The 55,572-nt window shown below is 72.2% G+C and carries 54 protein-coding genes, 1 tRNA gene, 1 pseudogene and 1 riboswitch (1 of these 57 only partly in view); of the genes and pseudogenes, 33 read left to right on the top strand and 23 right to left on the bottom strand.

Annotation, left to right across the window (positions count from 1 at the left end; translation table 11 throughout):
* The 10 genes from ABZO31_RS13075 to ABZO31_RS13030 form a co-directional block, all read left to right on the top strand.
* Positions 1–70 carry the 3' end of a nucleoside triphosphate pyrophosphohydrolase gene (locus ABZO31_RS13075; RefSeq protein WP_406861332.1) on the top strand. Its footprint begins 926 nt before the window's first position, so 70 of the gene's 996 nt are visible here — the last part of the coding sequence; the start codon falls outside the window, past its left edge; its stop codon occupies positions 68–70.
* Between the two features lie 9 nt (positions 71–79).
* On the top strand, positions 80–1,321 hold the full coding sequence (locus ABZO31_RS13070; RefSeq protein WP_406861330.1) for a cytochrome P450 family protein: 1,242 nt from the start codon (positions 80–82) through the stop codon (positions 1,319–1,321).
* Between the two features lie 179 nt (positions 1,322–1,500).
* Positions 1,501–2,433, top strand: a complete 933-nt coding sequence (locus tag ABZO31_RS13065; RefSeq protein WP_406861328.1) for a transglycosylase family protein — start codon at positions 1,501–1,503, stop codon at positions 2,431–2,433.
* Positions 2,434–2,705: 272 nt separating this feature from the next.
* A riboswitch (cyclic di-AMP (ydaO/yuaA leader) is annotated at positions 2,706–2,882 on the top strand.
* Positions 2,883–2,885: 3 nt separating this feature from the next.
* The gene (locus tag ABZO31_RS13060; protein ID WP_406861327.1) at positions 2,886–3,593 is read left to right on the top strand and encodes a transglycosylase family protein; all 708 of its coding nucleotides are present in this window, start codon (positions 2,886–2,888) and stop codon (positions 3,591–3,593) included.
* 287 nt (positions 3,594–3,880) lie between these two features.
* Complete coding sequence (gene eno / locus ABZO31_RS13055) at positions 3,881–5,161, top strand: phosphopyruvate hydratase (RefSeq protein ID WP_406861325.1); 1,281 nt, start codon at positions 3,881–3,883, stop codon at positions 5,159–5,161.
* Positions 5,162–5,259: 98 nt separating this feature from the next.
* Positions 5,260–5,733 carry an FtsB family cell division protein gene (locus tag ABZO31_RS13050; RefSeq protein ID WP_406865341.1) on the top strand — a complete coding sequence of 158 codons (474 nt, stop codon included), beginning with the start codon at positions 5,260–5,262 and terminating at the stop codon, positions 5,731–5,733.
* Positions 5,734–5,804: 71 nt separating this feature from the next.
* Complete coding sequence (locus ABZO31_RS13045) at positions 5,805–6,359, top strand: DUF501 domain-containing protein (protein ID WP_406861324.1); 555 nt, start codon at positions 5,805–5,807, stop codon at positions 6,357–6,359.
* On the top strand, positions 6,356–7,324 hold the full coding sequence (locus ABZO31_RS13040) for an exopolyphosphatase (protein WP_406861323.1): 969 nt from the start codon (positions 6,356–6,358) through the stop codon (positions 7,322–7,324). Before ABZO31_RS13045 ends, ABZO31_RS13040 begins: the two co-directional genes overlap by 4 nt.
* A 391-nt stretch (positions 7,325–7,715) precedes the next feature.
* On the top strand, positions 7,716–9,098 hold the full coding sequence (locus tag ABZO31_RS13035) for an NAD(P)/FAD-dependent oxidoreductase (RefSeq protein ID WP_406861322.1): 1,383 nt from the start codon (positions 7,716–7,718) through the stop codon (positions 9,096–9,098).
* Between the two features lie 193 nt (positions 9,099–9,291).
* Positions 9,292–10,614 carry a class I SAM-dependent methyltransferase gene (locus tag ABZO31_RS13030; protein WP_406861321.1) on the top strand — a complete coding sequence of 441 codons (1,323 nt, stop codon included), beginning with the start codon at positions 9,292–9,294 and terminating at the stop codon, positions 10,612–10,614.
* A gap of 75 nt (positions 10,615–10,689) precedes the next feature.
* Here ABZO31_RS13030 and ABZO31_RS13025 read toward each other — a convergent pair whose 3' ends face one another.
* Both ABZO31_RS13025 and ABZO31_RS13020 read right to left on the bottom strand, forming a co-directional pair.
* Positions 10,690–13,221, bottom strand: coding sequence for an ABC transporter permease (locus tag ABZO31_RS13025; RefSeq protein ID WP_406861320.1), 2,532 nt, complete (start codon positions 13,219–13,221; stop codon positions 10,690–10,692).
* Between the two features lie 74 nt (positions 13,222–13,295).
* On the bottom strand, positions 13,296–14,066 hold the full coding sequence (locus ABZO31_RS13020) for an ABC transporter ATP-binding protein (RefSeq protein WP_406861319.1): 771 nt from the start codon (positions 14,064–14,066) through the stop codon (positions 13,296–13,298).
* Positions 14,067–14,454: 388 nt separating this feature from the next.
* Between ABZO31_RS13020 and ABZO31_RS13015 the strand changes: the two genes are divergently transcribed.
* Positions 14,455–14,536: transfer RNA gene (locus ABZO31_RS13015), tRNA-Leu, on the top strand.
* Positions 14,537–14,688: 152 nt separating this feature from the next.
* Positions 14,689–15,585 (top strand): Bax inhibitor-1/YccA family membrane protein, encoded by an 897-nt coding sequence (locus tag ABZO31_RS13010; protein WP_406861318.1) that lies wholly within the window; start codon positions 14,689–14,691, stop codon positions 15,583–15,585.
* 63 nt (positions 15,586–15,648) lie between these two features.
* On the opposite strand, the gene ABZO31_RS13005 is transcribed toward ABZO31_RS13010, so the two are convergent.
* Positions 15,649–15,879, bottom strand: a complete 231-nt coding sequence (locus ABZO31_RS13005; RefSeq protein ID WP_318106436.1) for a DUF4287 domain-containing protein — start codon at positions 15,877–15,879, stop codon at positions 15,649–15,651.
* Positions 15,880–15,978: 99 nt separating this feature from the next.
* On the opposite strand from ABZO31_RS13005, the gene ABZO31_RS13000 reads away from it, so the two are divergent.
* A complete protein-coding gene (locus tag ABZO31_RS13000; RefSeq protein WP_406861317.1) occupies positions 15,979–16,308 on the top strand; it encodes a hypothetical protein in 330 nt (109 codons plus the stop codon).
* 21 nt (positions 16,309–16,329) lie between these two features.
* Here the strand turns inward: ABZO31_RS13000 and ABZO31_RS12995 are convergent, their stop codons facing one another.
* The 3 genes from ABZO31_RS12995 to ABZO31_RS12985 all read right to left on the bottom strand — a co-directional run bounded on the left by ABZO31_RS12995 (position 16,330) and on the right by ABZO31_RS12985 (position 19,851).
* Positions 16,330–17,238 carry a hypothetical protein gene (locus tag ABZO31_RS12995; protein WP_406861316.1) on the bottom strand — a complete coding sequence of 303 codons (909 nt, stop codon included), beginning with the start codon at positions 17,236–17,238 and terminating at the stop codon, positions 16,330–16,332.
* A gap of 243 nt (positions 17,239–17,481) precedes the next feature.
* Positions 17,482–18,702, bottom strand: a complete 1,221-nt coding sequence (locus tag ABZO31_RS12990) for an acetyl-CoA C-acetyltransferase (protein WP_406861315.1) — start codon at positions 18,700–18,702, stop codon at positions 17,482–17,484.
* A 135-nt stretch (positions 18,703–18,837) separates the two neighbouring features.
* Positions 18,838–19,851 carry an SGNH/GDSL hydrolase family protein gene (locus tag ABZO31_RS12985; protein ID WP_406861314.1) on the bottom strand — a complete coding sequence of 338 codons (1,014 nt, stop codon included), beginning with the start codon at positions 19,849–19,851 and terminating at the stop codon, positions 18,838–18,840.
* Between the two features lie 115 nt (positions 19,852–19,966).
* On the opposite strand from ABZO31_RS12985, the gene ABZO31_RS12980 reads away from it, so the two are divergent.
* Both ABZO31_RS12980 and ABZO31_RS12975 read left to right on the top strand, forming a co-directional pair.
* Positions 19,967–21,352 (top strand): cystathionine beta-synthase, encoded by a 1,386-nt coding sequence (locus ABZO31_RS12980; RefSeq protein WP_406861313.1) that lies wholly within the window; start codon positions 19,967–19,969, stop codon positions 21,350–21,352.
* Positions 21,353–21,728: 376 nt separating this feature from the next.
* Positions 21,729–22,574 carry a MurR/RpiR family transcriptional regulator gene (locus ABZO31_RS12975; RefSeq protein ID WP_406861312.1) on the top strand — a complete coding sequence of 282 codons (846 nt, stop codon included), beginning with the start codon at positions 21,729–21,731 and terminating at the stop codon, positions 22,572–22,574.
* 20 nt (positions 22,575–22,594) lie between these two features.
* On the opposite strand, the gene ABZO31_RS12970 is transcribed toward ABZO31_RS12975, so the two are convergent.
* From ABZO31_RS12970 to ABZO31_RS12945, 6 genes are all read right to left on the bottom strand, one after another.
* Positions 22,595–22,966 carry a hypothetical protein gene (locus ABZO31_RS12970; RefSeq protein WP_406861311.1) on the bottom strand — a complete coding sequence of 124 codons (372 nt, stop codon included), beginning with the start codon at positions 22,964–22,966 and terminating at the stop codon, positions 22,595–22,597.
* 79 nt (positions 22,967–23,045) lie between these two features.
* The gene (locus ABZO31_RS12965) at positions 23,046–23,438 is read right to left on the bottom strand and encodes a roadblock/LC7 domain-containing protein (RefSeq protein ID WP_406861310.1); all 393 of its coding nucleotides are present in this window, start codon (positions 23,436–23,438) and stop codon (positions 23,046–23,048) included.
* Positions 23,439–23,479: 41 nt separating this feature from the next.
* Entirely contained in the window at positions 23,480–24,238 is a 759-nt protein-coding gene (locus ABZO31_RS12960) for a transcriptional regulator (RefSeq protein WP_406861309.1), read from the bottom strand.
* Positions 24,235–24,651: a hypothetical protein gene (locus ABZO31_RS12955; RefSeq protein WP_406861308.1), complete on the bottom strand. Its 417-nt coding sequence runs from the start codon at positions 24,649–24,651 to the stop codon at positions 24,235–24,237. The genes ABZO31_RS12960 and ABZO31_RS12955 overlap by 4 nt, the downstream gene beginning before the upstream one ends.
* Before the next feature lie 159 nt (positions 24,652–24,810).
* Positions 24,811–25,284 carry an SRPBCC family protein gene (locus ABZO31_RS12950; protein ID WP_406861307.1) on the bottom strand — a complete coding sequence of 158 codons (474 nt, stop codon included), beginning with the start codon at positions 25,282–25,284 and terminating at the stop codon, positions 24,811–24,813.
* Between the two features lie 50 nt (positions 25,285–25,334).
* Positions 25,335–26,651 (bottom strand): diaminopimelate decarboxylase, encoded by a 1,317-nt coding sequence (locus ABZO31_RS12945; protein WP_406861306.1) that lies wholly within the window; start codon positions 26,649–26,651, stop codon positions 25,335–25,337.
* A 104-nt stretch (positions 26,652–26,755) separates the two neighbouring features.
* Between ABZO31_RS12945 and hutU the strand changes: the two genes are divergently transcribed.
* The 6 genes from hutU to ABZO31_RS12915 all read left to right on the top strand — a co-directional run bounded on the left by hutU (position 26,756) and on the right by ABZO31_RS12915 (position 33,291).
* Entirely contained in the window at positions 26,756–28,432 is a 1,677-nt protein-coding gene (gene hutU, locus ABZO31_RS12940) for a urocanate hydratase (protein WP_406861305.1), read from the top strand.
* 17 nt (positions 28,433–28,449) lie between these two features.
* Positions 28,450–29,652: an allantoate amidohydrolase gene (locus ABZO31_RS12935; RefSeq protein WP_406865340.1), complete on the top strand. Its 1,203-nt coding sequence runs from the start codon at positions 28,450–28,452 to the stop codon at positions 29,650–29,652.
* Between the two features lie 5 nt (positions 29,653–29,657).
* Positions 29,658–30,980: a formimidoylglutamate deiminase gene (locus ABZO31_RS12930; protein ID WP_406865339.1), complete on the top strand. Its 1,323-nt coding sequence runs from the start codon at positions 29,658–29,660 to the stop codon at positions 30,978–30,980.
* 64 nt (positions 30,981–31,044) lie between these two features.
* The gene (hutI, locus tag ABZO31_RS12925) at positions 31,045–32,214 is read left to right on the top strand and encodes an imidazolonepropionase (protein WP_406861304.1); all 1,170 of its coding nucleotides are present in this window, start codon (positions 31,045–31,047) and stop codon (positions 32,212–32,214) included.
* A 103-nt stretch (positions 32,215–32,317) separates the two neighbouring features.
* Positions 32,318–32,677, top strand: coding sequence for a hypothetical protein (locus ABZO31_RS12920; RefSeq protein WP_406861303.1), 360 nt, complete (start codon positions 32,318–32,320; stop codon positions 32,675–32,677).
* Positions 32,678–32,703: 26 nt separating this feature from the next.
* A complete protein-coding gene (locus tag ABZO31_RS12915; RefSeq protein ID WP_406861302.1) occupies positions 32,704–33,291 on the top strand; it encodes a maltokinase N-terminal cap-like domain-containing protein in 588 nt (195 codons plus the stop codon).
* 36 nt (positions 33,292–33,327) lie between these two features.
* On the opposite strand, the gene ABZO31_RS12910 is transcribed toward ABZO31_RS12915, so the two are convergent.
* The 7 genes from ABZO31_RS12910 to ABZO31_RS12880 form a co-directional block, all read right to left on the bottom strand.
* Positions 33,328–33,951, bottom strand: coding sequence for a histidine phosphatase family protein (locus tag ABZO31_RS12910; protein ID WP_406861301.1), 624 nt, complete (start codon positions 33,949–33,951; stop codon positions 33,328–33,330).
* 68 nt (positions 33,952–34,019) lie between these two features.
* Entirely contained in the window at positions 34,020–34,508 is a 489-nt protein-coding gene (locus ABZO31_RS12905; RefSeq protein WP_406861300.1) for a GNAT family N-acetyltransferase, read from the bottom strand.
* Entirely contained in the window at positions 34,509–35,159 is a 651-nt protein-coding gene (locus ABZO31_RS12900) for a phosphotransferase (RefSeq protein WP_406861299.1), read from the bottom strand.
* 60 nt (positions 35,160–35,219) lie between these two features.
* Positions 35,220–35,999, bottom strand: a complete 780-nt coding sequence (locus tag ABZO31_RS12895) for a helix-turn-helix domain-containing protein (protein WP_406861298.1) — start codon at positions 35,997–35,999, stop codon at positions 35,220–35,222.
* A gap of 264 nt (positions 36,000–36,263) precedes the next feature.
* Positions 36,264–37,115, bottom strand: a complete 852-nt coding sequence (locus tag ABZO31_RS12890) for a helix-turn-helix domain-containing protein (RefSeq protein ID WP_406861297.1) — start codon at positions 37,113–37,115, stop codon at positions 36,264–36,266.
* A gap of 22 nt (positions 37,116–37,137) precedes the next feature.
* Positions 37,138–37,671 (bottom strand): DUF6879 family protein, encoded by a 534-nt coding sequence (locus ABZO31_RS12885; protein ID WP_406861296.1) that lies wholly within the window; start codon positions 37,669–37,671, stop codon positions 37,138–37,140.
* The gene (locus ABZO31_RS12880) at positions 37,646–37,903 is read right to left on the bottom strand and encodes a hypothetical protein (RefSeq protein WP_406861295.1); all 258 of its coding nucleotides are present in this window, start codon (positions 37,901–37,903) and stop codon (positions 37,646–37,648) included. The genes ABZO31_RS12885 and ABZO31_RS12880 overlap by 26 nt, the downstream gene beginning before the upstream one ends.
* Positions 37,904–38,363: 460 nt before the next feature.
* Here ABZO31_RS12880 and ABZO31_RS12875 point away from each other — a divergent pair, with 460 nt between their 5' ends.
* Genes ABZO31_RS12875 through ABZO31_RS12850 form a run of 6 tightly spaced genes read left to right on the top strand, consistent with a single transcriptional unit; the run spans position 38,364 to position 44,916 of the window.
* Entirely contained in the window at positions 38,364–39,437 is a 1,074-nt protein-coding gene (locus tag ABZO31_RS12875; RefSeq protein ID WP_406861294.1) for a GNAT family N-acetyltransferase, read from the top strand.
* A 57-nt stretch (positions 39,438–39,494) separates the two neighbouring features.
* Positions 39,495–40,742 carry a glycosyltransferase gene (locus ABZO31_RS12870; RefSeq protein ID WP_406865338.1) on the top strand — a complete coding sequence of 416 codons (1,248 nt, stop codon included), beginning with the start codon at positions 39,495–39,497 and terminating at the stop codon, positions 40,740–40,742.
* Positions 40,739–41,545 carry a polysaccharide deacetylase family protein gene (locus tag ABZO31_RS12865; protein WP_406861293.1) on the top strand — a complete coding sequence of 269 codons (807 nt, stop codon included), beginning with the start codon at positions 40,739–40,741 and terminating at the stop codon, positions 41,543–41,545. Before ABZO31_RS12870 ends, ABZO31_RS12865 begins: the two co-directional genes overlap by 4 nt.
* Positions 41,546–41,559: 14 nt before the next feature.
* Positions 41,560–43,446, top strand: a complete 1,887-nt coding sequence (locus ABZO31_RS12860; RefSeq protein ID WP_406861292.1) for a hypothetical protein — start codon at positions 41,560–41,562, stop codon at positions 43,444–43,446.
* Positions 43,447–43,480: 34 nt separating this feature from the next.
* The gene (locus ABZO31_RS12855; protein ID WP_406861291.1) at positions 43,481–43,873 is read left to right on the top strand and encodes a hypothetical protein; all 393 of its coding nucleotides are present in this window, start codon (positions 43,481–43,483) and stop codon (positions 43,871–43,873) included.
* The gene (locus ABZO31_RS12850) at positions 43,873–44,916 is read left to right on the top strand and encodes a glycosyl hydrolase (RefSeq protein WP_406861290.1); all 1,044 of its coding nucleotides are present in this window, start codon (positions 43,873–43,875) and stop codon (positions 44,914–44,916) included. The genes ABZO31_RS12855 and ABZO31_RS12850 overlap by 1 nt, the downstream gene beginning before the upstream one ends.
* 121 nt (positions 44,917–45,037) lie before the next feature.
* Here ABZO31_RS12850 and ABZO31_RS12845 read toward each other — a convergent pair.
* The 3 genes and pseudogenes from ABZO31_RS12845 to ABZO31_RS12835 form a co-directional block, all read right to left on the bottom strand.
* A pseudogene (locus ABZO31_RS12845) lies at positions 45,038–46,381 on the bottom strand (lipopolysaccharide biosynthesis protein); the annotation flags it as partial.
* 10 nt (positions 46,382–46,391) lie between these two features.
* Positions 46,392–47,540, bottom strand: a complete 1,149-nt coding sequence (locus ABZO31_RS12840) for a DegT/DnrJ/EryC1/StrS family aminotransferase (RefSeq protein ID WP_406865337.1) — start codon at positions 47,538–47,540, stop codon at positions 46,392–46,394.
* 191 nt (positions 47,541–47,731) lie between these two features.
* The gene (locus tag ABZO31_RS12835) at positions 47,732–48,631 is read right to left on the bottom strand and encodes an RNA polymerase sigma factor SigF (RefSeq protein ID WP_406861289.1); all 900 of its coding nucleotides are present in this window, start codon (positions 48,629–48,631) and stop codon (positions 47,732–47,734) included.
* A gap of 212 nt (positions 48,632–48,843) precedes the next feature.
* Between ABZO31_RS12835 and ABZO31_RS12830 the strand changes: the two genes are divergently transcribed.
* The 6 genes from ABZO31_RS12830 to ABZO31_RS12805 all read left to right on the top strand — a co-directional run bounded on the left by ABZO31_RS12830 (position 48,844) and on the right by ABZO31_RS12805 (position 53,807).
* Positions 48,844–49,212 (top strand): STAS domain-containing protein, encoded by a 369-nt coding sequence (locus ABZO31_RS12830; RefSeq protein ID WP_406861288.1) that lies wholly within the window; start codon positions 48,844–48,846, stop codon positions 49,210–49,212.
* 107 nt (positions 49,213–49,319) lie between these two features.
* Positions 49,320–49,760, top strand: a complete 441-nt coding sequence (locus ABZO31_RS12825) for an ATP-binding protein (protein WP_406861287.1) — start codon at positions 49,320–49,322, stop codon at positions 49,758–49,760.
* 195 nt (positions 49,761–49,955) lie between these two features.
* Positions 49,956–50,630 (top strand): peptidase, encoded by a 675-nt coding sequence (locus tag ABZO31_RS12820; protein ID WP_406861286.1) that lies wholly within the window; start codon positions 49,956–49,958, stop codon positions 50,628–50,630.
* A gap of 14 nt (positions 50,631–50,644) precedes the next feature.
* Positions 50,645–51,499, top strand: coding sequence for a hypothetical protein (locus ABZO31_RS12815; RefSeq protein ID WP_406861284.1), 855 nt, complete (start codon positions 50,645–50,647; stop codon positions 51,497–51,499).
* Positions 51,496–52,497, top strand: a complete 1,002-nt coding sequence (locus ABZO31_RS12810) for a hypothetical protein (protein ID WP_406861283.1) — start codon at positions 51,496–51,498, stop codon at positions 52,495–52,497. Before ABZO31_RS12815 ends, ABZO31_RS12810 begins: the two co-directional genes overlap by 4 nt.
* A gap of 14 nt (positions 52,498–52,511) precedes the next feature.
* Positions 52,512–53,807, top strand: a complete 1,296-nt coding sequence (locus tag ABZO31_RS12805; RefSeq protein WP_406865336.1) for a hypothetical protein — start codon at positions 52,512–52,514, stop codon at positions 53,805–53,807.
* 72 nt (positions 53,808–53,879) lie between these two features.
* Here ABZO31_RS12805 and ABZO31_RS12800 read toward each other — a convergent pair whose 3' ends face one another.
* Complete coding sequence (locus tag ABZO31_RS12800) at positions 53,880–55,376, bottom strand: peptide MFS transporter (RefSeq protein WP_406861282.1); 1,497 nt, start codon at positions 55,374–55,376, stop codon at positions 53,880–53,882.
* Positions 55,377–55,572: the final 196 nt, after the last annotated feature.

Raw genomic sequence — 55,572 nt, 5'->3', positions numbered from 1 at the left:
CCCGGAGGCCGCCCTGCGCGCCGCCGGCCGGGCGTACCGCGACGCGATCCGGGCGGCGGAGCAGGGGTAACGTCGCAGGGTGAGTCAGAGCCCTGTCCCCGAACTCTTCAGCTGGGAGTTCGCCACCGATCCCTATCCCGCCTACGCCTGGCTGCGCGAGCACGCGCCGGTGCACCGGGCCACGCTGCCGAGCGGTGTGGAGGCGTGGCTGGTGACGCGGTACGGGGACGCGCGGCAGGCGCTCGCGGACCAGCGGCTGTCGAAGAACCCGGCGCATCACGACGAGCCCGCGCACGCCAAGGGCAAGACCGGCATTCCGGGCGAGCGCAAGGCCGAGCTGATGACGCATCTGCTCAACATCGACCCGCCGGACCACACCCGGCTGCGCCGGCTCGTCTCGAAGGCGTTCACACCGCGCCGTGTCGCCGAGTTCGCGCCCCGGGTGCAGGAGCTGACCGACCACCTCATCGACGGGTTCGCCTTGAAGGGCGAGGCGGACCTCATCCACGAGTTCGCCTTCCCGCTCCCCATCTACGCCATCTGCGACCTGCTCGGCGTGCCCCGCGAGGACCAGGACGACTTCCGGGACTGGGCCGGGATGATGATCCGGCACGGCGGCGGTCCGCGGGGCGGGGTGGCGCGGTCGGTGAAGAAGATGCGCGGGTACCTCGCGGAGCTGATCCACCGCAAGCGGCTCGATCCCGGCGACGACCTGATCTCCGGGCTCATCCGGGCCTCGGACCACGGTGAGCACCTCACCGAGAACGAGGCCGCGGCGATGGCCTTCATCCTGCTGTTCGCCGGATTCGAGACCACCGTGAACCTCATCGGCAACGGCGTGTACGCCCTGCTCCGCAACCCCGGGCAGCGCGAGCGCCTGCAGGCGTCGCTCACGGCCGGCGAGACGGAGCTGCTGGCCACCGGTGTCGAGGAGTTGCTGCGGTACGACGGGCCCGTGGAACTCGCCACCTGGCGGTTCGCGACCGAGCCGCTCACCCTCGGCGGGCAGGACATCCGGACCGGCGACCCGGTCCTGGTGGTGCTCGCGGCCGCCGACCGGGACCCGGATCGGTTCGCCGAGCCGGACGTTCTCGATCTGTCGAGGCGTGACAATCAGCATCTGGGGTACGGGCACGGGATTCACTACTGTCTGGGCGCCCCGTTGGCCCGTCTGGAGGGTCAGACCGCGCTCGCGACTCTGCTGACTCGCTTGCCGGACTTGCGACTTGGGGCCGATCCGGCCGAACTGAGGTGGCGCGGCGGGCTGATTATGCGTGGTCTACGCACGCTTCCCGTGGAGTTCACCGTCCCGCACAACTGACGATTCGTCAGGACTGTGATCTTTACGTGATCCCCCCTGCATCGACTTGTGACTCACGTTCGAATGCCGCTACTTTCACCGACACCTCAGCAGTCACGCGAAAGGCATTCCCCATGCGCTCCGGGAACGGACGACACCGCAGACCCCGTCAGGCCCCCGCCATCGTCGTCGCGGCAGGGGTGACCGGATCCGCCCTCGCCCTTCCGCTGCTCGCCGCGGGCTCGGCCTCCGCCGCCGACGAGGCGACCTGGGACCGGGTCGCCGAGTGCGAGTCCGGCGGACTGTGGAGCGCCGACTTCGGTAACGGGCTGTACGGCGGCCTGCAGTTCACGCAGGAGACCTGGGACACGTACGGCGGCACCGAGTACGCCGCCCGTCCGGACCTCGCCAGCCGCGGCCAGCAGATCGCGGTCGCCGAGAAGGCGCTGGCCGCGCAGGGCGCGAAGACCTGGGCCACCTGTGCCGCGATCGTCGGCCTGAACGACGACGGCACGCTGAAGAAGCCCGCGGACCCCTCCACCGGCGTGCTGCCCGGCACTCCGGCTGATCCGTCCGCGTCGCCCGATGCATCCGCGAATCAGGACGGGAACGGGAAGGGCTCCGAGGGCTCGCAGGACGACGAAACGTCTGGGAAGCCCGAGAAGTCCCTTCTGCCCGATGCGGCCGGTCAGCCGGGCGGGCAGTCGGACGAGGGCGCCACTCCGGCCACGCCGGTCACGCCGATCGAGGGCAGCGTCACTCCCGCCGCCCCCGGCACCGGCAAGCACCGCGGTGAGGCCGCGAGCGAGAACCCGAACGAACCGGGCGAGTCGCCCGAATCGGGACGTCATGCCGCGCCGGGTGACGATGCGACACGTGACGCCGGCCGCCTCGATCTCGGCGAAACCGCCGATACAGATGCGAACGCGACCAAGGGTGCCACGGGCGGCAATGCGGACACTTCGGGCGAGTACGTCGTCCAGCCCGGCGACAACCTCACGCAGATCGCGGCCGAGCACGAGCTCGACGGCGGCTGGCGTGCCCTCTACAAGGCCAACAAGGAGACCGTCGGGGGCGACCCGGACCTCATTCTCCCTGGCCAGAACCTGGAACTGACCGACCGACAGAAGTAGGAGTGGCGGGCAGTTCGACGCCTTATGTCCGGTTCTGCGTAAGTGAGACATGAGTCTCTTCGTCCCAACTGGCGTGTCCTGTCCGCAAACTTTGCTTCCGTCACCTCTCACCAGCGGAAACGGCCCCGGCAACTTGGCAAGTACGGGCGTTTTCTCCGGGATGTCGCTCTTTGAACTTCCGGTGGGTCTGTGTCTACGGTCAGGACCGCTCGCCACCGCGGGCCCCGCCGACCGGTACGCCGAATCCTGCCGCCGGCCGTCGGGAACAGTCGTCGCGTCAAGCGCCGAAGGCAGGAGCGGGGGACCCAGGTAAGCGCCGGTCCCGGCCGTCGAGACAGTGACGGCCGATCGACCGGCTTGGGGTGAAGCCGCGTGCTGGGACACGCGGCCGGGCAACTCTTCCGGCCCGAACCCGACAGCTCACCTCGCAGGCGTCGGTGAGGAGAACTTCCATGCTGTTTTCCGGCAAGGGCAAACACCGCCGTTCCTCCAAGGCCACCCGCGCCGTCGCGCTCGCCGGCATCGCCGGTGTCGCCGTCGCCGCGCCGCTGATGGCCGCGGGCAACGCCTCCGCCGCCACCGCCTCCGAGTGGGACCGCGTCGCCCAGTGCGAGTCCGGCGGCAACTGGTCCATCAACACCGGCAACGGCTACTACGGCGGCCTGCAGTTCTCGGCCTCCACCTGGGCCGCGTACGGCGGCACCGCCTACGCCCCGACCGCCAACCTGGCCTCCAAGGCCCAGCAGATCCAGATCGCCGAGAAGGTCCTGGCCGGCCAGGGCAAGGGCGCGTGGCCGAGCTGTGGCGTGGGCCTGTCCAACGCCGCGTACACCGGCGCCGCCGAGCAGGCGCAGCCCGAGCGCAAGGCCGAGCAGCCGACCACCCGCAGCGAGCAGCGCACCGCGCCGAAGCCCGTCGCGAAGAACGGCGACACCAAGAAGGCCGCCAAGAAGGCCGCCAAGAAGACCGTCACCACCCCGACCGGCAAGAAGGTCGCGAAGGGTGACGGCGAGTACAAGGTCGTCGCCGGCGACACCCTGAGCAAGATCGCCGCCGCGCACGACGTCAAGGGCGGCTGGGAGAAGCTCTTCCAGCTGAACAAGGACGTCGTCGAGGACGCCGACCTGATCTACCCGGGCCAGCAGCTCCACCTGAAGTGAGCCCGTCGGCCCGGGTGGGTCCGGCGGCCCACCCGTGCCGTGCGACCCTCCCGCGGTGACCACCCCGGCCCTGTGCGCAATTCCCCCCGTGCGCGCAGGGCCGGGGTTTCCGCATGGTTACCTGCGGGTAGTAGAGGATCTTTCGTCCGGGATGCCCGCGCTCGGGTCCTTTTTCGTCCCAGGGGGCGGGCACCGACTGGCCGGGCACCCCGAGCCGGTTAGGCTCTTGTCGCAAGGCCAAGAGACCTCGCACCTTCTCTCACGTCTCATCCCATAAGGAGATGCTCGTGCCGTCCATCGACGTCGTCGTAGCCCGGGAAATCCTGGACTCCCGAGGCAACCCCACGGTCGAGGTCGAGGTCGGCCTCGACGACGGCAGCACCGGCCGTGCTGCCGTTCCGTCCGGCGCCTCCACCGGTGCTTTCGAGGCCATCGAGTTGCGCGACGGTGACAAGAGCCGTTACGGCGGCAAGGGTGTCGAGAAGGCCGTCCTCGCCGTCATCGAGCAGATCGGCCCGGAGCTCGTCGGCTACGACGCCACCGAGCAGCGCCTGATCGACCAGGCGATGTTCGACCTGGACGCCACCGACAACAAGGGCTCCCTCGGCGCCAACGCCATCCTCGGCGTCTCCCTCGCCGTGGCGCACGCCGCCTCCGAGGCCTCGGACCTGCCGCTCTTCCGCTACCTCGGCGGCCCGAACGCGCACGTCCTGCCCGTCCCGATGATGAACATCCTCAACGGTGGCGCCCACGCGGACTCCAACGTCGACATCCAGGAGTTCATGATCGCCCCGATCGGCGCGGAGTCCTTCTCCGAGGCCCTGCGCTGGGGCGCGGAGACCTACCACGCGCTCAAGGGCGTGCTCAAGGAGCGCGGCCTGTCCACCGGTCTCGGCGACGAGGGCGGCTTCGCCCCGAACCTCGAGTCCAACCGCGCCGCCCTCGACCTCATCATCGAGGCCATCAAGAAGGCCGGCTACACCCCGGGCAAGGACATCGCGCTCGCGCTGGACGTCGCCGCCACCGAGTTCTACAAGGACGGCGCGTACGAGTTCGAGGGCAAGACCCGGACCGCCGAGGAGATGAGCGCGTACTACGCCGAGCTCGTCGACGCGTACCCGATGGTCTCCATCGAGGACCCGCTGAACGAGGAGGACTGGGACGGCTGGAAGACCCTCACCGACCTGCTCGGCGAGAAGGTCCAGCTGGTCGGCGACGACCTGTTCGTCACCAACCCCGAGCGCCTCGCCCGCGGCATCGACACCAACACCGCCAACGCGCTGCTGGTCAAGGTCAACCAGATCGGTTCGCTGACCGAGACCCTGGACGCCGTCGAGATGGCCCAGCGCAACGGCTACAAGTGCATGATGTCCCACCGCTCCGGCGAGACCGAGGACGTCACCATCGCCGACCTGGCCGTCGCCACCAACTGCGGCCAGATCAAGACCGGCGCCCCGGCCCGCTCGGACCGCGTCGCCAAGTACAACCAGCTGCTGCGCATCGAGGAGATCCTCGACGACGCCGCGGTCTACGCCGGCCGCAGCGCCTTCCCGCGCTTCAAGGGCTGACACTCGGCCGCAGGGCGGCTTCCCCGCGTCCCCGTACCCGGTCCCGTACCGTGTGCGGGGACGCGCGTGTGAGCAGGGGACCAGGGGAGGCGTACGACATGGCCGCGAAGGACCGGGACCGGTTCTCGACCGCGACCCGGCTGCGGCTGCTCGGCGAGCAGACCGCCGCCCGTGTCTACCGCTCCCAGACCCGCCGGCAGGCCCGCCGCTCCCGGCTCACCGGCCGGGCCGCCTTCCTCGCCCTGGTGGTCTGCTCGCTGGTGGTGGCCCTCGCCTATCCGATGCGGCAGTACGTCTCCCAGCAGACCGCCATCGCCGACCAGGAGCGGCAGGCCGCCGAGGCCGCCGAGCGGGTCGAGGAGCTGCGCGACGAGAAGGCCCGGCTGCAGGACCCCGCGTACGTCCGCCGGCTCGCCCGCGAGCACCTGCACTTCGTGATGCCCGGCGAGACCGGCTTCACCGTGAACGACCCTGGGGCCTCCGGCCGCCCGCGCTCCGACGCCGGCGGCGACGGCCGCGCCTGGTACTCCGACCTCTGGGAAGGCGTCGACCACGCCGACGCGCGCCGCTGAGGGATGATGGGGGCGACCCGGAACCGGCCTTGAACCGACCCCGAACCGACGACGAGAAGACTGACGCACGCATGGAAACGCCCCCTCCGCAGACCGCATCCACCGCGCCCACCGAGGCCGACGTCGCCGCGTTCGAGGCACAGCTCGGCCGCCCGCCGCGCGGCCTGCGGGCGATCGCGCACCGCTGCCCCTGCGGGCAGCCGGACGTCGTCGAGACCGCGCCCCGGCTTCCCGACGGCACCCCGTTCCCGACCACGTACTACCTGACGTGCCCCAAGGCCAACTCGGCGATCGGCACGCTCGAGGCCAACGGGGTCATGAAGGAGATGCAGGCCCGGCTCGGCACCGACCCGGAGCTGGCCGCCGCCTACCGCGCCGCGCACGAGGACTACATCGCCCGCCGCGACGCCATCGAGGTCCTGGAGGGCTTCCCGAGCGCCGGCGGCATGCCGGACCGGGTCAAGTGCCTGCACGTGCTCGTCGGCCACGCGCTGGTCGCCGGCCCCGGGGTGAACCCGCTGGGCGACGAGGCGCTGGCGATGCTGCCGGAGTGGTGGGCCAAGGGCCCCTGCGTCACGCCGTGCGTCGACAAGGACGACAAGGACGAGAAGGAGACGGTGGAATGACGCGTGTCGCGGGCATCGACTGCGGGACCAACTCCATCCGCCTGCTCGTCGCCGACGTCCATCCCGAGACCGGCGAGCTGATCGAGCTGGACCGGCGGATGACGATCGTCCGCCTCGGCCAGGGCGTGGACCGGACCGGACGGCTCGCCCCCGAGGCGCTGGAGCGCACCTTCGCGGCCTGCCGCGCGTACGCCGCCGTGATCGAGGAGCTGGGCGCCGAGCGGCTGCGCTTCGTCGCCACCTCCGCCTCCCGGGACGCGGAGAACCGGGACGAGTTCGTGCGCGGGGTCGTCGACATCCTGGGCGTGGAGCCCGAGGTGATCTCGGGTGACCAGGAGGCGGAGTTCTCGTTCACCGGCGCCACGGCGGAGCTCGAAAAGGAAGGGGCAGGCGCGGAGAGCCTTCCTCGGAAGGGTGGTGGCGGGCGACGGGCGGGCGAGAAGTACCTGGTCGTGGACATCGGCGGCGGCTCGACCGAGTTCGTCGTCGGCAACAAGCAGGTCGAGGCGGCCCGTTCGGTCGACATCGGCTGCGTCCGGCTCACCGAACGGCACGTCAGGCACGACCCGGTGAGCGCCGAGGAGGCCGCCGCGATCCGTACGGACATCCGCGCCGCGCTCGACCTGGCCGAGGAGACCGTCCCGCTGGAGTCCGCCGAGACGCTGGTGGGCCTGGCCGGTTCGGTCACCACCGTCGCCGCGATCGCGCTGGACCTGCCGGAGTACGACTCCACGAAGATCCACCGCGCGGTGATCCCGTACGAGCAGGTCGTCGCCGTCACCGAGCGGCTGCTCGCCTCCACCCACGACGAGCGCGCCGCGATCCCCGTGATGCACCCCGGCCGGGTGGACGTGATCGTGGCCGGCGCGCTGGTCCTGCGGGAGATCATGGAACGCACCGGAGCTCGTCAGGTCGTCGTCAGCGAGCACGACATCCTCGACGGAATCGCCCTGTCGGTGGCATAAGCGCCGGGCCGTACGCGGTCCGGCGACACCCCGTCGGGAAAACTTCGTGAAGTTCTTCACAAGAAAAAGGCCCTGATGGGGGCCCGAGAGGGTCTCAGGGCGGTCTCAGGACGCTCTTCTGAGCCTTCGAAGCCCCCGTCGGGGCTCTTTCTTAGGCGTGGAGCCGAGTTCGCTCGCTGTTTCCATCGCGTGAACCAATGCGGTCGTTCCGCGTTACGAACGGCTCTCCTGGCCAGTTCAGCGGGGGTGAACAACGTTCGCCCCTGCATCGGGGTTCCTTTGCGGCAACATGACCTGGGTCACGTGGGCCGCGGAGTGTAGCAGAGGTGGTCCACAAGCTTGTGAAGGGGCGCACGAGCGACCCCCTCCGGGCGGGTGGATACTCGATGGCATGAGCACCACGGAGCGTCCCAGGATCCTCGTAGTAGGCGGTGGGTACGTAGGCCTGTACGCAGCTCGGCGCATCCTCAAGAAGATGCGCTACGGAGAGGCGACCGTCACGGTCGTCGACCCCCGGTCGTACATGACCTACCAGCCCTTCCTCCCCGAAGCCGCCGCCGGCAGCATCTCGCCGCGCCACGTCGTCGTCCCGCTGCGACGCGTCGTGCGCGGAGCGGAGGTGCTCACCGGCCGGGTCACCACCATCGACCAGGACCGCAAGGTCGCCACGATCTCGCCCCTCGTGGGCGAGGCGTACGAGCTGCCGTTCGACTACCTGGTCATCGCGATGGGCGCGATCTCCCGTACCTTCCCGATCCCCGGCCTCGCCGAGCAGGGCATCGGCATGAAGGGCATCGAGGAGGCCATCGGCCTGCGCAACCACGTCCTCGAGCAGCTGGACAAGGCCGACTCGACGACCGACGAGGAGGTCCGCCGTAAGGCGCTGACCTTCGTCTTCGTGGGCGGCGGCTTCGCCGGCGCGGAGACCATCGGCGAGGTCGAGGACATGGCCCGCGACGCCGCGAAGTACTACCAGAACGTGACCCGCGAGGACATGCGGTTCATCCTGGTGGACGCGGCCGACAAGATCCTTCCCGAGGTCGGCCCCAAGCTCGGCCAGTACGGCAAGGAGCACCTGGAGAGCCGCGGGATCGAGATCTACCTCTCGACCTCCATGGACTCCTGCGTCGACGGCCACGTCGTGCTGAAGAACGGCCTCGAGGTCGACTCCAACACCATCGTGTGGACCGCCGGCGTCAAGCCGAACCCGGCCCTGGCCCGCTTCGGTCTGCCGCTCGGCCCCCGCGGCCACGTGGACACCTCGGAGAAGCTCCAGGTCCAGGGCACCGACTACATCTGGGCCGCGGGCGACAACGCCCAGGTCCCGGACGTCGCCGCCCGCAAGGCCGGCGTCGAGAACGCCTGGTGCCCGCCGAACGCCCAGCACGCCCTGCGCCAGGCCAAGGTCCTCGGTGACAACGTGGTGGCCGGCATGCGCGGCTTCCCGCAGAAGACCTACGAGCACGCCAACAAGGGCGCCGTCGCGGGTCTCGGTCTGCACAAGGGCGTCGCCATGATCGTCATGGGCAAGATGAAGATCAAGGTCAAGGGCCGCCTGGCCTGGTACATGCACCGTGGCTACCACGGCATGGCCATGCCGACCTGGAACCGCAAGATCCGCGTCTTCGCCGACTGGACCCTGGCGATGTTCCTCAAGCGCGAGGTCGTCTCGCTCGGCGCCATGGAGACGCCGCGCGAGGAGTTCTACGAGGCCGCCAAGCCGGCCCCGGCGCCCGCCAAGGCGGCTGCTCCGGAGAAGGCCAAGGCCTCCTGAGGCCCGGGGCTCCGGCCCCGACCGCACAACCGAACACCCCCGCAGGGGCCGTCCGCCATCCGTGGTGCGGACGGCCCCTCGGTGGGTTTTGGACGGTGTTGCGTGCACAAGGGGACTGAAATCCCTACCGACGGTGTTCCCATGGTGACGGGGGATGAACTGCTGGGGCACGACATCAACGGAGGTGTGCGCCATGGCCGACGCCGCACAGCGGCTGAATGCTCTCGCCGAGGACCTGCTGGGCAGTCCGCTCCCGGTCCGGCTGCGTGCCTGGGACGGCAGCGAGGCGGGGCCGCCCGGAGGGCCCGTCCTCGTCGTCCGGCACCGTCGGGCCCTGCGCCGGCTGCTGTGGAAACCGGGCGAACTGGGGCTCGTACGGGCCTGGGTGGCCGGTGAGATCGACGTCGAGGGCGACCTGTACGCCCTCCTGGACGGGCTCGCCGGACTGATCTGGGACCGCGGCGACGATGACGCGGAGCGCGCCGTGCACCCGCTCCTCGACCCGCGGCTGCGGGCCGCCGGCAAGGCCCTGCTGAAGCTCGCCGGACCCTTCCCGCCGCCCCCGCCGCCGGCCGAGGAGGTGCGCCGGCGCAGCGGCCGGCTGCACACCCGGGGCCGCGACAGACGGGCGATCAGCCACCACTACGACGTGGGCAACGACTTCTACGCCCTGGTCCTCGGGCCGTCCATGGTCTACTCGTGCGCCTACTGGACCGGCGGCGGGACGCTGGAGGACGCCCAGCGCGACAAGCTGGACCTGATCGCCCGCAAGCTGAACCTGAAGCCCGGCGACCGGCTGCTCGACGTGGGCTGCGGCTGGGGCTCCATGGCGATCCACGCGGCCCGCGAGTACGGCGCCGAGGTCGTCGGCGTCACCCTCTCCCGCGAGCAGGCCGCCTTCGCCCGCAAGCGGATCGCCGAGGAGGGTCTTGCGGACCGGATCGAGATCCGCGTCCAGGACTACCGGGACGTCAGGGACGGCCCGTACGACGCGATCTCGTCGATCGGCATGGCCGAGCACGTCGGCTCGGTGCAGTACCGGGAGTACGCGGACGACCTGTACGGCCTGCTCCGGCCCGGCGGGCGGCTGCTCAACCACCAGATCTCCCGGCGGCCGGAGCGCGACGAGGACGCGTACCACGTGGACGCGTTCATCGACGCGTACGTCTTCCCCGACGGCGAGCTCGCCCCGATGGGCCGCACCCTGAGCACCCTGGAGGAGGCGGGCTTCGAGGTCCGGGACGTGGAGGCCATCCGGGAGCACTACGCGCTGACGCTGCGGGAGTGGGTGGCGAACCTGGAGGAGCACTGGGCGCGGGCGGTCCGGCTCACCTCGCCGGCCCGGGCCCGGATCTGGCGGCTGTACATGGCCGCCTCGGCGGTCTCCTTCGAGCGCAACCGGATCGGCGTGAACCAGTTCCTGGCGGTGAGGACGCCGGAGTCGGGGGCGAGTGGGGTGCCGCTGCGGCCGCGGCGGTGGACGGAGCGGGAGGACGGGACGCCGCAGGAGCGCTGAGGGCGCGTACGCACGGCGAAGGGCCGGATTCCCCCGTGGGAACCCGGCCCTTCGCCGTACTGCGGGGCGCCGTCGCTACTCGGCCTTGATGGCGTTCAGCATGTTGAGCCGCGCCGCGCTGCGGGCCGGCCAGAGGGCGGCGAGCACGCCGACCAGTCCGGCCAGGACCAGGAAGATCCCGATCCGGTCCCACGGCAGGACCAGCTCGTAGCCGGGCACGCTGCTCTTGAAGGTCTCGCCGACGGCCCAGCCGAGGAACGAGCCGAGCCCGATGCCGACCACGGCGCCGAACACCGAGATGACCACGGCCTCCAGACGGACCATCCGCTTCACCCGGCGGCGGTCCAGACCGATCGCCCGCAGCATGCCGATCTCCTGCTGGCGCTCGAAGACCGACATCGCGAGGGTGTTCACGACACCGAGGACGGCGATGATCAGGGCCATCGCGAGCAGGCCGTACATGATGTTCAGCATTAGGTTGATCGGGCCGCCGAAGGCGTCACGGATGTCCTGCTTGTCCATGACGGTCATGGCCGGGTTGTCGCCCAGTGCGTCGACCAGCGCCTGCTCGTTGGCGGCCGACTCGCCGCCCTTCGTCTTGACGAAGACCTGCGGGATGTACGGCTTCTCCTCGTGGGCGTCGAGGATCCGGGAGTCCAGCAGGTACGGGGAGGTGAAGGCGCTCTCCTCGTAGACCGCGCCGACGGTCAGCGTGCCCTTCTTCTTGTCGCCGTAGACGACCGGCAGGCTGTCGCCGACCTTGTACCCCTGCTTCTTCGCGGTGGTGTCCGCGACCGCGACCTTGCCCTGGGCGAGCGAGCCCAGATCGCCGTCGACGGTCTTGAGGTTCAGGACCTGCTCGACGTCGCCGGGGGCGACGCCGGAGGCCGAGCGGAACTCGCCCTTGATCTCGAAGTAGCCGGCCTGCTGCGGGGAGGCCGCGGTGACGCCCGGCGCCTTCTTCAGCGCGGCCAGGGCCGAGCCGTCCAGGCCGGGGCCGGCGCCGTCGGCCATGGTGATCATGTAGTCGGCCTTGACCTGGTCCACGGTCGCCTTGTCCAGGGCGGTGCCGACCGTGGCGCCGAGCACCGACAGACCGGTGACGAGGGTGAGGCCGATGGCCAGCGCGGAGGCGGTGGCGCCGGTGCGGCGCGGGTTGCGCACCGCGTTCTGGCCGGCCAGCTTGCCGGCCACGCCGAAGCCCTTCAGGACCGGCTTCAGCAGCGCGATCACCGGGCGGGAGAGCAGCGGGATCAGGATGATCGCGCCGACCAGGGCGCAGAACGCTCCGCCGCCGACCAGCATCCGGCCGGTGTCGCCCGCCTCGGAGGCGCCGGCGACGATCAGCGCGGCGCCGATCGCGGTGATCAGCCCGCCGATCGTGTTCCGCAGCACCAGCGACTTGACGGTGGCGACCGCGTGGACGCTGCCCATCGCCGCCACCGGCGGGATCTTCGCGGCCCGGCGGCCGGGCAGGTAGGCGGCGACCATCGTGATGATCACGCCGACGGCGAGGGCCGCGACGATCGGCGTGATGCCGAGGATCAGCGGGCCGTCCGGCACCTTCATGCCGAAGGCGGACATGCCCGAGCGCAGCCCGGCGGCCAGGCCGATGCCGAGGGCGTAGCCGACGGCGGAGGCGATCAGGCCGACCAGGAACGCCTCGATCAGCACCGAGCGGGTGATCTGGCGGCGCGAGGCGCCGACGGCCCGCATCAGGGCGAGTTCCTTGGTGCGCTGGGCGACCAGCATGGAGAAGGTGTTGGAGATCAGGAAGACGCCGACGAACAGGGCGATGGCGGCGAAGCCGAGCAGCACCTGATTGAGCGCGCCGAGGCCGGCCTCGATGTCCTTCGCCTGCTGGTCGGCGAGGGCCTGACCGGTCTGGGCGGTGGCGGCGTCCGGCAGCAGCGGGACGATCTTGTCGACCAGCGCCGTGTCGTCGGCGCCCTTCGCGGCGGTCACGTTGGCGTCCGCGTACCAGCCGGGCTGCAGGTACAGCTTCTGCGCCACGGCGGTGTCGAACAGGATCAGGCTGCCGCCGGCGTTGACCGCGCCGTCCTCGGTGGTGAAGACGCCGGAGAGGGTGAACTCGCGGACCGGGCCGTTGGTGGCCACGCGGACGGTGTCGCCGACCTGGTAGCCGCCCTTGACGGCGGTCTCCTTGTCGAGGGCGACCTCGCTGTCCCGGCCGGGGCCGGCGCCGTCGGTGAAGTCGTACGCGGGGTCCTTGCCGTCCTTGCCGGGGGCGAAGTTGGTGCCCTTGTTGGACCAGCCGACGCCGATCAGCTTGCCGTCCTTGTCGGCGACGCCGGCGAAGCCGTCGACCCGGCCGGTGACGGACTCGACGCCTTCGAGCTCGCCGATCCTGTCGAGCACCTGCTGGGAGAGGCCGGGGGTCTTGCGGTCCTCGGGGGAGGGGTTCGAGCTGACGGCGACGGCGACGTCGTCGTAGCTCTTGGCGGACTGGCTGCGGAAGGCGTTGCCGAGGGTGTCGGTGAAGACCAGGGTGCCGGAGACGAAGGCCACGCCGAGCATCACGGCGAGCACGGTCATCAGCAGTCTGGCCTTGTGCGCGAGCACGTTGCGCAGGGCTGTACGGAACATGGTGGTGTGAAGTCCTGAGGAGAGGATCGGGATGCGGGCCGGGCGCGGGACGGGTCGCGCCCGCGGCGGGTCGGCTAGCTCGTACGGCCCTTGGCGTCGAAGGCCTTCATCCGGTCGAGGACGCCGTCCGCGGTGGGGCGCAGCATCTCGTCGACGATCCGGCCGTCCGCGAGGAAGATCACCCGGTCCGCGTAGGAGGCGGCGACGGGGTCGTGGGTGACCATGACGACGGTCTGGCCGAGCTCGCGCACCGAGTTGCGCAGGAAGCCCAGGACCTCGGCGCCGGAGCGGGAGTCGAGGTTTCCGGTGGGCTCGTCGCCGAAGATGATCTCGGGGCGGGAGGCCAGGGCGCGGGCCACGGCGACGCGCTGCTGCTGGCCGCCGGAGAGCTGGGCGGGGCGGTGGCTCAGCCGGCCGGAGAGGCCGATCATCTCGATGACCTGGTTCAGCCACTGCTGGTCGGGCTTGCGGCCGGCGATGTCCATCGGCAGCGTGATGTTCTCCAGGGCGCTCAGCGTCGGCAGCAGGTTGAACGCCTGGAAGATGAAGCCGATCTTGTCCCGGCGCAGCTGGGTCAGCTGCTTGTCCTTGAGGCTGCCCAGTTCGGTCTCGCCGATCCGGACCGAGCCGGAGCTGAAGGAGTCCAGGCCCGCGACGCAGTGCATCAGCGTCGACTTCCCGGAGCCCGAGGGGCCCATGATCGCGGTGAACTCGCCCTGCCGGAAGTCCACGGTGACCCGGTCGAGGGCGACCACCTGGGTCTCGCCCTGTCCGTACACCTTGGTCAGATCCATGGCGCGGGCGGCCGCCGCGGTGACGCGGGGCACGGTCGGGGTGGTGGTCACGGGGACTCCTGTCGGAACGAGCGCTTGCGGAACCGTTCCATCGTCTCGGCCGTCCGTCCGGCGGTCGTCCGTCCACGTGCCCGTTCCCGGGGCAGTCTCGAGTCGGACCGGCTCCCGGCCTCCTCATCCTGAGGTATGACGGTGACCCCGAGCCCGCCCGGGCGGGGGGTACCCCGAGGGGGAATGCGTCACCAGGCGGCGACTTTTCGTCATTCCCGCGTGTACATCTTTGCGCCTGCGAGCCCCGCGACTTCTCGCCAGAACGGCTCCGACCTGCACTGACGCACCCTCAGACGTCAATAAAATAAGACAACATCGGGTCAGTGTTCCGCTGAACGAGGGACGCGTCCCGATAGGCTCGTGTGCGCACGCGGACACCGCGCGTCACGCCCGGATGGTGGAATGCAGACACGGCGAGCTTAAACCTCGCTGGCCTTCGGGCCGTACCGGTTCGAGTCCGGTTCCGGGCACTTTCTCCCCATACGTCCCCGGAGGCACCCTGACAGGCCCCCGGACGGCCACCCCGAGGTCGGGAAATCTCCTCCCGGAGCACTAGGGAGATTCTTTTGCTTCCGCATTACTCTTGACGCAAGGCCGCGCAGTGCGGCCATGGAGGAGTGAGATGAGGAGCAGCAACCCGGTCTTCTCGCGACGGGGGTTCAGCCGCGACAACGGCTACGCGGGCTTCAACGCGCAGCAGCCGCAGGCCGGGGGCCCCGCCGTCGGGACGAACCCGTACGCGCAGGGCACGGCCGACCCGTACGCCCAGGGCGCCGGCAACCCGTACGCCACCAACCCGTACGCCCCCGCGGACACGCAGTACGGCGCGCCCGCGCCGGCCCGCACGGGCGCCATGACGATGGACGACGTCGTCACGCGTACGGCCATCACCCTCGGCACCGTCGTCATCGGTGCCGTCCTCGCCTGGACGCTGCTGCCGGTCTCCACGACCAGCTACGCGCTGGCCGTCGGCGCCGCCCTGGTGGCCTTCGTGCTGGCGATCGTCCAGTCGTTCAAGCGGACCCCGTCGCCCGCGCTGATCATCGGCTACGCCGCGTTCGAGGGCATCTTCCTCGGCGTGATCAGCGAGATGTTCAACGCCCGCTGGTCCGGCGCGCCCTTCCAGGCCGTGCTCGGCACCATGGCGGTCTCCGGCGCCACGCTGTTCATGTACAAGCAGCGCTGGATCCGGGTCACCGCCCGCTACGCGCGCATCGGCATGACGATCGCGATCGCGTTCGTCGTCGTCATGGCCGTCAACCTGCTGCTCAGCGTCTTCGGCGCGGTCGACGACGGTGGCCTGCGGAGCTTCGGCCCGCTCGGCGCGATCGTCGGCATCCTGGCGATCCTGATCGGCTGCTTCTTCCTCACCCTCGACTTCAAGCAGATCGAGGACGGCGTCGCCTACGGCGCTCCGCGCGAGGAGTCCTGGCTGGCCGCCTTCGGCCTGACCATGTCGCTGGTCTGGATCTACCTGGAGATGCTGCGCCTCGTCGCGATCTTCTCCGGCGACGATTAATCGCCACGGCTGTGTGCGAAGGGCCCGTCCGGCTTCCGCCGGGCGGGCCCTTCCGCTGTCCGCTCAGAGAAGCCGGCGGGCGGCTCGGCGAAGGTCGTACTCGTGGATGATCGCCTTCGCGTGTCCGTACGCGAGGTCGTGCTCCCCGCGGAGCCAGCTCACCTTCTCCTCGAAGCGGACGAGGGAGGGGCCTTCCTCCACGGTGCGCAGCCAGTCGGCCACTTCACGACCGGTGCAATGGGGGATGCGGGCGAGCAGATTGCGGTGGGTCTCTTCGGAGAAGACATGGGACATCGGCGCCTCCGGACGCGTGTTGCCGTTGCTCCTTCCCGTCACCGTGCCTGACCGTTCCGCCGTTGGCAACAGCCCCGGCGGGGCCACTAGGGTCTGGACATGGCTGAAATGGGAGAGCTGATCGCTGCGGTGGAACGCTTCGCCGACCGTCTGCGAGCCGCCCCGCAGAGCCGGCTGCAGCGCGGCGCGGCGGCCGAGGGGCTGGCCCTGGCCAGGGAGTTGTCCCGGCGCGCGCAGCGCCTGGAGGAGCCCGGCAGCGAGCCGCGGATCATGCCGGACGCGGGGGTGTTCACGGTCGCCGACCAACTGGTCGTCGCCGGGAACGATTTGGCGGAGATTCTGCGAACGGCCCCGTCAGGCGTCCCCGAGGGGGAGCTGGACGAGGCCGTACGGGAGGTGCGGGAGGCGCAGGGGCGGTCAGGGCTCTAGGGCCTTGTCCTGGCCCTGCGGCTACAGGGAGGCGATCACGCGGTCCGCGAGGATGTAGACGTTGTCGTCGTCCTCGGCGTCGCCGCAGGCGAACGTCAGCGCGTACGCGCCGGAGACGCCCGAGCCGCCGAGCAGGACCGGGGCCTTGCCCTGGCGCAGCGCGTCGGCGAGCCGCTCCGCGGTCTCGCGGTGGCCGGGGGTCATGCAGAGCGTGGTGCCGTCGGCGAACACGTACACGTCGAGGGTGCCGAGCGGTCCGGGGCGCACGTCGGTGAGCGCCGTGCGGTCGTCGGCGAGCTCCTCCAGGCGGGCCACGGTGCGCTCGTGGTCGGTGACCACGGGGGTGCGGACCGGGACGAAGTCGGGGTGCGAGGGGTGGCGGCGGCGGGCCGCGGCGAGCTCGGGGGAGTCCTCGGCGTACTCGGTGAGCTCCGGGATGTCGTCCAGGACGTCTTCCAGGGCGGCGGCCTCCAGGCTCGCGCCGTCCAGCGCCGGGCCGTCGAGGGCCGAGCCGTCCAGGGACGCGGCCTCCAGTGCGGCGGCCTCCAGCTCCATGGCCTCCAGGCCGAGCGCCTCAAGGCCCGCGAAGTCGGCCTGGCGGGGCACGTAGTACGGGCCGCCGTCCTCGCCGGGGCCGGCCAGGCCGCCGAGCACGGACGGGGCGTCCGCGGCGTCCCGGGCCTCCTGCGCGGCCCAGAAGGCCCGCGCCTCGGCGAGCTCGCGCTCGCGCTCCTCGGCCAGGGCCTCGGCGACGGCCTCCCGTATCTCGACGGCGGGGGACTGCCGGGCGTGCGGGACGGTGGGCCCCTGCGCGGCGGCGAGATCGCTGCGCAGGGCGGTGACCTGCTTACGGAGACCGTGGGCGGCGTGCAGGGCAGCGGCGCCCACCACCGTGGCGGCGGCCGTGGTCACCAGCAGGGCAAGAGACATGGCGCTCACTGACGTACTCCCAATCCGAGTCGATCCCCCGACTTCCTACATCAGCTTGTCCCGGGACGGGACCCCCTGTCAGTGCATTACGTCACGAAATGGACAGGTATTTGGGCCCGGTGTTTAGTCCCGAAACGGGTGTGACCTGGGAAAACGACTCTCCCCCGGGATGTATGTCACATCCTGGGGGAGATTCGGTCACGGCTTGGACGCGGGGTGGTTAGCCGGCGCGTCCGCGGACCACTAGCTCAGCCGCTCGATGACCATGGCCATGCCCTGGCCGCCGCCGACGCACATGGTCTCCAGGCCGAACTGCTTGTCGTGGAACTGGAGGCTGTTGATCAGCGTGCCGGTGATGCGGGCGCCGGTCATGCCGAAGGGGTGGCCGACGGCGATCGCGCCGCCGTTGACGTTCAGCTTGTCGAGCGGGATGCCCAGGTCCTGGTACGAGGGGATCACCTGCGCGGCGAAGGCCTCGTTGATCTCGAACAGGTCGATGTCGTCGACGGTCAGGCCGGCGCGGCCCAGGGCCTGCTTGGACGCCTCGACCGGGCCGAGACCCATGATCTCGGGGGAGAGGCCGGAGACGCCGGTGGAGACGATCCGGGCCAGCGGGGTCAGGCCGAGCTCGCGGGCCTTGGTGTCGGACATGATCACGAGCGCGGCGGCGCCGTCGTTGAGCGGGCAGCAGTTGGCGGCGGTGACCAGGCCGTCGGGGCGGAAGACCGGCTTCAGGCCCTCCACGCCCTCCAGGGTGACGCCGGCGCGCGGGCCGTCGTCCTTGGAGACGACGGTGCCGTCGGGCAGCGTCACCGGCGTGATGTCGCGCTCCCAGAAGCCGTTCTTGAGGGCTTCCTCGGCGAGGTTCTGGGACCGGACGCCGAACTCGTCCATCTCGCGGCGGCTGATGCCCTTCAGGCGGGCCAGGTTCTCCGCGGTCTGGCCCATCGTGATGTAGGCGTCCGGGACCAGGCCGTCCTCGCGCGGGTCGTGCCAGGACGAGCCCTCGGAGGCGGCGACCTCGGCGGTACGGGCCTCGGCGTCGGCGAACAGCGGGTTGTGCGTGTCCGGCAGGGAGTCGGAGTTGCCCTTCGCGAAGCGGGACACCGTCTCGACACCGGCGGAGATGAAGACGTCGCCCTCGCCGGCCTTGATGGCGTGCAGCGCCATGCGGGAGGTCTGCAGGGAGGACGAGCAGTAGCGGGTGATCGTGCAGCCGGGGAGGTGGTCCATCCCCATCTGGATGGCGACGACGCGGCCCAGGTTGTTGCCCTGCTCGCCGCCGGGCAGACCGCAGCCGAGCATCAGGTCGTCGATGTCGCGCGGGTCGAGCTCGGGGACCTTGGCGAGGGCGGCCTGGATGATCGTGGCGGTCAGGTCGTCCGGACGCAGGTCCTTCAGGGAGCCCTTGAAGGCCCGGCCGATCGGGGAACGGGCGGTCGAGACGATGACGGCTTCGGGCATCACGACTCCATGAGGGTGCGGCGACGGGAGACTGCTAGCGAAGCTACCTGTCCGTACGGCACGGGTCACCGCCCGGAAGGTGTGACACAAGCCTCTTTTCTAAGCGCTCGCTCAGGCGGTCTCCTTCCGTGTCCCCTACGGCGTGGGCGCGTCCGTCGGGGACGGGGCCTCCGTCGGGGTGGCGACGCGACGCCGACGGCGGTGTTTGAGCAGGGCCCATGGGGCGCGGGCGCCCGTGACCTCCGTGCCGGCCTCCGCGGCCGCCTCCGCCGCCGCCTTCGCGACCGGGAGCATGCCCTCGCGGCGGTCGACCTCCAGGCGCTCCTCCTCCGGCCAGACGCCCAGGGACGCGCAGACCGTCGGCAGGACGGCCATCGCGGCTGTCGCGTACCCCTCCGCCGAGGGGTGGAAATTGTCCACCCCGAACATCTCCCGCGGGTTCGCCGCGAACTCCGGGCCCAGCAGATCGCCCAGCGACACCGTGCGCCCGCCCTGCTCCACCACCACGATCGTCTGCGCCGCCGCCAGCTGCCGCGAGGCCCGCCGCGCCAGCCAGCGCAGCGGCTGGTACACCGGCTCGATCGTCCCCAGATCCGGGCACGTGCCGACCACCACCTCCGCACCCGCCGTCCGCAGCCGCCGCACCGCCCCCGCCAGGTGCCGCACCGACTCCGTCGCCGGCATCCGGTGCGTCACGTCGTTCGCGCCGATCATGATCACGCACACGTCCGGCGGCCCGCCCGCCCACGAGAGCAGCAGCGACACCTGCCGGTCCAGGTCGTCCGAGCGCGCCCCCGGCAGCGCCACGTTCCGCAGGTCCACCGGCCGCTCCGCGACCGCCGCCAGCCCCGAGGCCAGCAGCGCCCCCGGCGTCTGACCCGCCCGGCGCACCCCCTGCCCGGCTGCCGTCGAATCACCCAGAAGGGCCAGCCGCAGCGGCTCCTCCCCGCTCGCCGGCTGCTCGAACGACCGCCCGTAGCGGCCGTCCGCCGCCGGTGCCAGCGGTGCCACGCCGCCACCCACCGACCGCCTGGCCAGCTGCACCTCGGCCAGCAGGACGCCCACCGTCGCCACCCCGAGAAGCCCGATCCCGCCTCCGCCGTACGCCGCGCCCGCCGCGATCCGGCGCGCCACCCTCGCTCTGGACATCAGGGCAGCCACCTCCCTTGAAGCTGCTTCAAGCCGTTCAGGGAGTAACTGCCCCGTAACCTGCTCCGACTACGCATACGCTGGCTGTATCACTACGGAGACCCCGGAGATTCAGGTGCAATTCCACGACTCGATGATCAGCCTCGTCGGCAATACCCCGCTGGTGAAGCTCAACAGCGTCACAGAGGGTATTTCGGCGACCGTCCTGGCCAAGGTCGAGTACTTCAACCCCGGCGGCTCGGTCAAGGACCGCATCGCCCTGCGCATGATCGAGGCGGCCGAGGCGAGCGGTGAGCTCAAGCCCGGCGGCACGATCGTCGAGCCCACGTCGGGCAACACCGGCGTCGGCCTCGCCATCGTGGCCCAGCAGAAGGGCTACAAGTGCATCTTCGTCTGCCCGGACAAGGTGTCCACGGACAAGATCAACGTGCTGCGCGCGTACGGCGCCGAGGTCGTGGTCTGCCCGACCGCCGTCGACCCCGAGCACCCGGACTCCTACTACAACGTCTCGGACCGCCTCGTCCGTGAGACCGAGGGCGCCTGGAAGCCGGACCAGTACTCCAACCCGAACAACCCGCGCTCCCACTACGAGACCACCGGTCCCGAGCTCTGGGAGCAGACGGACGGGAAGATCACCCACTTCGTCGCGGGCGTCGGCACCGGCGGCACCATCTCCGGCACCGGCAACTACCTCAAGGACGTCTCCGACGGCAGGGTCAAGGTCATCGGCGCCGACCCCGAGGGCTCCGTCTACTCCGGCGGCTCCGGCCGCCCGTACCTGGTCGAGGGCGTCGGCGAGGACTTCTGGCCCACCGCCTACGACCGGAACGTCGCCGACGGCATCGTCCCGGTGTCCGACAAGGACTCCTTCCAGATGACCCGCCGCCTCGCCAAGGAGGAGGGCCTGCTGGTCGGCGGCTCCTGCGGCATGGCGGTCGTGGCCGCCCTCGAGGTCGCCAAGGACCTCGGCCCGGACGACGTCGTGGTCGTGCTGCTGCCGGACTCCGGCCGCGGCTACCTGTCGAAGATCTTCAACGACGAGTGGATGGCCGACTACGGCTTCCTGGAGGACACCACCTCCGCCACCGTCGCCGACGTGCTGCGCCACAAGTCGGGCGGCCTGCCGTCCCTCGTGCACATGCACCCGGACGAGACCGTCGGCCAGGCCATCGAGGTGCTGCGCGAGTACGGCGTCTCGCAGATGCCGATCGTGAAGCCGGGCGCCGGCCACCCCGACGTGATGGCCGCCGAGGTCGTCGGCTCGGTCGTGGAGCGCGAGCTGCTCGACCACCTCTTCACCAAGAAGGCGTCCCTGGAGGACGCCCTGGAGCAGCACATGAGCGCGCCGCTGCCGCAGGTCGGCTCCGGCGAGCCGGTCGCCGACCTGATGTCCGTGCTCGGCGAGGCGGACGCGGCGATCGTGCTGGTCGAGGGTAAGCCCACCGGCGTCGTCAGCCGCCAGGACCTGCTGGCCTTCCTCGCCAAGGACGGCGCGAAGTAACGCAGCGTCACGTGACGGGCGGGTTGCTGCGGTTCGCGCAAACGGTACGGGCCGGACACGTACCCGCAGCACCTGCTTAACACGCGTCCGGCAGAGTCTTACTCGTCGGCGTCACGGACCACCGGAGCGGCTCCCGGACCTCCCTGCACGCCGCGGACGCGGAGACCGGCCCTGACCCGGGCCCGTGTCCCCCGCGGGGACCGCCGTCGTCCCGCCCCCCAGTGATGGGGGTGCGGCGGTCCCCGCGCAATCGGCTCTCCTCCTCGGTCCCCGAGGCTTCGACCCCCCAGGCATCCGCCTTGCCCGGCTGCATATCCTCATGCAGAGTTCTGGGTGAGTGAATAGTCGACGTGGGGACGAAGGGGGACGGCGCGGTATGAGCGACAGCCCGGCCGGACGGCTGCAGGCGCTCTTCGAGGGGCACCGGCTCACGCCGACGCAGCGGCGGATCGCGCACTGCATGGTGCGCCGCGCCGCCGACGTGCCCTTCCTCTCCAGCGTCGAGCTGGCCGAGCTGGCCGGCGTCAGCCAGCCCTCGGTGACCCGCTTCGCCGTCGCCCTCGGTTTCGACGGCTACCCGGCGCTCCGCCGCCACCTGCGCGAGGTCGCCCCGCCCGAGCAGCCGCGGGCCGCGGACGGGGGCAGCGAGCACAACGAGTACCAGCAGGCCGTGCTCGCGGAGATCGAGAACCTGCGGCACCTCGCCGGACTGCTCGCCGACCCCGCCCCCGTGGAGCGGGCCGGCCGGCTGCTCGCCGCCTCCCGGCCGCTGCCCGTGCTCGGACTGCGCGCCGCCTCCTCGCAGGCCCGCGGCTTCGCGTACTTCGCCGGCAAGGTCCACCCCGACGTCCGGCTGCTCGACGAGGGCGGCTCGATGCTCACCGACCGCATCGACGCGGCCGTACGCGCCGGGGCCACCGCGCTGCTGTGCTTCGCGCTGCCCCGCCACCCCCGGGAGGTCGTCGAGGCCCTGGAGTACGCCCGGGGCGCCGGACTGACCGTGGTGACGGTCGCCGAGTCGGCGTTCGCCCCGGTCGCCGCGCACAGCGACCTGCTGATCCCGGCCGCCGTCGGTACCGGCCTCGCCTTCGACACGGCCTGTGCGCCGATGCTGCTCGGCCGGGTGCTCCTGGAGGCGATGGCCGACGAACTCCCGGACGCCCAGGCCCGCCTGGAGCAGTTCGACGCGAAGGCGGCCGCGCGGGGTCTGTTCGTCGACTAGATCTCCGGTGGTTCTCCGGATCAGACGTCGAGCTCGGCCTCGATCTTCTTCAGCTGGTGCCGGGCCATCGCCAGGTTGGCCCGGGTCTTGTCCAGCGCCAGGTAGAGGAACAGGCCGTTCGTGTTGCGGGACTTGAGCAGCCGGATCAGGTGGTACTGGCCGCCGAGGGTGATCAGGATGTCTTCGATCTCGTCCTTGAGGCCCAGCATCTCCATCGCCCGCACCTTCGCGCGGACGACGTCCGTGTTGCCGGCCGCGGCCACGTTCAGGTCGAGGTCCTTCCCGCCGCCGATGATGCCGAGGGCCATGCCGCTGGTGTAGTCGACGAGGGCCGCGCCGACGGCGCCCTCGATCGCGGCGGCTTCCTTGAGGGAGGTCTCGGTGTTCGCCATGGTTCTTCCTTCTGTCGGTTGAATCGGTGTGGGTTGAATCGGTGTCGATCGGCTTGGTGTCGATGGGCTCGGTGTCGGTTCAGGTCTGGTCTCTGCGTTCCAGGGCGCCGTCCACCAGTTCGCCTATCCGCGCGCTGGACCGGCGGGCCTCCAGATGGAGCCGGCCCACGTTGATCCGGGGTTCGGCGAACAGCGTCAGGACGGCGGAGCCGCCCGCCGCGTACGTCGCCACATAGCCGTGCTCGCCGCGCACAAGAAGTTCGCGGAAGCCGCCCTGGCCGGTGGCGTCGGCCAGCCGCTGGCCGACGCCGAGGGCGGCCGCGGTCAGCGCGGCCACGCTCTCCGCCTCGCCGTCGACCGCGTCGTGGGCGAGGACGAGGCCGTCCGCGCTGGCGGCGAGCGCGCCGGTGAGCTGGGGGAGCCGCGCCCGCAGGCGTCTCAGTTCGCCGAGTACCTCGGCCTCTGCGGTCATCAGCAGTCTCCTCTCGGCGCGCAGGCGCAGGGCACGCCTCATCACAGACTTGCCTCCAGGGCGTCACGGAGTCGGCGCAGCAGGGCGATGTCGGGGTCGTCGGCGACCTCGCCCACCCAGGAGGGCAGCGGGGGCGGCGCGACGGGTACGGGGTCGAGCGGCGTGTCGACGAGCCCGGCGGCGGCGAGCCGCCGGACGTCGAGCAGGGTGTGGAAGGCCGGCCGGCCGAGCAGCCGGGCCAGGTCCGCGGGGGTGCGCACGCCGTCGGCGGCGGCGAGCAGGGCGCGCCGGCGCGGTCCCACGGTCCGTACGGACGCCCCGGTGCGCGGCCGTACGGGGGCGGTGTCGACGGCCGGGTACGGCCAGACGTCGTCGAGCAGTTCGCGGCGGCGCTCGGTCTCGCGCTCCACGGCCGCGGCGGACACCGGCCGCACCTGGCCGAACCAGTGCGCCACCCCGTACCGGAAGCGGGTCGGCCCGCTCGCCGGGGCGAGGGCGAAGAACGCGGCGTCGAAGACCGCGCCGAGGTGACAGATCTCCAGCTCCCCGCCGCCGAGCCGGCCGCTGTCGACCAGGAACCGGCCGACCTCGTGGCGGGCCCCGGCCCGGTCCACGGCCTCGTCCCAGCCCTCCCGGGGCAGCCGGCCGCCGGCCGTGAGCAGCACGTCCAGACCGGGTGCGGCGGGGCTCTCGGCGTGCACGACACGGCCGTCGACGAGGTACAGCGTGCCGTGGTCGCGTAAGAGCGCGCCGGTGGCCTTCTCGGCGGCGAGCCGGACGAGCATCGGGGAGACGGTCATCCGAGGACCAGCCGTTCCGCGAGATCGCGCAGCCGGATCCTGGCCAGGGCGAGGTTGCCCTCGGTACGGTCCAGCCACAGATGCAGGAAGACGCTGCTGTCGAAGGCGGTCTCGACGAAGCGGAGTACGTGGTAGCCGGTGCGGGTGGTGACGATCAGGTCCTCGACGGGCGGGCCCTTGGCCGCGTCGCCCGCCTCGCCGGTGCCGGGGTCCCCCGGGCCGGCGCCCAGGGACTCGTACTCCGCGGCCGCGCGGGCGAGTTCGGCGGTCTCGGCCGCGGTCGTCTCGTGGTCGCCGACCGGCGACTCGCCGGCCGTGCCCAGCGCGAGCCCGCTGGTCCAGTCGACCAGGGAGGCCCCGCGCGCACCCGGCAAGGCCATGGCCTCGAGCAGGCACTCGTCGATTCCGGGCACGCTGGTTCCCCTCCCGACACGGCGTGCGAATGAACGGCAGTGACGGTGACGTTACTCAACGTGCCGTCCCGTGACGGGAGTTCTGGCATTTTCCATCGGAACATGCCATGGGGTGGTTGGATGGTGCCGGGAGATGTCCGTCCATGATCGGACGGTGTGTCAGCCGCGTTGTTCGACGGCCGCGGCCACCTCGTCCAGGTCCTTCGCGAGTGCCCGGCTCACCGCCTTCACGCCGAGCGCGCCGGTCGCCTTCGCCAGCAGGCCCATCAGCCCGCCGGCCGTGGGCGTGGCGGTGAACCGCATCACCACCGTGGTCCAGGTGGCCGCCGCGTCGCCCTTCAGCAGCTCGAACTCGGACTCGTAGTGCATGCCGTGCGAGTCGGCGACCGTCACGTACCGCTCCGGCGGCACGCACTCGGTCACCGTCATCACCTCGGTGGCCTCCTTGCCCAGCATCCGCCGGGTCTCCCGCCAGCGGGTGCCCACGTCGAAGCCGCCCTCGGTCAGCACCTCGACCCGCTCCACCCCGCTGAGCACCCGCGGCATCTCGGGGAGGTCGGTGATCGCCTCCCAGACCCGGCCCTGGGGTGCCTGGATGCGCCGCTCGACGACGACGGTTCTGCTCGCAGCCATGGCTCCATGGAAGCACCGGCCGCGCCGCGCGGCGCGTCGTCGGCGGCCGGTCAGCGCACGAGTGCGTCCGGATCCGCGCCGCCCGACTCGGCCACCAGCTCCGCCAGGGTCTGCGCGCGGCGGACCGGCGCGAACCGGATGCCCTCGGCCGTGCGGGTGAATCCGTGCACGGCCGGCCGGGGCAGGCTGTTGTAGCCGTAGTGGCTGGAGAAGCAGTACGCCCCGGTGTCCAGGACCGCCACCACGTCGCCCTGCGCGAGGCGCGGCAGCGGCCGGGCCGCGGCCAGCAGGTCGCCCGCGAAGCAGGCGGGCCCGGCCACGTCCTGGACGACGTCGGGCCCGGTGCGCGGCCGGCCCCCGGCGTCGTACGCGGCGAGCCGCAGCGGGTAGGTCTCGGGGGCGTACACCGTGCGGGTGGCCAGCTGGACGCCCGCGTGGGTGACGGCCACCGGGCGCCCGCCGGAGGTCTTGGCGTACTCGACGCGGGTCAGGACCGTGCCGTGCCGGGCGAGCAGCGAGCGGCCGTACTCGGTGACCAGGGCGTAGCGCCCGCCGAACAGCCCGGGGACGCGCTCGGCGAGCAGCCGGGCGTACTCCGTGTGGGTGGGGGTGTCCTCGTCGGAGGCGAAGTTCACCGGCAGGCCGCCGCCGATGTCGAGGGTGTCGACCTGGGTCCGGCCGGCCTTGGCGTTGATCTCCTCGGCGAGCACGTACAGCTCCGCGACGCCCTCGGCCATCAGGCCGAGCGGCACGCCCTGCGAACCGCTGTGGACGTGCAGCCGGGTCAGCCACGGCCGGTCGAGGAAGGCCCGGACGACCTCCTCGCGGGCTCCGGGGTCGCGCAGCGCGACGCCGAACTTCGAGGTCGGGACGGCGGTGGAGAGCGCGCCGATGGAGCCCGCGCCGAGCTGCGGGTTGACCCGCAGGCCGATGGGCGGGGCGGGGGCCACGCCGGTGACCAGGGCGTCGAGCCGGGTGAGCTCCTGCAGGTTGTCGGCGTTGAGGGCGATGCCCAGGTCCAGCGCCTCGCGCAGTTCGCCGGCGGTCTTGGCGGGGGAGTCGAGGACGGTACGGGAGGCGGGGATGCCGGCCGCGCGGGCCAGGGCCAGCTCGCCGGGGCTCGCGACCTCGGCGCCGAGTCCCGCGTCGTGCAGGAGGCGCAGCACGGGGACGAGCGGGCAGGCCTTGACGGCGAAGGCGTGCAGGAAGCGGACGTCCGGGGCGACGGCGGCGAAGGCGGCCCGCAGGGCGGCGGCGGAGGCCCGCACGCCGTCGGTGTCGAGCAGCGCGACGACGGGCTCGTCGGCGGTCAGCAGTCCCTGGTCGACGGCGGCGCGGACGGCCGGATCGAGGCGTGAGGAAGGCATGGGTCCAGTCCACCACCGGGCGGCTCGCCGCCGCAGGTGTTGACTACATTTATTCATCAGGTCAAGATGTGAATATCTGGTTCACATTCAAGGAGGCTCACGCCATGTCAGGACCCCGCCCCGTACGTGCCCCGCGCGGCAGCGAGCTCAGCGCCCTGGGATGGCAGCAGGAAGCCGCGCTGCGGATGCTGCAGAACAACCTCGACCCCGAGGTCGCCGAGCACCCCGACAAGCTCGTCGTCTACGGCGGCACCGGCAAGGCGGCCCGCGACTGGCGCTCCTTCGACGCCATGGTCCGCACCCTGAAGACCCTGAAGCAGGACGAGACGATGCTCGTCCAGTCCGGCCGCCCGGTCGGCGTCATGCAGACCCACGAGTGGGCCCCGCGCGTCCTCATCGCCAACTCCAACCTCGTCGGCGACTGGGCCAACTGGGAGGAGTTCCGCCGCCTGGAGCAGCTCGGCCTGACCATGTACGGCCAGATGACCGCCGGCTCCTGGATCTACATCGGCACCCAGGGCATCCTCCAGGGCACCTACGAGACCTTCGCCGCCGTCGCCGCGAAGAAGTTCGACGGCACCCTCGCCGGCACGATCACGCTCACCGCCGGGCTCGGCGGCATGGGCGGCGCCCAGCCGCTCGCCGTCACCATGAACGACGGCGTCGCCATCTGCATCGACTGCGACCCGCGCGCCATCGAGCGCCGCATCGAGCACCGCTACCTCGACGTCAGGGCCGACAGCCTCGACCACGCGCTGCAGCTCGCCACCGAGGCCCGCGACCAGCGCAAGCCGCTGTCCATCGGCGTCCTCGGCAACGCCGCCGAGCTCGTCCCGCAGCTCCTCGCCATGGGCGCGCCGATCGACATCGTCACGGACCAGACCTCCGCCCACGACCCGCTGTCCTACCTGCCGCTCGGCGTGGCCTTCGAGGACATGGCCGACGCCGCCGCCAAGGACCCGGCCGGCTTCACCACCCGCTCCCGCGAGGCGATGGCCAAGCACGTCGAGGCCATGGTCGGCTTCATGGACGCCGGCGCCGAGGTCTTCGACTACGGCAACTCCATCCGCGGCGAGGCCCAGCTGGCCGGCTACGACCGCGCGTTCGCCTTCCCCGGCTTCGTCCCGGCGTACATCCGCCCGCTGTTCTGCGAGGGCAAGGGCCCGTTCCGCTGGGCCGCGCTGTCCGGCGAGGCGTCCGACATCCACAAGACGGACAAGGCGATCCTCGACCTCTTCCCGGAGAACGAGTCCCTGCACCGCTGGATCAAGATGGCCGGCGAGCGCGTCCACTTCCAGGGCCTGCCGGCCCGCATCTGCTGGCTCGGCCAGGGCGAGCGCGACAAGGCGGGCGCCATGTTCAACGACATGGTCGCCGACGGCACCCTCGCCGCGCCGCTCGCCATCGGCCGCGACCACCTCGACTGCGGTTCGGTCGCCTCCCCGTACCGCGAGACCGAGGCCATGCTCGACGGCTCCGACGCGATCGCCGACTGGCCGCTGCTCAACGCCATGGTCAACGTCGCCTCCGGCGCGTCCTGGGTCTCCATCCACCACGGCGGCGGCGTCGGCATGGGCCGCTCCATCCACGCCGGCCAGGTCTCGGTCGCCGACGGCACCGAGCTCGCAGGCGAGAAAATCCGCCGCGTGCTCACCAACGACCCGGGCATGGGCGTCATCCGCCACGTCGACGCCGGCTACGACATCGCCGAGCGCGTGGCCGACGAGAAGGGCGTCCGCGTCCCGATGCGCGAGGGCTCTGACGACGAGGCCACCGCGTGAGCGACACCTTCCACGCCATGTGGCGGTCGCTGCGGCCCATCGGCCGCAGCGCCGCCTCGGGCGGCTACCGCCGCTACGCCTGGACCGAGGCCGACGCCGACTGCCGGCTCTGGTTCCGCATGCAGGCCGAGGCGCGCCGGCTGAACTACGAGGTCGACCGGAACGGCAACCAGTGGGCCTGGCTCGGCGATCCCGCCGCGGGCGACGCCGTCGTCACCGGCTCCCACCTGGACTCCGTACCGGACGGCGGCGCCTTCGACGGCCCGCTGGGCGTCGTGTCGTCCTTCGCCGCGCTCGACGAACTCCGCTCGCGGGGCGTCCAGTTCACCCGCCCGCTCGCCATCGTGAACTTCGGCGACGAGGAGGGCGCCCGCTTCGGCCTCGCCTGCGTCGGCTCCCGGCTCACGTCGGGCCAGCTGACGAAGGACGCGGCCTACGAGCTGCGCGACGCGGACGGGATCTCACTGCCGCAGGCCATGGAGGCCGCCGGCTACGACCCGGAGGCGATCGGTCCGGACCGCGAACGGCTCGACCGCATCGGCGCGTTCGTCGAGCTCCACGTCGAGCAGGGCCGGGCGCTCGACCTGTCCGGCGACGCCGTCGGCGTCGCCTCCGCGATCTGGCCGCACGGCCGCTGGCGCTACGACTTCCACGGCGAGGCCAACCACGCGGGCACCACCCGGCTCGTGGACCGGCGCGACCCCATGCTGTCGTACGCCGAGACGGTCCTCGCGGCCCGCCGCGAGGCGGAACTCGCGGGCGCCGTCGCGACGTTCGGCAAGATCTCCGTCGAGCCGAACGGCGTCAACGCGATCCCGTCCCTGATCCGCGGCTGGCTCGACGCCCGCGCGGCCGACCAAGGCGCCCTGGACACGGTGATCGCCGGGATCGAGAAGGCGGCGCGGGAGACGGCGGCGCGGCACGGCATCGACCTGAGCGTCGTCCGCGAGTCCTTCACCCCGGTGGTGGAGTTCGAGCACGCCCTGCGGGACGAGCTGGTCCGGCTGCTCGGCGAGAAGGCGGACCGCAAGCCCCCGGTGCTCGGCACGGGGGCGGGACACGACGCGGGCATCCTGTCGGCGTCGGTCCCGACCGCCATGCTGTTCGTACGCAACCCCACGGGCGTCTCGCACTCCCCGGCCGAGTTCTCGGCCGAGGACGACTGCGTGGCGGGGGTCGTCGCACTCGCCGACGTACTGGAGGGCCTGGCGTGCCGCTGACCACGATGTACTGGCTGGAGCACGCCTGGCTCGGCGACGTGGCCGAGCCGGGGGTGGTGCTGGAGGTCGGGGCGGACCGCATCACGGCGGTCCGCCGCTCCGAGACGCCCCCTCCCGGGGCCGTCGTCCTGCGCGGCTTCACGATCCCCGGCCTGGCGAACGCCCACTCGCACGCGTTCCACCGGGCGCTGCGCGGCACCGTGCAGGTCGGCAGCGGGACATTCTGGACGTGGCGCGAGGTCATGTACGGCGTCGCGTCCCGGCTGACGCCGGAGTCGTACCACGCGCTGGCGCGCGCCGTGTACGCCGAGATGGCGCTGGCGGGTGTCACGGCCGTGGGCGAGTTCCACTACGTGCACCACGCGCCGGACGGCCGGCCCTACGCCGACCCCAACGCGATGGGCGAGGCCCTGATCGCGGCGGCGGCCGACGCCGGCATCCGCATCACGCTGCTCGACACGGCGTACCTGTCGTCCGGCTTCGGGGCGGCGCCCGAACCGCACCAGGTCCGCTTCTCGGACGGGACCGCGGACGCGTGGGCGGACCGGGTGTCCCGCCTGAAGGAGCGGGACGGCGTACGGCTCGGGGCGGCGATCCACTCCGTACGGGCCGTCCCGGCGGCGCAGCTCGCGACGGTCGCCGAGTGGGCGCGGGAGCGCGAGGCGCCGCTGCACGTGCACCTGTCGGAGCAGACCGCCGAGAACGAGGCGTGCCTGGCGGCGCACGGCTGCACGCCGTCCCAGCTGCTCGCCGAGCACGGGGTGCTCGGGGCGCGTACGACGGGCGTCCACAACACGCACCTGACGGACGGCGACATCACGCTGCTCGGGTCCTCCGGAACGGGCACCTGCATGTGCCCGACGACGGAACGGGACCTGGCGGACGGGATCGGCCCGGCGGTCGCCCTGCAGGCGGCGGGTTCGCCGCTGTCGCTGGGCAGCGACAGCCACGCCGTGATCGACCTCCTCGAGGAGGCGCGCGCCATGGAGCTCGACGAGCGCCTCCGCTCGCGCACCCGCGGCCACTGGACGGCCGCGTCGCTGCTGCGCGCCGCGACGGAGACCGGCCACGCGGCTCTCGGCTGGTCAGACGCGGGCCGCCTGGAAGCGGGCGCGCTCGCCGACTTCACGACGGTGCGCCTCGACTCCGTCCGCACGGTCGGCGCGGAGCCGCGCCTCGCGGCGGAGACGGCGGTCTTCGCGGCGACGGCGGCGGACGTCACGGACGTCGTGGTGGGGGGCCGGGTGATCGTCCGCGACGGCGGGCACGCCCTGGTCCCGGACGCCGCGACCGCCCTGTCCGAGGCGATCACGGCACTGCGCGGCTGAGCGCGCCCGAGCGCATGACGGGGGCGGGCGACCGCCCCCGTCCACCGACCTACCGAGAGGGAACATGACCACCACGCTCGTCACCAACATCGGACGGCTCGTCACCAACGACCCCGCCCTCGACGCCGGCCCCCTCGGCCTCGTCGAACAGGCCGCGTTCGTCGTGGAGGACGAGCGGGTCGTGTGGGTCGGGGCCGCCACGCACGCGCCCGCCGCCGACCACCGCGTCGACGCCGGCGGCCGCGCCGTCGTCCCCGGCTTCGTCGACTCCCACTCGCATCTGCTGTTCGCCGGCGACCGCACCGCCGAGTTCAACGCCCGCATGTCCGGGCAGCCCTACGCCGCCGGCGGCATCCGTACGACGGTGGCGGCGACGCGCGCCGCCTCCGACGCGGACCTCGAAGCGAACCTCACCCGGTACCTCACCGAGGCCCTCCGCCAGGGCACCACCACCTTCGAGACCAAGTCCGGCTACGGCCTCACCACCCTCGACGAGGCCCGCGCGCTGCGCATCGCCGCCGCGTACACCGACGAGGTCACCTACCTCGGCGCGCACATCGTGTCCCCCGACTACGCCGACGACCCGGCCGCGTACGTGGAACTGGTGACGGGCGAGATGCTCGACGCCTGCGCCCCGCACGCCCGCTGGGTCGACGTGTTCTGCGAGAAGGGCGCCTTCGACGGCGACCAGGCCCGCGCGATCCTCACCGCCGGCAAGGCGAAGGGTCTGCACCCGCGCGTGCACGCCAACCAGCTCTCGTACGGGCCCGGCGTCCAGCTCGCCGTCGAACTCGACGCGGCGAGCGCCGACCACTGCACGCACCTGACGGACGCGGACGTGGACGCGCTGGCCTCCGGCCACACGGTCGCCACGCTGCTGCCGGGCGCGGAGTTCTCCACCCGGGCCGAATGGCCGGACGCCCGCCGCCTGTTGGACGCCGGCGTCACGGTGGCGCTGTCGACGGACTGCAACCCCGGCTCGTCCTTCACCTCCTCGGTGCCCTTCTGCATCGCGCTCGCCGTCCGCGACATGCGGATGACCCCGGACGAGGCCCTCTGGTCCGCCACCGCCGGCGGCGCGGCGGCCCTGCGCCGTACCGACATCGGCCGGCTCGCCCCGGGCGCGTACGCGGACTTCGCCGTCCTCGACGCCCCGTCCCACGTCCACCTCGCCTACCGCCCGGGCGTCCCGCTCGTGACGGAGGTCTGGCGGAGGGGCGTGCGCGCGGTCTGAGCGTGAGGAGGTCCGGGCGGGTGCAAGGCCGGGGCGCACGGAGGTCCGGGCGGGTGGAAGGCCGGGGCGCACGGAGGTCCGGGCGCGTGGTCGAATCGACCGCATGACCAGCCTCACCGACCGCGCCCGCGGCCTCTGGCCCGACGAGAAGCGCCCCGGGAACCCGGACTCCCGCACCGCCTCCGCGCTGTCCGCGTTTCTGGAGCAGCTGACCTTCGCGAGCGCCGACGACATCGTCGCCATGCTCGACGACCAGTCGCCCCACCTCGTCGACGGCCAGCTGCCGGTCTGGACGCGCAACCTCGCCTACCGGCTCGCGTGCCTGCAGCGCCCGGACGACCCGGAGCTGCTGCGGGCCGCGGGCCAGAGCCTGTATCTGCACGGCCCGGACTGGGACGAGATCGCGCTGGAACTGCAGGCGCGGGCCGATCGACTGGACGGCGGGAAAGTCCCGTCCGAGTGATCGGTCCGCCGCCTACGATCAAGGGCATGGCGATCATCCACCGCACCACCCTGACCCCCACCAAGCTGGAACTCCTCGCCGAGTGGCTGCCGACCCGGCCCTGGTACGAGGCCACCGGCCGCGCGCCCGAGCCGGTGAAGGCGGGCGGCTTCCGCCTCGACGACCCGGAGGGCGAGGTGGGCATCGAGTTCATGGTGGTCACCGACGCCTCGGCGGCGGAGCCCGTCGCGTACTTCGTCCCCATGACGTACCGCGGCGCGCCGTTCGAAGGTGCCGCGGAGGACGCGCTGATCGGCACGTCGGAGCACGGCGTCCTCGGCAAGCGCTGGATCTACGACGGTGTCCACGACCCGGTCCTCGCGGACCGGCTCCTCGCCCTCCTCCGCGGCGAGGCGCAGCCGCAGGCACAGAGCGAGACGGACACCCCGGACCCCACGGTCCACCGGGCGGGCGGGCCGCTGCCCGCGGAGACGACCTTCGCGGCCCTGACGGTCTCCCGCCGCCTGACCCCGTCCCCGGCCCCGTACGAGGAGACGGCCGCCGCGCACGTCACCGCGCCGTGGCGGCTCGCGGACGGCACCGAGGTCCGCGGGACCGTGGTCACGGCGGGCTGACCGCAGCGGGCACGATCCACCACCTGTGGCGGGACCTCAGACGTGGAGCTCCGGCGGGAAACCCGTCCAGCGGAGTTCCGTGGGGAGGTGGCCGGTGTCGTTGAAGAGGAGGATCGACGGGGGCCGGCCGGGGGCGTAGCGGATGACGGTCAGGGCGGCGTTGGCGTGGTTGATGCCCATCCAGCGCCAGTTCGGGGCGTCGAGGGCGGCGCGGACGAGCCAGCCGACGAGGAAGTTGTGCGTGACGAGGAGCTCGTGGCGCGGCTCGTCCCCCGCGACGGGTCCGGTGAACCGCGCGACCGCCTCGGCCGCGAGCGCGGGCCCCTGCTCGCGCGCCTCGGCGGGGAACCCGCCCAGGAACCCGAGCATGGCATCGGCCGTCTCCGGCGGCAGCTCTTCCCGGGCCGGCAGGTACGGGATGTAGTCCCCGGCCGCGTCGGAGACCCGCAGGGGCACGCCGTCGAGCTGGTCGCCGACGAGCCGCGCGGTCTGCTCGGCGCGGGCGAGCGGCCCGTGATGGACGGCGGCCAGCGGCACCCCGCGCAGCCGCTCCCCGAGCAGCGCCGCCTGCCGCCGCCCCGCGTCGGTCAGCTCGCTCTCGTCCGCCGAAGCCTCGCCGTGGCGGGTGAGATAGAGGTAGCGGGCGGCGGTGCCGGTCATACGCGGGTCCCCCTGGAAGTCGATCTTGCGGTCGTCAGGAGGGACGCCGCCCCTTACGGAACGGTTCCTCAGAGGGTCCGGAGGGCCAGCACCATCGTGTCCGAGCCGCCGTTGCGGCCGGCGCGGGTGAAGCCGAGCGAGGTGTAGAGGCGCGCCGCGGGGTTGCCGTCCTCGACGCTGAGGCTGAGACAGGTGGCCGGGCCCTGCGCGGCCGCCCGGATCAGCGCCTCCATGAGGGCCCGCCCGTGCCCGCGGCCGCGGTGTCCGGGCAGGACGCCGAGGGTCAGCTCCGGGACGTCCGGGGCGACGAAGCCGTACCCGGGCTCGTCCGCGGTCAGGTATCGCGCCCAGGCGGCGCCGACCGGCTCGCCCGCGTCGGTCTCCGCCACGACCCCGAAGTCGCCTTCGCGGGGCCAGCCGACGAGGTACCGCGCGGCGTACGGGTCGGCAGCAAGCTGCCCGGCGCTGAACCGCTGCTCACCGCTCCAGTTGTACGCCTCCAGCAGCACGCGCCAGAGCAGGTCGGCGTCACGGGCGACAGCGGGGCGGACGGGCATCTACCGGCTTCCTTCGCGCGTGGTCGGGAGACCGGCCGTCAACTCGGCCACCAGCGCGGCCGCTTCGATGGCGTCTGCCGCTTCCGTCGCTGTCAGGTAGGGGTCCGCCGCACGGCGTGTGAGAGCGGCGGGGAGGTAGGGGAGGACGGGGGTTTCGAGGCGGATGAGGAGAGCCGCCAGGGCCCTCCTGGCCGCGGCCGCCAGAGGGAGTGCGGAGACCGCGGGTTCCGCCAGGAGGATCGCCGACATCGCGCAGTCCAGCCCCGCCGGGCCCTCCTCGGCGGTGACCCAGTCGATGACCATCGGGCCGTCCGGGGTGAGCATCACGTTTCCCGGGTGCAGGTCCAGGTGGACGACCGGAGTCGTGGCGTGCAGGCGGTTCAGGAGGTCGGCCGACAACTCGCCCGCCGCCTCTGGCGCGACCTTGCCCCCGAGCGCCGCGTCGAGCAGCGACTCGCCCCTCAGGCGCTGCAGTACCAGGTCCCGGCCCTCGGCACGAAGGACCCGCGGGACGGGGTAGCCGCAGGCCGCGACCCGCCGCATCGTCGCGGCCTCGCGTTCCGCGTCGCCGCCGTTGCGGTGGCGCCGCAGCGCCCAGTCCTCGTCCAGCGCGTGGACGTCCGCCGTTCGTCCCGTGCCCAGAAGCAGCATGGCGGCGAGCGTACGTCCGTCCCCGGAAGGACGTACGACCGCACGCCATGGGCCGCCGGGCTACTTCCGCGCGCAGCCGGGGCAGTCGTCCACGTCGGTGGCGCGGAAAGCCAGGTGGCAGTCCTCGCAGTACTGCATGGGCAGTGGCAGGGCCGGTCCTGGCGGTGCGGGCGGCAGCTCGGGCGGCAGCCACTCCCGCAGCCGGAACGCCAGCAGCCGCCCTGGCCAGCGGATCGTCCCGGGTGGCAGCCCGCCGGCCAGGGTCCGCGTCACGGCCTGCGGCGCGACGCCTCGCTCCAGCCAGGTCTGCACGGCCGGTGCGAGCCGTCGTACGTCGTTCTCGGACAGCAGCAGCCGGGGCTCGGTCTGTCGCAGTCCGGCGAGGAGCGGGGCAGCGGGCTGTAACTCCGTGGTGAGGGCGGATACTTCGGGCTCCGGCGGCGATGTCGAGGTGGGCGACTGCCGCCGGGGCGTCGGCCGGGTGCGCTTGACCGGGTCGACCGGGTGCGGATGCTCGTACCAGGTCGTCAACGTGTGGAGCTGGGCCGACCAGCCCCGCACGACCTGCCGCTTCAAGTACCCGGCCGTCTCCAGCTCCCGCAACGCCCCGGCGATCCGGCTCGCGCCCTCGCGGAAGCGGGCGGTCAGCACCTTGATGCCGACGAGAGCGCCGTCGGGCAGGGACTGGATGTACACGCCGAGGCCGATCGCGGTGGCGGAAAGCTCGGGATGTTGTGCGAGGTGGTTCCCCACGACGGTGAACTTCTCGTCGTGACGGTGCCGTACGTGCGTCACACCCGCGCGGGAGGGCGCGGCGGCGCTAAACTTCGTCGCAGTCATAGGGAAGGTTCTGCTTCCTGAATGATCAGGCCCTCGACCGGGATGCCAGTCCCGCCGGGGGCCGAAATCTTTTATGGGCACTACAAGTTGGCGGCACCGTATCCCGCCGACCGGTGGATCTGCCAACAATGTCACCCGAAAGCGTGAGCTGTCGGGTTTGGGCGGAAGCGGTTCTTGATCTCGTCCTTTTCCCGGGATCTCCCGGATCGCCGGGCTGCGCGGCACCGGGCTCCGGAATCGCGGATCCGGACGCTTCCGGCGGGGTCAGCGCAACGCCTCGATCGCCTTGAGCACCAACGCCCGCGCCTCGGCGCCGTACACGGCCATGCCGCGTAGCTCCTCGAACGCCTTGAGGTACAGGGCGATTTCGGAGGGTTGGGTGACGTTCACCTCTGCGGACATCAGCTCGACGGACACGAGGATGTCGTCGTGTACGTCGAACGTCTCCTGAGGCCACAGGGTCCGCTCGCGGGTCGACATCGGGATGATGCCGAACGACACCTGCGGCAGCGCGCCGGCCGTCAGCAGGTAGCCCAACTGTGCGGCCATCGCCTCCGCGTTGCCGAGCTGATAGTTGAGCACGGCTTCCTCGACGACCATCACGAAGCGGTGGCCCGGTTCGTGGATGACCTGGGCGCGTTGCACGCGCGCCGTCGCGGCGTCGGCCGCGTCGTCGGGCACGCCGAGGAGACGTGCGTTCATGCTCAGCAACGCTTGGGCGTAACCCTCGGTCTGCAGGAGGCCGGGCACCAGGACTGGGGAGTACACGCGCAGCACGTTCGTCGACCTGTACAGCTCGGTGTAGTCGTCCTGCAGTTTGGCCAGGCCCGTGCGCACGCGTTGTCGCCACTCCCGGTAGAGGGACTCCGCGTGTTGGGACGCCGCGATGAGATCCGCAGCCTGGTCGGTGGCATGGGTGGCACGGCACCACAGGCGGATGTCGGTGGGCGACGGCATGGTGCGCGCGTTCTCGACGCGGGACGTCCTGGCGTGGTGCCACCCACACGCGCGAGCCAGCTCAGTGACCGTCAACCCGGCGCTCCTCCGCAGGTCACGCAGCTGGCGCGCGACGTTCTCGCGCGCTGCCTGGGCCGAGGACGACGGGGATATGGGCATGAGCTGACCGGCGGGCTTTCTGTCAGTGGATGTCGTACTGGTCGTGTGGGATCGCGCGATTCCAGATCGCTTCGAAGGCATCCGAGCACTGCTTGACGATGCTCGGCTCCGTGCGCAACTCCATGTCCGGATCAGCCCAGTTGCCGTCACCGGTGAAGTGGTTGAACAGTACCTGCGCCCCGTCGAAGATCCACAGGTCGGCGCCCGGGACCATCAGATCGACGGCCTGGTGGCGGGACAACCACCGAACCTGTTCGCCTGCGGCGACGTTGACGACGGTGCCGGCATGCTCGTAGCGGATGTAGTCGGTGACCGGTTCGGACACGATGCGGGCCCGGCGCACGACGACGCCGCGGGCGACAGCGCGGGAGATCATGTCGACCCACGGGGCCCAGTACTCCGACGAGGGATCGGCGTCCCGCCGGCCGGTGGACAGCCAGCTGTCGAAGTCGTCGGCCTCGTCGCCCACGGCGTACTGGTCGCGCATCTCCAGGTGTACGGCGGAGTGCTGCGCGGCCTCGAACAATTCGTCAAAGCCGGGCACGTTCTGCGGCATCGCAGGCCTCCCTCAGGACGGGGATCAGCCGGGAGGGGGCGCGCACCACCGTCTCGTGGTCGGGGATGCCCTGTGCGTGCCCGGGAGCGGTGTTGGCCGCGCATGCGGCCCGCGTGGCCTCGTCTGCCGTGTAGCTCTGGATCACGATGTCCGCCGTCTCGGGGTCCACCCACGCCGTGGGTGAGCCGTTCTTCCCGGTGTCCGGATCGATCCCGATGAACTGTAGGTCCATGGCTGCCTTCCACACGTGAGGGTGGTGCGCTGATGTGCACCAAGTTCTTGCCTGAGGGCAGGCTCCCGCAGGGACGAGTACACGACCTTCGCGCCGATCGGCGAGACGTGCCCCGAGTGCGACAAGCCGATCGGGGCGCTCGAGATCTGCCGCCGAGGCACGGTGGAGCGCCCCTCCGGCCCGCCCGCCGTCGTCTACCGGCACAGCGCGTGCGCCCGGCCGTACCGGCGGGAGGCGGGCCAGGGCCGGCGGGGCGGGTCCGCGTGACGAGACCGACGGAGTGGCCGTCCTGTCCCGTTGGTCTCTGGATCACCAGGAATTTCCCTGCTCAACACCCCTTCGCCGATCAGGAACGGAAAGCGCAAGTAACCCTGTCCCGGAGGGATTTGGACCGGTACCGTCCTGTAGCGGCAAAGCTCTGGGGGGATGACCGGGGGGTCGAGAGTTGAGCGGTGTGCGCATGCGTGTCGTCCGGCCGGGGGAGCTGGGCGATCGGGAGATCGAGGCGTGGCGGGAACTGCGCGCCAAGTCCGGACAGCCGGCCAATCCGTTCATGGAGCCCGAGTTCGCGCGGGCGGTCGGCGAGGTCCGGCCGCGGGCGCGGGTCGCCGTGGTGCTGGAGGGGGCCGAGCCCGTCGGGTTCTTTCCGTACGAGAAGGGGCTGCTGGGGCAGGGGCGGGCCATCGGACTCGGGGTGTCCGACTGCCAGGGCGTCGTGCTGCGGCCCGGGCTCACCACCAGCCCGCGGCGGCTGCTGCGGGACTGCGGGCTGGTGTCCTACGAGTTCGACAATCTGGAGGGTGGGCAGGGGCTGTTTCCGCTGGCCACCCTCGATTCCTTCGCGTCGCCCGTCATCGACGTCGGGGACGGTTACGCGGCCTACGAGGCCGAACTGCGCCGGCAGTCGCCCAAGTTTCTGAAGACCACCCTCGCCAAGGAGCGGAAGCTCGGGCGGCAGGCCGGTGACGCGCGGTTCGTCTTCGACGAGCGGGATCCCGCCGTGCTGCGCACGCTCATGGAGTGGAAGTCCGCACAGTACCGGCGCACGGGGCGGCGCGACCGGTTCGCCAAGGAGTGGATCAGTACGCTCGTCCGGCGGCTGCACCGGCTGCGCTCGCCCGGGTGCTCCGGCACCCTCTCCGTGCTCTACGCCGGCCCGCTCCCCGTCGCCGCGCACTTCGGGCTGCGGTCCGCCTCCGTGCTGTCCTGCTGGTTCCCCGCCTACGACCCGGAGTACGCCAAGTACTCGCCGGGGCTCATCCTGCATCTGCGGATGGCCGAGGCCGCCGCCGACGCGGGGATCGGAATGCTCGACCTGGGGCGCGGGGCCGCCGAGTACAAGGACGCGCTGAAGACCGGCGAGCTCACCGTGTACGAGGGCTCCGCCGTCCGGCCCGGCGTGCGCGCCGGGCTGTACTGGCTCTCCCGCGAGCCGTCCCGCCGCGCCCACGCCTTCGTCCGCAGCCGGCCCGGGCTCGCCGCCCACGGCCGCGAGGCCCTCAACCGGCTCGCCCGCGCCCGCGGTCACCGCTGACGTCCGTACGACGACCGTTCTCTGGGGGGAACAGTGACCCGTACCCGTACGACCGGCATGCCCGCGCCCGCCGTCTCCGTCGTCCAGCTCGATCTCGACTCCCTCCGCGGTGACGTGCTCTCCCTCGCTCCCGTCCCCGGCGGTCCGCCGCCCGTCGTTCCCGGTGACGTCTTCGCCTTGGTACGACTCCGGGGTCGTCCCGTCGGCACCCTGATCGCGCGGCTGCGCGAGGGCGACGAGGCCGCCGTCGTGCTGGCCTCCCTCGCGCGCGAGCGGATCACGCCCGCTCCCGAGCCCCCGCCGCCCGCCGGACCCCCTCCCCGGACCACCGTCGTCGTCGCCACCCGCGAGCGAGCCGGTCAACTCGCCCGCGCGCTGGACTCGTTGCTCGATCAGGACCATCCCGACCATCGCGTCGTCGTGGTCGACAACGCGCCTCGGACGCGGGCCACTCAGGAGCTCGTCACGCAGGTGTACGCCGGTCGCGTCTCCTACGTCCGCGAGGACCGACCCGGGCTCGCCCTCGCGCACAACACCGGGCTCGCCGCTGCCGACGGCAGCGTCGTGGCCTTCACCGACGACGACGTCATCGCCGACCCGGGCTGGCTGACCGCCCTGACCGCCCCCTTCGCCGCCGACCCGCGGCTCGGCTGCTCGACCGGGCTGATCCTGCCCGCCCGTCTCCGCACTCCGGCCCAGGTCCTGCTGGAGTCCCACGGCGGCTTCGCCAAGGGCTTCGCGCCGCGCACGTACGACCCGGACCGGCCGCCCGCCGACGAGCCGCTGTTCCCGTTCACCGCCGGCAGCTTCGGCTCCGGCGCGAACATGGCCTTCCGCACCGCAGCCCTGAGGGCGGCCGGCGGCTTCGACCCGGCCACCGGCACCGGCACCGCGGCGAAGGGCGGCGACGACCTGTACGCCTTCGTCGCCGTGCTCACGGCCGGGTACCGGCTGCGCTACACCCCGGACGCCCTCGTCTGGCACCACCACCGCGAGACCTGGCAGGACCTGCGGAACCAGGCGTACGGCTACGGCGCCGGCCTCACCGCGTACCTCACCGCCACCCTCGTCCGCCGCCCCGCCCTGCTCCCGGCGCTCCTCGCCCGGCTGCCCCGCGGGCTCGCCCACGCCCGCGCCATGACCGCCCACCGCGGCCCGACCGAGGAGGCCGTGCCCGGGGAGCACGGCGTGCACGCCCACCCCTGGCCACGCAGCCTGTCCCGGCTGGAACGGCGCGGGATGCTGTACGGGCCGCTGGGGTACGCCAAGGCCCGGCTCGCACTCAAGCGTGGGGGTCCGAGATGAGCGCGCCCCTCCACGCCCGCATCCCCGTCCTGCTCTACCACGCCGTCACGGACGACCCGCCCGACTGGATCGCCGAGTTCACCGTCACGCCCAAGGAGTTCGCCGCCCAGCTCGACGCGATCGTCGACAGCGGCCGCACCCCGATCCGTATCGGCACCCTCGTCGACTGTCTTGCCGGCCGTGTCCCGCTGCCGCCGCGTCCGGTCGTCCTCACCTTCGACGACGGCTTCGCCGACCTGCCCGGCCCCACCGCCGAGGCGCTCGCCGCCCGCGACCTGCCCGCGACGGCCTATCTGACCACCGGGGCGATCACCCCCGGCCGGGCCAGTCTGCTGCCGCCCGCGCCGATGATGGCGCTCGGCCAGGCCCCGCTCCTGGAGCAGTACGGGATGGAGGTCGGCGGCCACACCGTCACCCATCCGCAGCTGGACACGCTGTCGGCCGCCGCCGTCCGCCGCGAACTGCGCGAGTCCAAAGCCGCGTTGGAGGACGAGCTCGGACACGAGGTGCTGCATCTCGCCTACCCGCACGGCTACAACAGCCGCGCCGTGCGCCGGGCCGCGCTCGCCGCCGGGTACCGCTCGGCGGTCGCGGTGCGGCACGCGCTCAGCTCGGAGCGGGACGAGGCGTACCGCATCGCCCGGCTCATCGTCCGCCGCACGCACACCGTCGCCGACGTGACGGCGTGGATGGCGGGCCAGGGCGCGAAGGCCGCGCCGTACCCGGACTCGCTGCCGACCGTCGGCTGGCGGCTGTACCGACGGGCCCGGGCCGCGCTCCGCGGACCCGAGTTCGCCGGATAGGAGGGGGAGACGACGTGCAGCGATCCGCACCGGGACCCGCGCCCACGGCCGTGGCGGAGGGCGGTGACGACGTCGGCCGGACGGCACCCGTCCGGCCCGATGCCGGCCGCCCCCGCCGCCCCTCCGCCCACACCCTCCTCAGCGCTCTCCTGCTCCTCGCCGCCGCCGCCCTCTGGGTGTACGCGCTGCCCCGCATCCCCTTCCGGGAGATCGGCGACTACGGGCTGCTCGACCGCTTCCCGCCCTCGTACTACGCCGCACTCGCCCTCCTGACCTGCGGGTTCCTGGTCACCCTGCGGCGCGTCGGCACCGCGCCGCTGTGGCCCGCGGCGTACACGGTGGCGATGCTCGTCGCGCTCAAGGCGCCGCCCGCGGTGCTGTACGACTCCGTGCGCTACGCCTGGGCCTCCAAGCACGACGCCGTGATCAGCCGGCTGCTCGCCGAGGGCACCGTCCATCCGCACGCCGAACTGTCCGGCGGGATGTCCGCGTACGACCAGTGGCCCGGGTTCTTCGCCCTCGACGCCGCCCTGGTGCGGGCCTTCGGCGTCGAGTCCGCGGCCTCGTTCGTCAACTGGGCGCCGATCGTGCTCGGCGTGCTCACGCTGCCCGTGCTGCTGCTGATCTACCGCACCTTCACCGACGACTGGCGGCTCGTCTGGACCGCCGTGTGGATCTTCCAGCTGGCGAACTGGGTCGGCCAGGACTACCTCTCGCCGCAGGGCTTCGCGTACCTGCTGTTCCTGACGGTCTTCGCGGTCGTCGTCCGGCACTTCGTCCGGCCCGGCTCGGCCGGGCGGCTGCGCGACCGGACGCAGCTCGACCCGGCCGCCGCGTCGGTGCCGCCGCCGACCACCGTGCGGCAGCGGGCCGTCTGCGTGCTGACCGTCGTCCCGCTGATCGCCACGATCAACGCCTCGCACCAGCTCACCCCGGTGATGCTGTGCGCCACGCTGTTCGCGCTCTGCCTCACCCGCCGCTACCGCAACATCGGGCTGCTCGTCGTCACCGGACTGATCATGCTGGCGTGGGACCTGACGATGGGGCGGGTGCTGTTCCTCGACACCCTCGCCACGCTCAAGGACTCGGCCGGCGACCTGCTGTCCAACTCCCGCGCCGGGTACGCGGGCGAGCCCACCGGCCCCGGACCGGAGCTGGTCGGCACGGCGAACATCCTGATGGTGCTGGCCCTGGCCGCGCTCGCCGGGACGGCCGTGCTGCTGCGCCGCTGGCTCGTGCGCAGCGCGCTGCCGCTGCTGCTGGCCGCGGCCGCGCCCGTGCCGATGTTCGCCGTGAACGACTACGGCGGCGAAATGCTCTTCCGCGTCTACCTGTTCGGGCTGCCGGGCACCGCGTTCTTCGCCGCCGCCGCGCTCGTCCCGGCCGCCGGGGCCCGCGGCCGGGCGGCGCGGCTCGGGCGGCGGGCCGCCGCGGTCGCCCTCCCGGTGGCGCTGCTCGCCCTGCTGGCCGGGTTCCTGCCCTCGTACTACGGCAAGGAGGGCATGCACTACGCGCCGCCCGCGGAGGTCGCGCTGGCCGAGCGGGCCTACGAGCGGGCGCCGGACGGGGCGCTGATCCTCGCCACGACCGGGTCGTTTCCCGGCGCGTACCACCGCTACGACCACTACGAGCGCTGGTTCTTCACCGAGCAGGAGGTGCCGGAGAACCTGAAGATGCTCCGGGACCCCGCGGGGTACCTCGCGGCCGGCATCCCCGAGGGCCGCCCCGCGTACGTGATCCTCACGCCCACGCAGGAGAAGGCGGTCATCGGCGAGGGCTATCTGCCGCCCGGCGGCTTCGCGAAGCTCCGCGCGGACCTGAAGCGCTCCCCGCTGTTCCGGGTCGTGGAGGAGAACGAGCACGGCCTCGTCCTCGCCTACCGCCCGACCACGCCCCAGTAGCCGCCGCATCCCTCGCCTCCAGGAGGTCGTCGCCATGGCAGTCCAGACCGCTCCGTCCGCCGGCTCGCTCGCGCCCAGACTGCTCCTCGCCGTCTCCGGCTGGGCGGCGCTCGGCGCGACCGCGCTGCCCGGCGGCTCCCCGGTGCGCTGGCTGCCGGTGCTCGTCTTCGTGACCTTCGGCCCCGGCCTGGCGCTGCTGCACCCGCAGCCGGGCCGACTGCGGCCCGGCGCCCGCCTGGAGGCGGTGGCGCTCGCCGCGCCGGTCAGCCTGTCGTTGGCCACGCTCACCGCGACCGCGCTGTTCCTGGCCGAGGGCTGGTCCACGACCGTGTTCCTGGCGGTCCTGGCCGCGTTCACCACGGTCGTGGCAGCGCTGCCCGGCCTTCCGCTGCCCGCCGCCACGCGCGGTGCGGCCGGGGGCAGTTGATGTCCGGACGCCACGCCCGCACGGCCCTGCTGCTGAGCGTCGTCCTCGCCGTCGTGGCCGCCGCGCTGGTGGCCGTCGGCCGGGAGGACGACGAGGACCGCTGCGCCCCCGACGAGCACCTCGTGCCGCGCTGCGGCGCCTGGTGGGGCGCGTACGTCCCGTACGACGCGAACGGCTCGCTGACCGCGCCGGTGTACGCCTTCGAGAAGAAGCTCGGCCGCCGCCTCGACCTCGTGTACACGTACCACGACATGTCCGGGAAGCCGCTCGACGGCGAGCTGCTGACCCCCGACGAGCGGGAGCTGGGCCGCGACCGGCTGCTGATGCTGGCCTGGGAGTCCACGGTGTGGAAGGAACCGCACCACGCGAACTGGACGGAGACGCAGCTGGGCTGGAAGAACATCGCGTCGGGGAAGTACGACGAGACCCTCGTCGACCCGCAGGCCCGCCGGCTCAAGGCGTACGGCAAGCGGGTCTTCTTCTCCTTCGACCAGGAGACCGACTTCCGCATCAAGGAGGGCGCGGGCACCCCGGAGGAGTACGTCGCGGCGTACCGCCACATCCACGACCGGTTCCGCGAGCTGGGCGTGACGAACGTGGTGTGGGTGTGGACGGTCTCCGGCTACCTGGGGCACGCGGACGCGATGAAGCGGCTGTACCCCGGGGACGCGTACGTCGACTGGATCGGCATGGACCAGTACAACTACTACCTCTGCCACAAGTCCCCGAACTGGCTGGACTTCGAGCAGAGCCAGCGCCCGTCGTACGAGTGGCTGCGCAGGGAGATCTCCTCCCGCAAGCCCCTCATGGCCGCGGAGTTCGCCACGGCCCCGGACCCGGCCCGCCCGGAACGGCACCGCGACTGGTACGCGAAGATCCCGCAGGCGGCCCCGGAACTCCCGTCCCTGCGCGCCCTGGTCCACTGGAACCGCCCGGTCCCCGGCCCCGGCTGCGACCTGACGGTGAACGCGGGCCCGGGCCTGGAGGGCTACAGGGAGGCGGGGAAAGCGGACTACTTCCACCAGCCGGTGCCGAAACGCTAGCGCCCCGTCAGGGGCGCGGGTCTGTGTCGATGTGCGGCTTCGCCGCGTGGGCGCGAGCAGCCACGACGGCGCCGCGGTCGACCTACCGGCCGTCGCCCCCGCGAGGCCCGCGGGGAACCGCGCGAGCCGCTGCGGCCCGGCGGGCCCACTCCGTGCCGTACTCCGGCGGCGAGCCCACCCGCGCACCGCTCCGGCCCGCCAGGGCCCCCCGCAGCCCCGGCGCGCACGCCACGGCCACCAGGGTCATCGAGCAGAGGACACCGAGCCCCGCCCCGGAGATCCCCACGGGGCCCAGCAGCGCCGCCGCGCTGCCGAGCACGAGGACGCACATCATGCCCTGCAGCACGGCGAGCATCCCCGTACGGCCCTGGACCCGCAGCACCCCGATGTACAGCTCGACCGCGACCCGCGGCAGCGCCGCCGCCGCCAGCAGCCGCAGCACGGTCGTGCCGTGCTCCGCGTAGTCCGGCCCGAACGGCGCGAGGATGTACGGCGCGAAGACGATCAGCACGGCGACGACGGGCACGAGCAGCAGCGCCATCCGCCGCAGCGCCCCCCGCACCCCCGCGGCCAGGCTCTCCGGGCTGTGGGAGGCGTGCGCGGTGAGCGAGGAGGCCATGTTGATGGCCATGAACTCCATCGTGCCGCCGACCGTGTACGCCGTGTAGAAGAAGGCGTTGTGCGCCGCGTCGAGCCGCACCGCGACCATCACCGGCAGCAGGTTGATCATCGCCAGGCTGAACAGCGCCCCGACCGAGTCCCCGGCCATGAAGCGCCCGATCTCCCGCGTCGTGGGCGGCTCGCGGTCGCGGTCGGAGGCCGCCTGCCGGGGGATGAGCCGGCGGAACACCAGCCAGCCCAGCGGCAGCACGGACAGTGCGATCGCCGCCGACCAGGACACGAACACACCGAGCACCGGCATCGTGCCCGCCAGGGCGACCAGCAGCAGCAGCTTGCCCAGCGAGAACCCCGCGTTGCCGACCGGCACCCAGAACGCCCGGCGCAGACCCGTCAGCACCCCGTCCTGGAGGGTGAGCAACGCCCAGCCGACGCAGGAGGCGGTGAAGAACAGCCCGGCGGAGACGCTGCCCAGCGGCGCGTACGAAGGGCCCCACCAGTCCAGCGTCAGCAGGAAGACCCCGCAGGCCAGGGCCACGACGACGGAGCTGACCAGGTAGATCCGGCCGACCAGCGGGCCGGTGGCCCGGCCGGCCCGGGGCACGTACCGCACCACCGCGCCGATCATCGTGGTCGCGGTGATCGAGGCGAGCAGCCGCTGCGCCGCGATGGCCGCGGAGCCCTGCCCGACGGCCTCCTCGCTGTAGTGGCGCGCGGCGACCAGCCAGAAGCCGAGGCCGAGGGCGGCGGAGACGCCCGTCGACAGCATCAGGGCGTAGGCGTTGCGGAAGAGCGAGTTCCCCGGCTCTTCGAGCGGCGCGGCAGCGGGCGCGTCCGTCCGGCGCAGTCTTACCGCCTCAGACACCGCGCCTGCTCCCGCAGCGCGGCGGCCGTACCGGCTCGGCGCCCGCGGTGCGCAGCACGGCGAGGACCTCCGGGGCGCGGCGCGGGTCGACGGGGAGCGCGTGGCGGGCGAACCAGGCCGCGCCCCCGGGCGCGGCGGACGGCTCGGTGAAGCCGGGCGCGTACGCGTCGAGCGGCGGGTCGTACAGGTAACCGGTGGTGATCCGGCGGGCCGCCAGCGCGGCGATCGCGGCGTCGCGGTCGGCGACGAGCAGCGGGAAGCGGAACAGCGGCTGGTCGGAGCCGTCACCCCCGTACTCGCTGCGGGAGAGCAGCTCCGTCCCCGCGCGGCAGGCGGCAAGGACCGTGTCGAGGCGGCCGAGCCTGGCCGTCGTCCGGCGCAGCCGCGCCCGGCCCGGCCGCAGCCGGTAGTCGTGCATGTCGACCCGGACCCAGGAGTGGAAGGGCGTGAGCCGGGGCGCGTCGGCGAGCGCCTGCTTCAGCTCGTCGGCCCGCAGCGGCATCCGGATCTCCTCGCGCTCCTCCATGCCGAGCCGCCGCAGGACCGCGTGCGCCGCGCCGACGAGGCGAAGTCCGCGCACGGTGGCTTCCGCGTACGGGCGTAACAGGTAGGCGAGTTCGGCGGTCGCGCGGTACGGGGCGAGCAACGCGTCGCGGGCGGCGACGAGTTCGCCGCGTACGGCCGGGTCGGCGACGGCGAGGAAGCCGCCGGTCTTCGCGCCGGTGTGCTTGGAGAGGCTGAACACGGCGGCCTCGCCGTACGAGCCGACCGGCCGCCCGCCGACGGCCGAGCCGATGGCGTGCGCCGCGTCCTCGATCAGCGGGATGTTCAACGCGTCGCAGCGGGCGCGGAGTTCGGGTGCCGGGTCGGGGTTGCCGTACAGGTTGGTGGTGACGACGGCGGACAGGCCCCGCCAGACCTCCTCGGGTACGGCGGCCAGGTCGATCGAGCCGTCCCGCGGGTCCAGCGGCGCCTGCACGGGTCTGAGCCCGGCGGCGAGCACCACGAAGAAGATGACGTCGTCGTTGACCGGGGACATCAGCACCCGGCCGCCGGGCTCGCACCAGTGGCGCAGCGCCAGGTAGAGCCCGAGCCGGCAGGACGGCACGTAGAGGCACTCCCTGCCGAGCCGGTCGTGCATCAGGCTTTCCAGCTCCGCGTACGCAGAAACCATGAAATTCCCCCCTGAACCCCGGGCTCAATGTCGCCCATTCCGGACGGCCCCGTCAATAACGCGAAGGGGCCCGTCCGGTGAAGAGCGGGCGACGGAAGGGGGATCCCGCGGGACTCCCCGAGGGACTCCCGCGCGGATGTCCGCGGCCGCGGGGCCGCTCACTCCTCCAGGGTCAGGCCCTTCCGCAGCCGGCCGAGGGTGCGGGCGAGCAGGCGTGAGACGTGCATCTGCGAGATGCCCAGTTCCTCGCCGATCTCGGACTGCGTCATGCCGGCGGTGAAGCGCAGCGACAGGATCTTCCGGTCGCGGGCGGGCAGCGCCGCGATCATCGGCTTGAGGGACTCGACGTACTCGATGCCCTCGAGGCCGTGGTCCTCGTAGCCGATGCGGTCGGCGAGGGTGCCCTCGGTCTCGTCCTCGTCCGGCTGGGCGTCGAGCGAGCTCGCGGTGTACGCGTTGCTCGCCGCCATGCCCTCGACGACCTCCTCGTGGGAGAGGTCCAGTTCGGTGGCCAGTTCCTCGACGGTGGGCGCGCGGTCGAGCCGCTGGGCGAGTTCGTCGCCGGCCCGGGCCAGGTCGAGGCGGAGTTCCTGGAGCCGGCGCGGGACGCGGACGGACCAGGAGGTGTCACGGAAGAAGCGCTTGATCTCGCCGATGATGGTCGGCATCGCGAACGTCGGGAACTCGACGCCGCGGCTGAGGTCGAAGCGGTCGATGGCCTTGATCAGGCCGATGGTGCCGACCTGGACGATGTCCTCCATGGGCTCGCTGCGGGTGCGGAACCGGGAGGCGGCGAACTTGACCAGGGCGAGGTTGAGTTCGACGAGGGTGTTGCGGACGTAGGCGTACTCGTGAGTGCCCTCTTCGAGCGCTTCGAGCCGGGCGAAGAGGGTCTTCGACAGTGCGCGCGCGTCGAGCGGGTCGATCTGCTCGAACGGCGGGATCTCGGCGAGCTCGTTCTCGGTGAGCTCCGCGAGATCCGCGGGGGCGGTGGGAGTCGTCGACGGCGCGTGGGGGGAACGCGAGGCGTCGAGCCGGGGTGACATGGTCTCCTCCATCTGATGCTTCTGCTGCGGTTTGCGGCGCCTCCAAAGCCGGCCGTGTTCGGATGTTCCCTACAAGCCCTACCGGCTCGCAGGGGGCTATGGCAAGTCCCAAATGTCCGTTTGAGGTTGGTTCGTGGTGGAGTCCGGGTGTCCATCGAAGCCCCCGACTTGTATGGTTCTTGCGAGCGTCAACCGGCATCCGGAGAGCGAGAAGAGGCACGGGTATGGACCGCCAGACCTTGGGCCACGCACGATCGGCCCGGCTTCGGGTCGAGGCACGGACGCGGGGTGTCAGCGAGATCGTGAAGCCGGTGGGTGAGCTCGATCACCACACCGCCGATTTGTTGCGTACGCCACTCGAAGACGCCCTCGGCGGGGGTCGCTCGCGCCTCGTGGTCGACTGCTCGGCGCTCGATTTCTGCGACTCCACCGGACTCAACGTGCTCCTCGGCGCCCGGCTGAAAGCCGAGGCCGCAGGGGGTGGCGTCCATCTCTCCGGGATGCTGCCGGCGGTCGCCCGGGTCTTCGAGATCACCGGCGCGGACGCGGTCTTCACCGTCCACGATTCGCTGGAGGCGGCACTCGCCGACTGAGAAAGCGGGTGTTGTCGTGACACGGCGGGGCAGGAGAGCCCCCGCTGTCCTGGCTCTGGTCTTGGTCTTGGTCCTGTCAATGGGTGAATCGGTGAGGTGAAGCGCTGATGGACACTGCTGCGGGTGCCGGCGACGTCGCCCTTGAGGTGCGCACGCTCGCCCTCGGCGACGCCCCCGGCGTCGTACCGCTCGCCCGGGACTTCGCGCGGCAGGTACTGCACGAATGGGGCTGGCTGCCCGCCCCGTCCGCCGACCGCCGGGCCGCCGCCGAGGACGTCCTCCTCGTGGTCTCCGAGCTGGTCACCAACGCCTGTCTGCACGCCGAGGGCCCCGAGTGGCTCCGGATGTTCCGCCGCGAGAAGGTGCTGCGGCTGGAGGTCGCCGACCGGGGCGCGGGGCATCCCGCGCCGCGCACCCCGCACCGGGCAGGCCGGCCCGGCGGGCACGGCATGTTCATCGTCCAGCGGCTCTGCCTCGACTGGGGCGTGGAGCGGGTGCCCGGGGCGCCCGGCAAGACGGTGTGGGCGGAGCTCGCCGCACCGGCCTGAGCCGCCGGCCCCTGGGTCTTGTGTGCGGGGCCCGTGTGCGAACGGCGCCCGGTGCTTGTGGAGTTGTTGGGGAGCGCGTCAATACGGCGCGCACTTTGTCTTCCCTCCATCAGGCCCCGGGCGTACCTTGAGCGCCCAATCTGATGTGCCGTCAGTAACTTCGGCGGTGCGAGCCCGGCGTGAGGGGTGCCCGAAGTGTCCAACCGGAAGAGGACGGCCGCGGCCGCGGCACTGGCCGCGGCGCTGGCGGGTCCGGCGGTGCTTGCGGGCGCCTCCGCCGCGCACGCCGACGTGGTCGACGTGAACTACGCCTGCCAGACGAAGATCGGCCCGAAGAGCGCCGTGTCGCCCGTCGACGTCACCGCCGTCAAGAGCGGCGACGGCTACACGGTCACCATGTCCTTCGACAAGGGCGTCTCCGACAGCCCCATCGAACTGCCCAAGGGCGTCATGAAGCCGCGCGCCGAGCTGGTCCTCGGCGGAGCGGACAGCGGCACCGTGAAGGTCACGGGCGTACCGAACTCCGAGAAGATTCCCCCCAACACCCCCATCAAGATCGGCAAGTTGACGGGCACGTACACGCCGAAGAAGACCGGCAAGGTCACCTTCACGGCCGGCACGCTGATCGTCCACGCCCTGGGGATGGACGCCGCCACCTGCACGCCGAAGAACAACCCCAGGCCCTCGCTGGAACTGGACGTCACGGCCGCGGCCGGCGGAGCCCCGGACTCCGGCGGTGGTGGCGGTGGCGGCGAACTCCCGAAGACCGGGCCGCTGGACTCCGCCATGGCCCTGGGCACCCTCGGCGGCACGGTGCTGCTGACCGGTGCGGCCGGCGTGCTCTGGCTCACCCGGCGCACGGCGCGCTGATGCGGGCGCGGGACGTGGCCGCACCCGCCGCCGCGCTGCTCTGCCTCGCCGCATCCGCCCCCGCCGCGGTGGCGGACGCCGGGCCGGCGGCATGGACGGCGGGGCCGGCCGCCGGACGGCCGTACGTCTACCTGGAGGGCGCGGCGGGCAGCGTCCTGCAGGACACCGTGTCGGTCACCAACTCCGGTGCCCGGCCGGTGACGGTACGGATCTCCGGTACGGGGGACGGGGCCTTCGCCTTCGCCCCCGCCGCGCGCGGGATCACCGTCCCGGCCCGTACCCGCGCCGACGTCCCCTTCGCGGTGACCGTCCCGGCCGACGCCGCGCCCGGCGAGCGGACCGGCGCGGTCGTCGTCGGCGCCGCGGGCCGCGAGGTCCGGGTCCGCGTCCACCTGCGGGTCAGCGGCCCCCGGCTCGCCGCGCTCACCATGGAGCGGGTCCGCGTCGACCACGCGGGAACCGTGCACTACACGCTGGTCAACCGCGGCAACACCGTGCTCGCGCCCCGGCTCTCGGTACGCGCCGACGGCGTCCTCGGCACCGTCCTCGACCGCCCCGCCCGGGCGCTGCCGCTGACCCTGCGCCCCGGCGAGCGGCGCACCCTCACCGAGCCCTGGCCCGACCGGCCCGCCCTCGACGCGGTCACCGTACGGCTGCGGGTCACCGCCGACGGCGGGGCCGGGGCGACGGCCCGCGCCGACGCCCGCTTCGCCTCGGCGGGGGCGCTCGGTGTGCTCGGCGGGGCGCTGCTCGCGACGGCGGCCGTGGCGTGGCGGGCGTCGCGGGCGCTGCGCAGACGCCGTACCCCGGCTGAACCCCCGTACGAGGAGCAGCTGTTGACGCCGTCGGTGGCGGGAGGAGTCCGATGACACGAGCACGGCTGGGCGGCCTCCTGCTGGCACTGGCGGTTCTGCTCCTGTGCGTCCCGCCGACGGCTGCCACGGCGGCCCCGGCCCCGAAGGTCACGCTCTCTCAGCAGGAGGCCGGCAAGGGCGGCGAGCTCACCGTCAGCGGCACCGGCTGGCGGCCCGGCGCGCTGCTGATGCTGCTGATCTGCGGCACGTCCACGCCGGCGAAGGGCCTGATCGGCGGTACCAACTCCTGCGCCAACGCCGACGGGCGGGCCGCCACCGCCGACGCGAAGGGCGCGTTCAGCCAGAAGCTGCCGGTGTCCGAACCGCCCGTCCCCTGCCCCTGCGTGGTGCACGTCGCCGTCGTCACCGGCGGCGAACAGGCCGCGGTGGACGTGGCGTTCACCGTCGCCGGACACCCCACCGCCCCGCTGCCCGCGCAGACCGGCGGCGGCCGGCTCGCGGTCCTCGCCTCGGTACGGCTCGAAGGATCGAGCGGCCTCCTCGTCTGGTTCGGCGCCCCGGCGCAGCGGCGGGTCGTCTTCACCGTGGGCAATCTGGGCACCGGACCGGTCAAGGACCCGGTCTTCCAGGTCGGCACCGCGCACGGCGTGTTCGCCCCGCAGTACGAGGAACGCCAGTGGCGCGGCACGGTCGAACCGGGCCGCAAGGCGCTGGTCGAGCTGCCGGTCGAACTGTCCGCCGGCGCACACGGCGACTACCGGGTGACCGTGAAGTACGGCGACCAGGTGCTGGTCGAGCAGCCGTGGGGGGTCGGCCGGCCGTGGGGCGTGGTCGTCTTCTGGGCGCTGCTCGCGGTGGTCGTCCCGACGGCGCTGTTCCGTGCGGGCATGGCGCTGGTGGACCGATGGCGCCCGGCGCAGCGGACGCACACGGCGCGGCACCGCAGTACGACGAAGGTCACTCCCCCCGAACCCACGGCGGCGGCGCTGCCGTGGTTCACCCCGGACTCCGCACCGTCAGAGAACCGACCCACGACGAAGGGACATTCGTGAGCACGCAACGGAGGGTGAGCGCGGCGGGAGTCGCGCTGATGCTCGGCGGCGCGGGGATCCTGCTGGCCGCCGCCCCCGCACAGGCCGCCGAGGTCTCGTTCAAGACCGAGTGCATACCGCCGGCGATCTCCGGCATGCCGCCGGTGCAGGGGACGACGAAGGTGCAGATCACGGCACCGGCGGAGGCGAAGGTCGGCGACGAGGTCGAGGTGGTGTGGAAGACGGTCGAGGCCGCCTCCAAGAACCCCGACGTCCTCGACCTGGAGAAGGACACCGTCAAACCGACCGGTGTGATCAAGGTCGGCGGCGCGGCGAGCGGCACGCTCACCATGGAGGGGCCGCGGCAGAACCCGCCGATCCCGAAGAACAGCCCGATGATCCTGCCGGACATGAAGGGCAAGCTGAAGCTGGAGAAGGCCGGCGAGATCACGCTGACGCCGGACAAGTACAACATCAACGTCTCCAAGCCGATGTCGACGGACACGAAGTGCTCCCCGAAGGAGACACCGGCGGTCGGCGCGACGATCAAGGTCACGGACGGCGGAGGGGGCACGGACTCCGGAGGCACCACGACGACGGGCGGCAATTCGACGACGACGTCGGGCGGAGGCAACGCGTCGACGACGTCCGGCGGAGGCAACGCGTCGACCACATCGGGCGGTGGCGGCGGTGGCGGCGGGGGCCAGTCCGACTTCCCCGGCAAGGAGGTCGCGGTCCAGTTCGCCTGCCAGTCCCCGGGCCCGGCGAACATCACGTCCAAGGTCACGATCAACGCCAAGAGGAACGGCGGCGGCTACGACCTCACCGTCAGGACGGCCAAGGGCGTCATGGACAGCCCCGCGCCGCTCCCGGCGGGCGCGCTGAAGCCGTCGATGGCCGTGAAACTGGGCGGCTCGGACAGCGGCACCGTGAAGGTCGAGGGCCCGGCGAACTCCGCCCCGCTGGAGCAGGGCAAGCCGGTCGACCTGCCGGACATGAAGGGCACGTACAAGCCCGGCGCCACGGGCAAGTCGACGCTCAGCCCCGGCACCCTGACGATCACCGTGAACCTGGGCGGCTCCCCGATCGTGATCCCCTGCCAGGTCAAGGGATCGGTCCAGGCGTCCCTGGAACTGGACACCACCCAGCAGCCGGGCGGCGCGGCGGGCGGCGGCGACGCGACGGCAGGCGGCGGCTCCGGCGGCGGCCTGGCGGACACCGGCGCTGAGGACGAAGGCGCCCTCCGCGCCCTGGCCCTAGTCGCCGGCACCGTCATCCTCCTCGGCGGCGCCGTCTTCACCTTCACACCGTGGGCCCGCCTGCGCAGGTGACCCCGCACCAAAGGCGGAGGGCCGCCGCACCGAATCCGGTGCGGCGGCCCTCCGGCCGTACGGGGAGCGCCGTCAGTGCACGCCGCCCATGAGGGCCTTGACCTTCTTGCGGTACATGAAGATCGCGACGCCGGCGACCGCGGCCAGGACGCCCTGGCTGGCGAACCAGGCCTGGGTGTCCGTGGGGGCGCCGATCAGCTGGAGGAGGGCGATGACCGAGTCGCCCGCCGTCACGGCGAGGAACCAGACGCCCATCATCTGCGAGGCGTACTTCGCGGGGGCGAGCTTCGTCGTCAGCGACAGGCCGACGGGGGAGAGGCACAGCTCACCCACGGTCTGGATGAAGTAGACGCTGACCAGCCACATCGGGGAGACCTTCGCGTCCCCGGCGGCCATGCCCTGGGCGATCATCATCACGCCGAAGGAACCGCCGATGAGGACCAGCGCACCCGCGAACTTCGAGAGCGTGCTGGGCTCCTTGTCGCGCTTGAACAGCGCCACCCACATCATGGCGAACAGCGGCGCCAGCGCCATCACGAACAGCGGGTTCAGCGACTGGAACCAGCTCTCGGGGAAGCTGAAGCCGAAGAGCGTCGACTGCGTGTCGTCCTTCGCGAACAGCGACAGCGTCGAGCCGGTCTGGTCGTAGATGGCCCAGAACACGGCCGCGGCGACGAAGAACCAGATGTAGCCGGACATCCGGCCCTGCTCGACCGGCGTCAGGTCCTTGTCCCGCTTGATGCGGAGCAGGTACCAGGCCGGCAGCACCAGGCCCAGGATCGTCAGCGGCCACAGCGCCCAGTCGATGGTGAACAGACCGGCCAGACCGATGATCGCGTACGCCGCGCCGGCGACGCCGAGCCAGATCAGGGCCTTCTTGACGAGCACGGAGCGCTCGGCGGCGTCCAGCGGCGACGGGACCCTGCTCGACTCCGCGTTCAGGAAGCGGAAGCCGATGAAGTAGAAGATCAGGCCGAGCGCCATGCCGACACCGGCCATGGCGAAGCCCAGGTGCCAGTTGACCTGCTGGCCGACCCAGCCGATCGTCAGCGGGGCGACGAAGGCACCCAGGTTGATGCCCATGTAGAAGATCGTGAAGCCGCCGTCACGCCGCGGGTCGTTCTTGTCCGAGTACAGGTGGCCGACCATCGTCGAGATGTTGGCCTTCAGGACACCCGAACCGGCCGCGATCAGCGCCAGACCGATGAAGAAGGACGCCTGCGCGGGCACGGCCAGCAGGAAGTGACCGGCCATGATGACCACACCGGCGACGGCCACGGCCTTGCGAGCGCCCCACACGCGGTCGCCCAGCCAGCCGCCCGGCAGGGCGAGCAGGTAGACCATCGCGTTGTAGACGGAGTAGATCGCGACGGCCGTCGCGTCGTTCATGCCGAGTCCACCGTCGGCCACGTTCGTGGCCAGGTAGAGCACGAGCAGGGCTCGCATGCCGTAGAAGCTGTAGCGCTCCCACATCTCGGTCATGAAGAGGAAGGCCAGGCCCATCGGGTGGCCGAGGAACGTCTTCTCGGAACCCGAGGTTCCGGGAGAAGTCGTCAGGCTGGACGCCATGTCGATCCTTGCTCTGTCGGGACGCGTGCCTGGTGAGCACAGACGCCCGGTGGGGGAGGCCGGCACCGGCGGGCGACGGGTCGCCCTCCGGGATCCACGCCCCGGACACTCACGCGCCACGGGACCCGGCCCACAGGTCATTCGCACCTGCCCGAGCCGGCAGTGCCGTCTTGGGCAGGAAAGAGACCCTTGGCGG

This window comes from Streptomyces solicamelliae (assembly GCF_045348655.1).
GTDB classification, from domain to species: domain Bacteria; phylum Actinomycetota; class Actinomycetes; order Streptomycetales; family Streptomycetaceae; genus Streptomyces; species Streptomyces solicamelliae.
This window is presented reverse-complemented; position numbering and strand designations above follow the sequence as displayed.

Bases quoted from the DNA above. Each gene is read 5' to 3' on its own strand.
- ABZO31_RS12970 (WP_406861311.1), bottom strand. From the start codon at position 22,966: ATGGCGAACACCGAGACCTCCCTCAAGGAAGCCGCCGCGATCGAGGGC.
- ABZO31_RS13045 (WP_406861324.1), top strand. From the start codon at position 5,805: ATGGAAACGCCCCCTCCGCAGACCGCATCCACCGCGCCCACCGAGGCC.
- ABZO31_RS12855 (WP_406861291.1), top strand. From the start codon at position 43,481: ATGGCAGTCCAGACCGCTCCGTCCGCCGGCTCGCTCGCGCCCAGACTG.
- ABZO31_RS12960 (WP_406861309.1), bottom strand. From the start codon at position 24,238: ATGACCGTCTCCCCGATGCTCGTCCGGCTCGCCGCCGAGAAGGCCACC.
- ABZO31_RS12985 (WP_406861314.1), bottom strand. From the start codon at position 19,851: ATGTCCAGAGCGAGGGTGGCGCGCCGGATCGCGGCGGGCGCGGCGTAC.
- ABZO31_RS12885 (WP_406861296.1), bottom strand. From the start codon at position 37,671: ATGCCGCAGAACGTGCCCGGCTTTGACGAATTGTTCGAGGCCGCGCAG.
- ABZO31_RS13005 (WP_318106436.1), bottom strand. From the start codon at position 15,879: ATGTCCCATGTCTTCTCCGAAGAGACCCACCGCAATCTGCTCGCCCGC.
- ABZO31_RS12870 (WP_406865338.1), top strand. From the start codon at position 39,495: ATGCCCGCGCCCGCCGTCTCCGTCGTCCAGCTCGATCTCGACTCCCTC.
- ABZO31_RS13050 (WP_406865341.1), top strand. From the start codon at position 5,260: ATGGCCGCGAAGGACCGGGACCGGTTCTCGACCGCGACCCGGCTGCGG.
- ABZO31_RS12965 (WP_406861310.1), bottom strand. From the start codon at position 23,438: ATGACCGCAGAGGCCGAGGTACTCGGCGAACTGAGACGCCTGCGGGCG.
- ABZO31_RS12850 (WP_406861290.1), top strand. From the start codon at position 43,873: ATGTCCGGACGCCACGCCCGCACGGCCCTGCTGCTGAGCGTCGTCCTC.
- ABZO31_RS12830 (WP_406861288.1), top strand. From the start codon at position 48,844: ATGGACCGCCAGACCTTGGGCCACGCACGATCGGCCCGGCTTCGGGTC.
- ABZO31_RS13035 (WP_406861322.1), top strand. From the start codon at position 7,716: ATGAGCACCACGGAGCGTCCCAGGATCCTCGTAGTAGGCGGTGGGTAC.
- ABZO31_RS12900 (WP_406861299.1), bottom strand. From the start codon at position 35,159: ATGCTGCTTCTGGGCACGGGACGAACGGCGGACGTCCACGCGCTGGAC.
- ABZO31_RS13025 (WP_406861320.1), bottom strand. From the start codon at position 13,221: ATGTTCCGTACAGCCCTGCGCAACGTGCTCGCGCACAAGGCCAGACTG.
- ABZO31_RS12835 (WP_406861289.1), bottom strand. From the start codon at position 48,631: ATGGAGGAGACCATGTCACCCCGGCTCGACGCCTCGCGTTCCCCCCAC.
- ABZO31_RS12800 (WP_406861282.1), bottom strand. From the start codon at position 55,376: ATGGCGTCCAGCCTGACGACTTCTCCCGGAACCTCGGGTTCCGAGAAG.
- ABZO31_RS12935 (WP_406865340.1), top strand. From the start codon at position 28,450: ATGTGGCGGTCGCTGCGGCCCATCGGCCGCAGCGCCGCCTCGGGCGGC.
- ABZO31_RS12920 (WP_406861303.1), top strand. From the start codon at position 32,318: ATGACCAGCCTCACCGACCGCGCCCGCGGCCTCTGGCCCGACGAGAAG.
- ABZO31_RS12825 (WP_406861287.1), top strand. From the start codon at position 49,320: ATGGACACTGCTGCGGGTGCCGGCGACGTCGCCCTTGAGGTGCGCACG.
- ABZO31_RS12880 (WP_406861295.1), bottom strand. From the start codon at position 37,903: ATGGACCTACAGTTCATCGGGATCGATCCGGACACCGGGAAGAACGGC.
- ABZO31_RS12905 (WP_406861300.1), bottom strand. From the start codon at position 34,508: ATGCCCGTCCGCCCCGCTGTCGCCCGTGACGCCGACCTGCTCTGGCGC.
- ABZO31_RS13030 (WP_406861321.1), top strand. From the start codon at position 9,292: ATGGCCGACGCCGCACAGCGGCTGAATGCTCTCGCCGAGGACCTGCTG.
- ABZO31_RS13000 (WP_406861317.1), top strand. From the start codon at position 15,979: ATGGCTGAAATGGGAGAGCTGATCGCTGCGGTGGAACGCTTCGCCGAC.
- ABZO31_RS12915 (WP_406861302.1), top strand. From the start codon at position 32,704: ATGGCGATCATCCACCGCACCACCCTGACCCCCACCAAGCTGGAACTC.
- ABZO31_RS12865 (WP_406861293.1), top strand. From the start codon at position 40,739: ATGAGCGCGCCCCTCCACGCCCGCATCCCCGTCCTGCTCTACCACGCC.
- ABZO31_RS12895 (WP_406861298.1), bottom strand. From the start codon at position 35,999: ATGACTGCGACGAAGTTTAGCGCCGCCGCGCCCTCCCGCGCGGGTGTG.
- ABZO31_RS12910 (WP_406861301.1), bottom strand. From the start codon at position 33,951: ATGACCGGCACCGCCGCCCGCTACCTCTATCTCACCCGCCACGGCGAG.
- ABZO31_RS12890 (WP_406861297.1), bottom strand. From the start codon at position 37,115: ATGCCCATATCCCCGTCGTCCTCGGCCCAGGCAGCGCGCGAGAACGTC.
- ABZO31_RS12810 (WP_406861283.1), top strand. From the start codon at position 51,496: ATGACACGAGCACGGCTGGGCGGCCTCCTGCTGGCACTGGCGGTTCTG.
- ABZO31_RS13040 (WP_406861323.1), top strand. From the start codon at position 6,356: ATGACGCGTGTCGCGGGCATCGACTGCGGGACCAACTCCATCCGCCTG.
- ABZO31_RS12990 (WP_406861315.1), bottom strand. From the start codon at position 18,702: ATGCCCGAAGCCGTCATCGTCTCGACCGCCCGTTCCCCGATCGGCCGG.
- ABZO31_RS13010 (WP_406861318.1), top strand. From the start codon at position 14,689: ATGAGGAGCAGCAACCCGGTCTTCTCGCGACGGGGGTTCAGCCGCGAC.
- ABZO31_RS12930 (WP_406865339.1), top strand. From the start codon at position 29,658: ATGTACTGGCTGGAGCACGCCTGGCTCGGCGACGTGGCCGAGCCGGGG.
- hutI (WP_406861304.1), top strand. From the start codon at position 31,045: ATGACCACCACGCTCGTCACCAACATCGGACGGCTCGTCACCAACGAC.
- ABZO31_RS12840 (WP_406865337.1), bottom strand. From the start codon at position 47,540: ATGCACGACCGGCTCGGCAGGGAGTGCCTCTACGTGCCGTCCTGCCGG.
- ABZO31_RS12950 (WP_406861307.1), bottom strand. From the start codon at position 25,284: ATGGCTGCGAGCAGAACCGTCGTCGTCGAGCGGCGCATCCAGGCACCC.
- ABZO31_RS13060 (WP_406861327.1), top strand. From the start codon at position 2,886: ATGCTGTTTTCCGGCAAGGGCAAACACCGCCGTTCCTCCAAGGCCACC.
- ABZO31_RS12875 (WP_406861294.1), top strand. From the start codon at position 38,364: ATGCGTGTCGTCCGGCCGGGGGAGCTGGGCGATCGGGAGATCGAGGCG.
- ABZO31_RS12975 (WP_406861312.1), top strand. From the start codon at position 21,729: ATGAGCGACAGCCCGGCCGGACGGCTGCAGGCGCTCTTCGAGGGGCAC.
- hutU (WP_406861305.1), top strand. From the start codon at position 26,756: ATGTCAGGACCCCGCCCCGTACGTGCCCCGCGCGGCAGCGAGCTCAGC.
- ABZO31_RS12995 (WP_406861316.1), bottom strand. From the start codon at position 17,238: ATGTCTCTTGCCCTGCTGGTGACCACGGCCGCCGCCACGGTGGTGGGC.
- ABZO31_RS12945 (WP_406861306.1), bottom strand. From the start codon at position 26,651: ATGCCTTCCTCACGCCTCGATCCGGCCGTCCGCGCCGCCGTCGACCAG.